This window comes from Halopiger aswanensis (assembly GCF_003610195.1).
GTDB classification, from domain to species: domain Archaea; phylum Halobacteriota; class Halobacteria; order Halobacteriales; family Natrialbaceae; genus Halopiger; species Halopiger aswanensis.
On record NZ_RAPO01000002.1, the window covers coordinates 1,343,105 to 1,396,824 of the forward strand.

Consider the following 53,720-nt stretch of genomic DNA (forward strand, 5'->3'; position numbering starts at 1 on the left):
GAACAGCTCGAGGCCGGCGGCGCTTCGGCCGAGCGTCCCGGTGACACAGACGAGGTCACCGGACTCTGCCCCACTCCGTTCGACCGGATCGTCCGTCCGCCCGATGGCCGTCGTCGCCACCGTAAACTCGGCGTGCTCGTCGAGGTCGCCGCCGACGTACTCGGCGTCGACGCGCTCGCAGACGTCCCGCGCGCCGCGCACGAACGCGAGCAGTTCGTCGCGGTCGAACTCGGGCACGGCGTAGGCGGCGACGGCGGCCGTGGCATCGGCGCCCATCGCCGCAACGTCCGACAGCGACGCGCCGACGGCCCGCCAGCCGGCCGTGTACCGCGTGGTGCCGTCGGGAAAGTCCGTCCGCTCGTGGAGCATGTCCGTGGTCACGACCAGTCCGTCGATGGCTGCCGCGTCGTCGCCGGCGGCCGCGAGTTCCCCCTCCAGCAGCGCCAGTGCGGCGCGTTCGTCCATACTCCCCGTTCATACTCGAGGACGAAAAACGGTCCGGGATGCGGTGACAGTGTGCGCGGAGCGGGGCGAGGTGGGGCCGCCGAGCGCCGCGATACGATGGTCTTAAATGCCGCGGACGGAAACCACAGCCCAATGGCTACGATGTACGACGTTCCGGCGGACGCCCTCATCGAGGCGCTCGCCGAGGACCTCGAGGAACGGCTCGACGAACCCGACTGGGCGCAGTTCGCAAAGACCGGCGTCGACCGCGAACTGCCCCCCGAACAGGAGGACTTCTGGGCGACCCGCGCGGCCAGCCTCCTGCGCAAGGTCGCCGACCGCGGTCCGGTCGGTGTCGAACGACTCGCGACCGAGTACGGCGGCGGTAAGCCCGGCTCGAACCGCTACCGCGTCGCGCCGGACAAGCGCGCCGACGGCTCGCGGAACCTGATCCGGACGATCCTCCAGCAGCTCGAGGAGGAAGACCTCGTCGAGACGGCCGAAGGTGAAGGGCGCCGCGTCACGCCCGAGGGCCAGAGTCTCCTCGACGACACCGCCGGCAACGTTCTCGAGGACCTCGACCGACCGGAACTCGAGCGCTACGCGTAAGCCGATTGCCGACTTTTCGCGCGAGCTACCCCCTCAGCGGCCGCTCTGGCGACCGTCGTCCGTAATCATTTTCCCGCCTGCAACGTAAAGTGCGGACATGAGCGAACGCCCAGACGACGACCGACTCGAGGAACTGCGAGAGCAGAAGATGGAGGAGCTACAGGAGCGGGCCGAATCGCAACAGGGCGGGGAGGCCCAGGAGGCCGCACAGCAGCAGGCCGAAGCCCAGAAGAAGGCGGTGCTGCGCAAGCACTTGACCGACGACGCCCGCAAGCGGCTCAACACGGTCAAGATGAGCAAGCCGCAGTTCGGCGAGCAAGTCGAGCGACAGGTCATTACGCTGGCCCGCAGCGGCCGCATTCAGGGCAAGATCGACGACGACAAGATGAAACAGCTGCTGAAGGAGCTGAAACCCGACTCCAAGAGCTTCGACATCCAGCGACGCTGATGGAGCTCGGACTGCTCTACAGCGCGGGCAAGGACTCGACGCTCGCGGCGCTTCTCCTCGAGGAGTTTTACGACGTCACCCTCGTCACGGGTCACTTCGGCATCAGCGACGACTGGCAACACGCCCGCGAGACCGCCGACTCGCTCGGCTTCGAGTTCGAGCGGCTCGAGCTCGATCCCGACGTCGCCCGCGAGGCCGTCGACGTCATGCTCGAGGACGGCTTCCCGCGAAACGGCATCCAGCGGGTCCACGAACACGCGCTCGAGCGGCTTGCGGCCGCGGAGTCAGGGTTCGACGCCGTCGCCGACGGCACCCGCCGGGACGACCGCGTGCCGACGATTTCGCGCGCCCAGGCCCAGAGCCTCGAGGATCGCCACGGCGTCGACTACGTCTCGCCGCTCTCGGGGTTCGGCCGCGGCGCGGTCGATCGGCTCGTCGACGCGACCCTCGAGGTGACGGTCGGCCCGAGCGAGGAGATCAGCCGGGCGGACTACGAGGCCGAACTGCGGACGCTGATCGCCGAGCGGGAGGGGCCCGCCGCGGTCGGCGACGTCTTCCCAGATCACGAGCAGACGTACGTGACCGGCGTTCGTCGGTAACTGGCGGCAGCTGATCGCCGCTCGAGGGAGACCGCCGTCGACGATGAAAGGATAGAAGTTCGCCGTCGGCGAACCAACTGCCATGTACGACGGGATCAAGGGCTTTCGCGATTTCTACCCCGGCGAGATGGCCGCCAGGCGCGAGACCATCGACACGCTGGAGGACACCGCCCGGCGGTACGGCTTCCGGGAGATCGGGACGCCCGCCCTAGAGCGCGCCGAGATGTGGACCGACAAGAGCGGCGACGACATCGTCGACGAACTGTACTCCTTCGAGGATCAGGGCGGTCGCCACGTGACGCTCACGCCCGAACTCACGCCGACGGTCGCCCGGATGGTCGTCGCCAAGCAACAGGAACTCTCGAAGCCGATCAAGTGGTTCTCGACGCGGCCGTTCTGGCGCTACGAGCAGGTTCAGCAGGGCCGCCAGCGCGAGTTCTACCAGACCAACGTCGACATCTTCGGCTCCTCGGAGCCCGAAGCCGACGCCGAAATTCTCGCGTGGGCCGCCGACGCCCTGACGAACCTCGGCCTCACCGGCGATCACTTCGAGTTCCGGATCTCCCACCGCGACATCCTCGGGGGCGTCCTCGAGACCTACGACGCCGATGTCGACGTCGACGACGCCATCCGCGCGGTCGACAAGTCGGGCAAACTCTCGACGGCCGAGTACCACGACCTGCTCGTCGAGGCCGGCCTCGACTACGACCAGGCCGCCGAGTTCGACGACCTGATCGCCGGCGGCGACTTGGAGGAGGTCAAGGCCTTCGCCGACACCGAGCGCGTCACCGCGGCCGTCGACAACCTCCAGAACGTGCTCGACGCGGCAGAGGACTTCGGCGCCCGCGACTACTGTACGATCTCACTCGAGACGGCCCGCGGGCTGGACTACTACACGGGCGTCGTCTTCGAGTGTTTCGACTCCGCCGGCGAGGTCTCGCGGTCGATCTTCGGCGGCGGCCGCTACGACGACCTGATCGAGCAGTTCGGCGGCCAGCCGACGCCCGCGGTCGGCGTCGCGCCCGGCCACGCGACGCTGTCGCTGCTCTGCCAGCGGGCGGGCGTCTGGCCTGAAGAGGAAGTGACGACCGACTACTACGTCCTCCAGATCGGGGACACGCGCCCGGAAGCGGCCCGCATCTCGCGGGCCCTGCGCGAGCGCGGCCACGTCGTCGAGACCGACGTCGCCGGCCGCTCGTTCGGCTCGCAGTTGAACTACGCCGACTCGATCAACGCCGAGACGGTCGTCATCGCCGGCGAGCAGGATCTGGAGAACGACGAGGTGACGATCAAGGACATGGAATCGGGCGACCAGACGCAGGTTCCGGTCGACGAGTTCCCCGGCAGCCACGAGCGACCGACGTACGACGACTTCGTCTGAACGAGGATCAACTGGACGACTTTCAACGCTGCTTATAAAACACCTCTATCGATTGGGACTCTTCCAGTCGGATTCCCGAACAACGGGAACTACGAGCGCTCTTAACCCCGATTAGCGCCAACGTGCTACTGTGAGGTGAACCCCAATGGCGACTAACGAAGCCACCATCAAGTGGCTCGGCAGACGGCAGGAGTTCGAGTACGCCGACGGCGTGGCGGGGTACACGTTGGTACTGATCCGACTCGTGGTCGGCTACTGGTTCCTCCACGCCGGGTGGACGAAGTTCGCGTTCGTCGCGGGCGAGCCGTTCGACGCGGCCGGCTACCTCGCGAACGCCGAAACGCCGATCGCGCCGCTGTTTGAACTCGTCGCTGGCACGCCGTGGCTGCTCGAGTTCACGAACGTGATGATCCCCCTCGGCGAGTTCCTCATCGGACTGGGGCTCATCCTCGGGGCGCTCGTGCGCTTGGCCGCCTTCTTCGGCGGCGTCCTGATGACGTTGTTCTACCTGGGCAACGCCGACTGGGCGCACGGCTACGTCAACGGGGACCTGCTCGGGCTCCTCATGTTCGTGCTCGTCGGCGTCTTCGCCGCGGGCCGGCTCCTCGGCGTGGACGCCTACCTCGAGGACACCGAGTTCGTGAAACAACGGCCGTGGCTGCGCTACCTCCTCGGCTAACCAGCCGGGGACGGCACCAAAATTGGAGTCGGTACTGAACGGTCGATGACGGCCGGCCTCCCACGCCGGTCACGACGTCACGACGTCACGACGTCACGACGGAACCGGTCGTCGTGGCCGGCGACGTCGACACTGATTTCGCGTCAGCAATTTCGTTTTCGGTCCGTTGTCCGATCGTCCTGCGCCGCTCGTTCGTTCGCGGCACGAGCGGACGCGTCCGCGGCCACGACCGAGTGACCGGTCTCGGCGTGGTGCTCGATCATCGCCCGATCGAGCACGGGCCGCTCGTCGCGGTCGTCGATCTCGTACGACCAGTCGCAGGTTTCGCAGTAGGCACGGGTCACGATACGTGACTGTCGTCCGGCGACTATCATCGATCGGATCGACATATTGCCGATTAATAGTTCCGGAATCCGACATCGACTCGAGGCGGTCGAAATCGACGACCGGGCGACCGACGGAGCGTCTCGAGATGACCGGCCCAAGCATGAGGGCGCCGCAGGGCCTATCGTTAACTTCGACGCCGGTGTACCTCACCCGATGGCCGACGGCGATACTCCTCCCCGTCCGAACGTGCTGTTCGTCCTCACCGATCAGGAGCGGTACGACTGCAGCGCCCCCGACGGCCCGCCAGTCGAGACGCCGACGATGGATCGCCTGTCGAGCGAGGGGATGCGTTTCGAGCGAGCGACGACGCCGATCAGCATCTGCACGAGCGCGCGGGCGTCGCTCATGACCGGCCGGTTCCCGCACGGCCACGGGATGCTCAACAATAGCCACGAGGCCGACGCGATCCAGCCGAATCTGCCGTCCGAGATGACGACCTTCTCCGAACTGCTCGCGGAGAGCGGCTACGACTGCAGTTACACCGGCAAGTGGCACGTCGGCCGCGACCAGACGCCCGAGGATTTCGGCTTCTCGTATCTCGGCGGCAGCGACAAACACCACGACGACATCGACGACGCCTTCCGCGAGTACCGCGAGCAGCGGGGCGTCCCGGTCGGCGAGGTCGATCTCGAGGAGGAGCTGTACACGGGTGACGATCCCCGCGACGGCAGCGAGGGGACGTTCGTCGCCGCGACGACGCCGATCGACGTCGAGGAGACCCGCTCGTACTTCCTCGCCGAGCGGACGATCGACGCGATCGAGCGCCACGCGGCGGGTGAAGGTGAGGACGACCGCGACGGCCCCTTCTTTCACCGCGCGGACTTCTACGGCCCCCACCACCCCTACGTCGTCCCCGAGCCGTACGCCTCGATGTACGATCCCGACGAGATCGAGCCGCCCGAAAGCTACGCCGAAACCTTCGACGGCAAACCGCAGGTCCACGAGAACTACCTCCACTACCGGGGCGCTGACGGCCTCGAGTGGGACCACTGGGCCGAAGCGACCGCGAAATACTGGGGGTTCGTCTCCCTGATCGACGACCAACTCGAGCGGATCCTCGAGGCGCTCGAGGAGCACGGCCTCGCGGATGAGACGGCCGTCGTCCACGCCGCAGACCACGGCGACTTCATCGGCAACCACCGGCAGTTCAACAAGGGACCGCTGATGTACGACGACACCTACCGGATTCCGCTGCAGATCCGCTGGCCCGGGGTCGCGGAGCCGGGGTCGGTCTGCGAGGCGCCCGTCCACCTGCACGATCTGGCTGCGACGTTCCTCGAGATGGGCAGCGTCGAGGTCCCAGAGGCGTTCGACGCGCGGACCCTCGTGCCGCTGCTCGAGAACGGCGGCGACCCTGCGGCAGCGTCCACTGACTGGCCCGAGTCGACGTTCGCCCAGTACCACGGCGACGAGTTCGGGCTCTACACCCAGCGGATGGTCCGCACCGAGCGGTACAAGTACGTCTACAACGGCCCTGACGTCGACGAAGTGTACGATCTCGAGGCCGATCCGGCGGAACTGCAGAACCTGATCGACCATCCCGCGTACGCGGACGTGCGCCGCGAGTTGCGCGAGCGACTCATCGAGTGGATGGAACGCACCGACGACCCGAACCAGGGGTGGGTACCGAACGTGCTCGAGCGCGCATCACGGAGCGAGGACTGACGGGCGAACCGGAGCGCGGAAGCGTACGTTTACGGTGCCCAAGCGGCTACTGCCGAACATGATTCGTACCGTCGACGCCACCGCACTCGAGCGGACGGGGGATGCGCAATGAGCGGGAGCAACCCGCGTCGCGGCTCGAACGCGGCGCCCGATCCCGAGGACCTCCGCGAGGAGGCCGCGGAGTACGAAACCATCGCCGAAGGACTCGAGGGTCTCGTCGCGGAGTTGCGGGACGAGCCGCTCAGGCAGACGCGCCTCGAAGGGCTGTTCGACGAGGCGACGACGAGCAATCCGAACATCTGGAACACCGTCACCGCCTTCATCGACGTCGAGGACGGCGAGGCGGTCGTCACCGACGAGAGCAAGCTCGCGGAAGGCAGTTGGGCTCCCGAGATCGTCGAGGGCTGCGACGCCATGGTCACGATCGATGTCCAGCGCGGGCTGATGCCGGACGACTTCAAGTACCTCGTCGGGAAGAAGCTCCAGGACGAGATCGACGCGTTCCGCCAGCAGGCTGCGCAGGCCCGACAGCGAGCGGCCGATCTCGAGAACGCGGACGAAGACGGCGCCGATGGCAGCGCCGACGCCGAACCGAACGGCGACGCGTAACGACAATCGAGCCGACGCCGGCGGTCGTCGACTCGCCCGGCGTCGGCGAACCGATCGCACCGTCACACCCTATCATTTTGGGATCACGCTCATACGCGGGAGCGATGAACAGTGGTGCATGTCCAGCGACGACCCGGCGCTCGAACAGGGCGAAACCGGGGACGAGACGAAGCAGTTCCTCGTGAAGTGCGAGTCCTGCTCGTTCGAACGGTCGACGGACGGGCGGGAGGAAGCGACGCGGCTCGGCAACGTCCACCACCGAGAGACGGGCCACGAGATCGTCGCCGTCGAGGTGCCGCCGTCGGTCGATCCGGAACCCGAGTAAGAGCGCGGTCAACGCGCCCGTCAACGGGGATCGAGAGCCGTCGCTGGAGCGTTCGTCGGTCGCGGTAACTCGGTAAGGGAGTTCGTTTCTCTGCGCAATTCAGTTAGCGTCGATCACTCGACGATCCGCACTCGTTCGCGTTCGAACCGTCCGCCGTCGCTCGAGTCGGCTTCAGTTTCGTTACTGTCTGTACCGTCGCTCTCGCCGCCTCCCGACTCCCCCGAGCGCCAGCGCCACGAGCCGACCGCGAACGGCTCGAGCGAGACGATCAGGTACGATCGATCGGGCCAGGTCGCCTGCGCGGCATCGGTCGCGCTGGGGCGCGGCGGCCCCTGGGGGTGGGAGTGGTAAAAGCCGACGATCTCCTCGCCGCGGTCCTCGAGTCGTTCGAAGATCGCGAGTTGCTCCTCGGGATCGATTCGGTACCGCGTTCGCGGCGTCTCGGCGACGTTTTCCGCGGGATACTGGGATCGCACGCGGCTCCGCCGGGGATCGAAGTCGCCGCCGAACACGCCACAGATCTCGTGCGGGCTGCCGTCGCGGACGCGCTCGAGAACGGCGTCGCGCACGGCTTCGGGGACGACCAGTTCGGGATCGTCGTCGGGCACGGCGTCGGTACCGGCGGCCGCGGCGTCGGGGTCGGGGTCGGGGTCGGACGTCACGGTTCTACGCGAGCGTCGGCGTCGGTATCGGCGCCGGTGTACGCCTCGAGTTCGTCGAACGGCACTGCCATCCGACCGGTTTCGGCGTCGGACGGGACGACCGACCGATCGAACAGGTCCGGCTGGACGATCGGCGCGAGCGTCTCGAGCGTGTCCACGAGCCGAGGGCCGGGCCGGTTGAGGTAGTGGTGGCCGTCCATCGCCCAGACGCGGCCCTCCTCGACGGCCGTCAGGTCCGTCCAGCCCTCGCGCTGGGTGAGGTCGGTCCGGTTGGCCGCGGTCTGCTCGAGGTCGAACCCGCAGGGGGCGACGACGATCAGTTCGGGATCGTACTCCCGAATCGCGTCCCACTCGCGGGGGCGCGATCGCTCCCCGACGTCGGCCAACCCGTACTCGCCGCCGGCCCATTCGACCAGTTCGGCCGTCCAGTGGCCCGCGATCATCGCGGGGTCGGTCCAGTCGAAAACGGCTACTCGAGGACGGTCCTCCGGCGCGAGGTCAACGGTCTGCTCCCGGACGCGGTCGATCCTGGCCTCGAGGTCGGCCCGAACCTCGCGAGCGCGCTCCTCCCGGCCCGTCGCGCGCCCGATCCGCTCGATGTCCTCGAGAACGTCGTCGACGCTGTGCGGATCGGTCGTCAGAATCTCCGGATCGGCCGAGATTTGTTCGACGGCGTCGGCGACGATCACCTCGTCGACCGCGCAGACGTCACAGATGCCCTGCGTGACGATCAGATCCGGATCGAGTTCCTCGAGCGTCTCGACGTCGACGTCGTAGACGCCGTCGGTTCCCTCGTCGGCGGTCGCCTCGAGCACTTGTTCGTCGATCTCGCTACTCGAGCCGTCGGCGTCGATCCGGGAGCGGGTGATGGCGGGTGCCGACGCGGCGTCGGGCGGGTAGTCGCACTCGTGGGAGACCCCGACGGGCTCGAGACCGAGCGCGGCGACGATCTCGGTCGCCGAGGGGAGCGTCGTGACGATTCGCATGGGAACGGCTACGCGGCGAACGGTGAAAAACGGCCGCCTCGAGCGGCCCGATCAGGGAGAGAATTACAGTTCGTCGCCGGTGTCGTACCCGTTCGCGTCGGCGTCGGACTCGTCAGCACCGCCGACGTCGTCGGTCGCATCCGTTTCGTCGAATCCGAACTCGTCGGTTGAGTCGGATGAGTCGGCCTCGAGCGCGGACCCGCCTGCGTCCTCGTCGAGATCGAACTCGTCGGTCTCGAGTTCCTCGCCGCCGACGTTGACCGCGCCGTCTTCGATTTCGATGACGACGCCGTCGTCGTCGGGGGAGGTGCCGAGCATTCGGTTGGCCGCCGACTCGACCTCGCGGTTGACCTCCCAGACGAACCGGAAAACCGCCTCGAGTTCGGTGCCGGCGGTCCGAAGTCCCTGTTGGGTTCTGGGGACGTCCTCGGGCGAGAGGGCGTTGAGACTGCGAGCGCCCTCCGGGTGGAGGTACTGGAGCGGGTGGTCGTTGGGCACCTCCTGCAGGTCGATCTCGAACGACCAGAGGTAGGGCAGCGCCTGCAGCGCGTACCCCTTCGGCTTCGGTGCTTTGCGGCCCGCGACGGAGAAGACGGTCGTCAGCGCCGTCGTTCCCGCGTCCGTGTCGTAGTAGACGCCCGGCAGTCCCGGTACTGAAACGCGCATACTCGAGTCGAGGGACTCACCGGGTGAGAGTGTCTCGCCGGCAGTCGCCGGCCGGCACTTATAGGCTCGAGCGCGGGACCGCGTACCGCTCAGAACCCGTCCGCGAACTTGTCCCGCCGGTTGATGTCGATCTCGCTGATGCTCGAGTGATCCTGACTCGCGGCGAATCGGATGGCGTCCGCAACCTCCGCGGGGTCGCTCGCCTCGTCCTCGTCGAACACCTCCGCGAACGTCGACCCGTCGGTGGTCTCGAACTCCGATCGGACCTCCGCGGGGTTGACGACCGTGACGCCGACGCCCTCGTCGCCGACCTGCGCCGCGACGCTCTTGGCGAACCCGCGGACCCACCACTTCGAGGCCGCGTAGACGGGGTTGAACGACCGGGGATACTGGCCCGCGAAGCTGCCGACGAAGATCAGGTGGCCGTTTCGCTTGCGGACGTGGGGGATCGCCGCCCGCGTGGCGTAGAAGACGCCGTCGACGTTGGTCTCCTGCATCGTCTCGTACGCCTCGGTCGAGAGGTCCTCGACGTCGCTACCTCGCGATAATCCCGCGTTGTTCACCAGCACGTCGATCCCGCCGAACGCGTCGACGGTCTCGTCGATCAGCGCGTCGACGTCGTCCTCCCCGCGGACGTTCGTCGGAACGACCAGCGTCTCGGCGCCGTGCTCGGCCTTGAGATCCTCGGCGATCTCGCGCAGCGGTTCCTCGCTTCTGGACGCGAGGACGACGTCGGCGCCGGCGGCCGCGAACGCGCGGCAGGTCGCCTCGCCGATGCCGGAACTCGCGCCGGTGACGATCGCAACGTCGTCCTCGAGTCGGTCGCTGTGTGCCATAGGCGATCCGTCTACCTCGAGGGGGTTCGGTGTTTCCCCGTCCTACCCCGCCCGCTCGCGCCGTAGCCATCCGCTGCCACCCCCGGGCTATTACGTCCTGACGGCCTATCGAGCGTATGGCCGATACTGATACCGATCCCGATCCCGACCCAGACGCCGACGACGGAACGACCCGTCCGTGTCACCGCCGCAACTGCGACGAGCCGGCGGCGTTCGTCGCTCTCGAGCGGTACCAGGAAGAGACCGGGAAGGGCGCGGTCGAGGCCGAGGCGGCGCTCTGTCACGACCACGCCGCCGAAGAGCATCCGACGAACCTCGACGGCGCGTACCCGGACTACGTCTTTCGCGTCGAGCCGCTTCCAGAGTCGGAGTCGGCGTTAGAGTTGGAGGCCGACGACACCTCGTAAGCGACCCGACTCGGGCGGTGTCCACCGACGAGGACGCGTCAGAAAATCGGTTGCAGTTCCAGTGGCGCTTCCGGTGTCGGACCCGCAGTCCGATCAGTAGCCCTCGAGGGCGTACAGGTCGCCGTACTTCCCTTCGACGTACTCGAGGAAGTGATCGGCCGTGAGTTCCTCGCCGGTCGCCTGCCGGATTAGCTCCTGGGTCTCGTACTGTTTGCCGTGCTGGTGGATGTTCTCGCGGAGCCAGCCGTTGAGCGCGTCGAAGTCGGCCTCGCGGACGTCGTCGTCGAGGTCGCCGAGTTCGTCCTCGGCGGCGGCGTAGAGTTGCGCGGCCAGCACCGAGCCCAGCGAGTAGGTCGGGAAGTAGCCGAAGGAGCCGTGCGACCAGTGGATGTCCTGCAGACAGCCCTCCGCGTCGGTCTCCGGGCGGACGCCCAGGTACTCCTCGTACTTGTCGTTCCAGGCCTCGGGGACGTCCTCGACCTCGAGATCGCCCGAGATGAGGTCGCGTTCGATCTCGAACCGGATGACGATGTGGAGGTGGTAGGTGAGTTCGTCCGCCTCGACGCGAATCAGGTTATCGTCGTAGACCTGATTGGCGGCCTCGTAGGCCTCCTCGGGCGTGACGTCCTCGAGTTCGGGGAACCGTTCGCGGGCGATCGGCAGGAAGTGCTCCCAGAAGGGCCGGGAACGGCCGACGTGGTTCTCCCAGAGCCGGGACTGGGACTCGTGAACCGAGAGGTCCCGCGCCTCGCCCAGCGGGGTGCCGTAGCCCTCGTCGGGGAGCCCGAGGGTGTAGTTTGCGTGGCCGAACTCGTGGATCGTCGAGGTGATCGAGCCCAGCAGGTCGTCCTCCTCGAAGCGGGTGGTCACGCGGGCGTCGAACTGCGTGCCCGAGGAGAACGGGTGCGGCGCCGTATCGAGGCGGCCGCGATCCCAGTCGTAGCCCAGCGAGTCCAGCACGTCCCGTGCCAGCGCCTCCTGATCGTCGTCGTCGAACTCGCCGGCGAAGGCGTCGGTCGTCAAGTCGGCGTCGCTCTCGTCGATCGCCTCGATCAGCGGGACGAGTTCGTCGCGCAGGTTCTCGAGCACTCGTTCTGCGGTCTCGAGGTCGATGTAGGGTTCGTACTCGGCGAACAGGACCTCGTAGGGGTCGGCGTCGGGATCGACGTGTTCGGCGTACTCGCGCTTGAGTTCGACCAGTTTCTCGAGAACGGGCGCGAACGTCTCGAAGTCGTCTTCCTCCTTGGCTTGCTTCCACTTGGGGTGGGCGTTGGCCGTCGTCTCGGAGATTTCCTCGACCAGTTCCTGCGGGACGCTGGTCTTGCGGTCGTACTGGCGGCGGATCTCGCGGACGACCGCCGCCCGTTCCTCGGAGAGGTCCGCAGACTCCAGTTCCTCGAGCAACTGGCCGGTCTCGTCGGCGGTCAGCAGTTCGTGGCTGATCGAGGACAGCGTCGAGAGCTGCTGTGCGCGGGCCGGCGTCCCCTCGTCGGGCATGACGACTTCCTGATCCCAGCGCAGGATGCCGGCGGCGTTGCCGACGTTTGAGATGCGCTGGACGCGCGATTCGAACTCGTCGAAGGTGTCAGTCCCCTCGCTCTCGCTCCGGGCCTGATCGGTTGCCATGGCCGGTGGTACACGAGGAACCGGTATCAACCTCGTGGTTCCGGGCAGTTTCGAGGGGGCTCGAGCCGGCCGTGTTCACCGACCGTAGCCGGCAGCCGAGCCGTCGCGTAAAATCACAGCGGAACGTGCAAGCCGTGAACTGTTCGTCCTCGCTGACGAATCGACGCGCATACGTATGGTCCTCGCATCAGCCGTCGTCTTCATCGCCAGCCTCCTCATCGGGGCGCTCGGCATCTACGTCGGCGCGCGCGTCATCGTCGGCGCAGCGGACTACGACCACGCGATCGTTACCGCGTTGATCGGGGCGATCGTCTGGGCGCTCGTCGGCTTCTTCATCGGCTGGATTCCGCTGTTGGGGCCGATTCTGGCGCTGCTCGCGTACATCGCGGTGATCAATCTCCGATACCCCGCCGGCTGGACCGCCGCGGCGATGATCGGCTTGGTCGCGTGGGTAACCGTGCTGGTGGCGCTGTACGTCCTCGCGGCGCTGGGCATCACCGGATTCAACGCGGTCGGCGTGCCGGGCCTCTAAGGAGCGAGCGGCGTTGGCTGCAGTCAGACCCAGAGCGTTATCCGATGCGACCCCGTCATTCGACACGATCGATGGGTTTCTTCGAGAATCTGGGTCGGAAAGTTGGAGAGTTTACGCACGAAGCGAAACAGGCGGCCGACGAGGACGCAGCTTACGCCTGTACGGACTGCGGCGAGCGCTTCTACACAGCCCGCGAGGAGTGTCCGGCGTGTGGCAGCGACGCGATCGTCGAGCGCCAAGCGAGTTCGACGGCCGAAGACGCTGATACCGACTCGAGCTCGAGTTCAGATTCAGGTTCAGAGTCGACTCCTGACCCGTCCGCAACCGACGACCCGAAGGACGGAGAGTCCACCGAGTAGCGGCCCGCCCGCTTATCGCGGCCAAGATTCGGCGACCTGCCGATAGGTCTCTTCACACCGCTCGAGCACGTCGATCGAGACGCTCTCGTCGGCAGTGTGGGCCTCGCCGGGCTCGGCCGCGCCGCAGATCACGCACTCCGTCCCGGCGGCCGAGAGCCACCCCGCGTCGGTCGCGTGGGGTTTCGTAACCAGTTCCGGCGAGCCGGCCTGTGCCGTATCCGCCGCCTCGAGTACGGTGTCTGCGAACGCGCGGTCGTCACAGCGCATCGGCGGTAGGTCCTGATCGACCGTCCACTCGACGCCGTCGACGTCTTCGACGCGCTCGAGGGCGGCCCGCTCGCCGGGCACCGTCCGCTCGTCGATCGTCACCTCGCAGCGGGCGGGGACGACGTTCCACGCCGTGCCGCCTTCGATCTCGGTGACGACGACGCTGCCCGCGAGCGTCTCGCCCGCCACGTCGACGGCCGGCGGCTCGAGGTCGCGGACGATATCGACGGCGTCGGTCGCGCGGTAGACGGCGTTCTCGCCCGCGTCGGCTTCGCTCGCGTGGGCCGCGGTGCCGCGTGCGGTGATCGTGCTGGCGCGGCGGCCCTTGTGCGCGACGGCGACGTCCGTCGTACCCGGGCTCGAGTAGCCGGTCGAGCCCTCCCCGACGACGGCGTAGTCGGGGGCGAACCCCTGGTCGATGGCGTGGCGCGCGCCGACGCCGCCGATCTCCTCGCCGACGAAACTCGCGAAGACGAGTTCACCGGTCGGGTCAGCATCGCGGAAGGCGAGCATGGCTGCCGCGACGGCTCCCTTCATGTCGGCCGTCCCGCGGCCGTAGAGGCGACCGTCGCGCTCCTCGACGGCGTACTCGCGGTCCGTCTCGAGTTGCGAATCGTCGGGCTCGACGACGTCGTGGTGGCCGACCAGCGCGACCGACCGGTCTCCCGCGCCCTTGCGGGCGATCACGTTGCCGACCGCGTCTCGAGTGACGTCGGCCGCGGTTTCACGGCGGAGCCAGGCCTCGATGTCGTCGCCGACGGCGGTTTCGTCCTCGTGGCTCGGCACGGCGACCAGTTCGCGGGTCAGTTCGGCGACCGTCCCAGTCATGACGTGGTGTGAACGAGGCGGCCCACCCCTGTGAGTGCGTCGATACAGCCGATCGAGGCCAGTAATGCTAATTAGGTAGCCCGTGAGACATTATCCGAAACTGATGGCAGTGAGACGGGATGGGGCAGACGGTCCGAATAGCGAGGAAACGCCGCCGCGAGCGTCCGGTCTCGCCGCCGAGTACGTACGACTCGACCGCCGATGACCGGAACGCACGCGAACCCACACGTGCGGAGCCAGCGACGGTCCGTTACGGCGGCCACGGGGGCTACTATCACGACCGCGGCGGCCACGACGACTGCGGAGGTGCACCGATGAGCGTTCCGTGCGAGGAACCAACCGCCGTCGTCGGCGTCGGTGAGTCGGTACGGTCGGCTCGCGCCCGGGAAGCGCTGCTCGAGGGAATCGCAACGGACCTCATCGTCGTCGATACGCCTGCGGACGCGCTCGAGTGCCTCGAGGACCGCGACGACGTCGGCTGTGTCGTCACCGCCCGCTCCCTGTCGGGGACAGACGCGACGGGCCTCGAGTGCTGCCGCGCGGTCCGCGAGTACAGCGTGGACCTGCCGGTCGTGTTCTACGTCGCAGAGGACGCGCCCGATCCCGACGCCGTTCGGCGGGCGCTCAACGCCGGCGCGGCCGGCTATTATACGGGAGCAGATCCGCTCGCGGAACTCCGGGACGCCGTCGACGACGCGATCGAGACCTACGACCGGCGTCGGGTGGCCGCCGCCGAGAGCGACGCGTTCACCACCGTGCTCGAGGATCTCGGCGTGAATATCTACGTCAAGGACGACCAGGCTCGGTACCTCCGCGCGGCGAACGTCCCCGACAGCGCGGACGCGGCCGACTCGCTCGGAAAGACGGACCTCGACGTTTACGGCGATAACGACCCCGAAACCGCCCGCGCGGCTTACGAGGACGACCTGCGAGTGATCGAAACTGGCGAACCGATCTACGAGAAGGACGAACGGTACGGCACCGACAGGACCGCCCACGTGGTGCGAACGACGAAGGTCCCGTGGACCGACGACGACGGGACGACGAAGGGGCTCGTCGGCATCACGTTCGACATCACCGCACTCAAACATCAAGCAACGGAACTCGAGGCGCTTCGCGACCGGTTCGACCGGTTCGCGTCGAACGTTCGCCACGAACTCAAGAACCCGCTGCAGGTCGCGAGCGGCCACCTCGAACTCGGCCGCAAAACCGGCGACGGGGAGTCTCTCGCACACGCGGCGACGGCGCTCGAGCGGATCGAGGAGGTTCTGAACGACCTGGAATCCATCGCGACGGACGAGGCCGGCGACCCGGCCGAGCGGACCCGCACGCTCGAGGACCTCGTCGAGGACGTCTGGACCGTCCTTCGAACCGACGCGGCGACGCTGGAAAACGAGTTCCCGCCGTCGGCTCGAACGGCGACCGGAACGGAGACGCTGCGCCCGGTCTTCGAGAACCTGTTCAAGAACGCGCTGACCCACGGCGAACCCGACGTCACCGTTCGCATCGGGCCGCTCGAGGACGGGTTCTACGTCGAGGATACGGGCCCCGGCATCCCGGAATCCGAACGCGAGGCCGTCCTCGAGGCCGGCTACACCACCGCGTCGGAGGGAGACGGGATGGGCCTCACGCTCGTCGCGGACGTCTGCAACCAGCGGGGCTGGACCCTCGAGATCGGCCGCAGTCCGGAAGGCGGCGCCCGGTTCGAGATCACGAACTGTCCGCTGATCCGGGAGCCGACAGCTGACGACCGTGAAGACGTCCGCAAGGATCCAGGGCTCGGGCTCGATGCGGAAACTGCCGTCGGCACCTTGGAGGGAGACTGTGGCGCCGAGTACGATCCGGCGCGGAACCGGTGGGCCGTCACCGCCGACGGCGCCAACATCTGGCGCCACTGGAACGACTTTTATTTCGTCCACACGGTCGTCGAGGGGCCGGTTAGCATCCGCGCTCGCGTCGTCGACATCGAGGGCGTCGATCCGTTCAGCAAGGCGGGCGTGATGGTCAGGGACGAGCTCACGGAGGACGCATCGTACGGCTACGTCGGCGCCACGCCGGGCTTTGGCACGGAGATGCTCTGGCGTACCCGCCGCGGGGAGGAGGGGATCAGCCAGCAACTCAGGGAAGCCGAGCGCTCGGAGTGGTTCCGCGTCGATCTGCTCGAGGGAACCGCGACGTGTTTCGTCTCGCAGGACGGGCAGCGGTGGGTGCCGATCGATCAGCGCCCGATCGACCGGACGGGGCCGGTCTACGCCGGGCTGGCCGTCTGCAGCGTCGTCGCGGGTCATCCGTGTACGGCGCAGTTCGAGGACGTTTCGGTCGTCGACCTCGCAGTCGAGTCGGCGGACGACTGAGGAGGGGAGTGTGAATGTTCGAGTGGCCGCTTGCTGCGCTGGACGGCCGGCAACCAGTAGCGCGCCGAAAACGGAGTCCCCCGAGCGTCAGCGGACCAATTCGAATGGACGATCTCGCTGGCCGTGTCGCTCTCGACGAAGCTCGAGGGTGGCGTTCGAGCCGGGCGGTCTCGAACGCCGGTCGCTGTCAGAGGCACGCGACAACCACCGACATGCGGTCGGTGACCGCTGGATCGTGGTGTCGACGAGTGGCGCCTACCGCGGCGCAAGCCAGAGTTTGCCGAAGACGGCCCTTACCTTATCGAATGAACGGGCGTTCAACGGCTGTATCTCGACCGGGAATCGAACACGACGCGAACGTGCCTGCGTTCCGGACCGGCAGCGACCGGGGCGGATATCGCGGAGTGGCAGCTGTCGCAGATTGGTTACTTCCCTCACATAACCAGAAGCAATAATACCCTGTGTATACCAGACCGTACCCAATGGGTTACGACTGGGGGAAACAGCTGTTCTCGTCCCCGCACCGACTCGAGGTGCTTCGAGAACTCCGGGCGGCCCCCGCGGACACGCAGACACTCACCGACGCGCTTTCGATCTCGCGGGTGACCGTCCAGCGCCACCTGAACCGGTGTTGCGAGCTCGGGTGGATTCACAAAGTCGACGGGCGCTACGAGCTTACCCCGCTCGGCGACCGCGTCTGTGAAGCGACGGCGACGTATCTCGATCGACTCGACGTCCTCGAGTCGCACGCGGACGTGATCGACGGGCTCGCGGCCATCGACGACGGGTTCGATCCGCTCGTGCTGACCGAGGCGACCGTTTCGGTCGCCGAATCGAACAACCCACACGAGCCGATCAGCCACTACCGACGCGCGATGAGCGAGGCGACGACCGACGAAATTCGCGGGATTCTGCCCGTCTTCAGCGAACTGCTCATCGAAGTTCACCGCGACCTCCTCGAGGCGGGCGTCGAGACGGAACTGCTTACGCCGCAGTCGGTGCTCGAGGCGGCACCGCCGCCGGACCAGCCGGTGGCTGGGGGTCAGTTCACGCTCTACGTGCACGAGGAACCGCTCGAGTTCGGCGTGACGCTGACCGACGAGCGGGCGTTCGTCGGCCTCTACGACGACGGCGCGTTCGTCGCGTGTATCGAGAGCGACGAGGCGGCGTTTCGCGACTGGGTCGTCGACGTCTACGAGGGACATCGCAGCCGGGCGCGTCAGGTCGGCATCGAAGCCACCGGCGCCAGGGACGGGGACGGGGACGGGAGCGCTGCTAACGGCCTCGATAGCGACAGCGGCTGAACTCGACGGCGTCGTCGATAGTGCCTCGGACGGTGGTGGCCGACCGCGCACCGCCCTCAATGCGACCGGCTCGAGACGGTTACGCGAGTTGTTCGTAAACCGGCGGCTCTCGCGAATGTTCTTCCTCGGTGAGCCGTGCGACCGCCTCGCGGACCGTTTGCAGGCTCGCGGTCTGTTCCTGGCTTGCCGCCGCCAACGATTCTGCTGTCTCGGCGAGGCGATCCGCCGTCTCAGAGAGGTCGTCGACCTGATCGGCCGTCGCCTCAACGCTCCGGGCCTGCCGTTCGGTCGCCGCTGCAACGTCGTCGATGCCCGTAGCGGTCGTTTCTGCAGCGTCGTGGATTGCCTCGAGCGAGTCGACGGTATCTCGGATCGCATCCGCACCGGTATCGACGCGGTCGGCTGCCTGCTCGGTCGCTTCGACCGTTGTCACTGCATCCTCGCGAATGGCCTCGACGGCGTCTTCGATGTCTGCGATGTCTGTCTTGGTCCGCTCGGCGAACGAGCGCACCTCGTTGGCGATCACGACAAGCGTCTGTTCTTCGGCTCCGGACCGCGAGGATTCGATCTTCGCGTTCGTCGCGAGCATCGTTGTTCGGTCGGCGAGATCGTCGAGTCGCTCGAGAATCGCGTCGATCTCCTCAGTTCGTGTCGCGAGATCATCGGCTGCTGACGCCGCCCGTTCGGTCGCCGACTCGATCGCCTCAAGGTCCGACAGCGCATCGTCGGCGGCATCGACACCGTCGGCCGCGAGCCGTTCGGTGCGGTCGCTCTCGGCACTGACGTCATCCGCTGCACTGGCAATCTCCTCGACGGCGGCGCTAATTTCGTCGAGATCCCCACCGGCATGGGTGACTGCGGTCGCTTGCTCGTCGCCGTACTGGCTGATCGCTTCCGCCTGCTCCGCGACTGCCTCGCTGGCCTCGTGGAGTTCGTCAAGGGGACGCTGTACGTCTTTGTCTACCTGCTGCTCAAGCCGGTGTCGCCGGTCGATCGACCGCTCGAGACGCTGTGCATACGAGTCGACGTAGGTCTCCACGGCGATCTGCGTATCGAGATTGATGATCCGGAGCAGCGCGAGGATATCCTGCATGCCGTCGTCGATCGCATCCCTGAGCGTCGATTCGAACGACGCGTCAAGGGCCGGGTCGTCGGCTGCCGAGCCAGCTCCAAAGCCCAACGCGTCGGCGAGGCCTTCAAGACCACGTCCCGTCTCGTCGTCACGGTCCGTCGCCCACTCCTCGACAGCGTCGACGACCTGCTGCTGGATTCGTTCGTTGAGTCGATCCAGCAGTAGCTCGTAGTAGACGCCGTACTGGCCGACGTAGTGTTTCAGCGGCATATCGAGCAGTTCGTGAAGTTTGCCGATCCGAGCGCGGTTCGCGAAGTAGTCGCGGTCGTACTCACCGGTCGCTAGCGAGACGAGATAGGCACTCTGGGTCTCTTTCAGCGCGTCGATCCCCTTCGGTGACCAATCGATAACGGCTCGCGTCTGGTCATACGTGAGCAATTTGTCGTAGAAGTCGTCGGCGATCTCGTTCTTGTTATCGCGCAACAGTGGCTCGAGGTCGGCGAGCCGCTTTGCGTCCGCCTCGTCGAAACCGATGAAATCCTTTCGCCAGGCAATCTCCGATTCGTCGAGACCGAGGTCGGCGACGAGTTCGTCGACATCGACGAACCCGTTCAGTCCGCCACGTCCGAACGTCTCGTCGGGATCCATGGCCAGAACATGTTCGATCTGTCACTTAAGTCGTTAATCCAGTTCTCGAACGGTAGGAATTCTCGATGACGGCGAACGATCGCGGTCGGCCAAGCGGTGGCCGTCGTACGGACCGGTTGACCCGCACAGGACCCGATGACGTGATCCGAGACGGCGCGTCCCGCACCCTTTTACCTGCGAAGGGCGAACCGTACGACATGAACGTCGTGCCGGACACGAGCGTGGTCATCGACGGCCGCGTCTCGGCGACGATTGAAGACGGGCAGTTCGAGGGAGCGACGATTTCGGTACCCGAAGCCGTCGTCGCGGAACTCGAGGCGCAGGCCAACGACGGCATCGAGACCGGCTGGGACGGCTTAGAGGAACTCCAGCGACTCGCCGACCTGGCCGACGAGGGCGTCATCGACCTCGAGTACGTCGGTGAGCGGCCAAACGCCATCGAGCGGGGCCACGCCTCCGAGGGCGAGATCGACGCCCTGATCCGCGACCTCGCGGAGGACCTCGACGCGACCTTCCTCACCAGCGACATCGTTCAGGCCGAAGTCGCCCAAGCCAAGGGACTCGACGTCGAGCACCTCTCCCCCGAGGTACGCGAGGTCGACGTGGGGACGCTCACCGTCGAGAACTACTTCGACGACCAGACGATGAGCGTCCACCTCAAGACGGGCGCCGTCCCGATGGCCAAGCGGGGCGAACTCGGCGAGATGCAGTACATGCCGATCGCCGACGAGCCGCTCGACGAGGAGACCATGGACGAGTACGCCCGCGAGGTCATCGACGCCGCCAAGGAGTCCCCCGAGGGCTTCCTCGAGCTCTCCGAACCGGGCATGAAGATCGTCCAGTTCCGCGACTACCGCATCGCGATCGGCCGGCCCCCCTTCTCGGACGGCATCGAGATCACCGCCGTCCGGCCCATCGCCCAGACCGACATCGAGGACTACGAGAACGCCGACGAACTCAAAGAACGGCTGCTCGAGCGCCAGCGCGGCGTCCTGATTTCGGGCGCCCCCGGAGCGGGTAAATCGACCTTCGCGCAGGCGGTGGCTCGCTTCATCTCCGATCACAACTACTCGGTCAAGACGATGGAGAAGCCCCGCGACCTGCAGGTCGGCCCCGAGATCACCCAGTACACGGAACTGGGCGGCGAGATGGCAAAGACCGCGGACGCCCTGCTGATGGTCCGCCCCGACTACACCATCTACGACGAGGTCCGCAAGACCGACGACTTCGAGGTCTTCGCGGACATGCGGCTCGCGGGCGTCGGAATGATCGGCGTCGTCCACGCGACGCGACCGATCGACGCCCTCCAGCGCCTCGTCGGCCGCGTCGAACTCGGGATGATTCCCCAGGTCGTCGACACGGTCGTCTACATCGAGGCCGGGGAGGTCAACACCGTCTACGACGTCAAGACCGAGGTCAAGGTCCCCGCGGGTCTCACCGAGGAGGACCTCGCTCGCCCGGTCATCCAGGTCACGAACTTCGAGACCGGCGAGCCCGAGTACGAGATTTACACGTTCAACCGCCAGGTCGTCACCGTCCCGCTCAAAGACGAGGAGGGCGGCCCCGGCAGCGAGTCCGGCGTCGACCGAATCGCCAAACAGGAGATCGAACGAGAGATCCGCTCGGTCGCTCGCGGCTACGTCGACGTCCTACTCAAGAGCCAGGACCGCGCGGTCGTCTACGTCGAGGAAGACGACATCTCGAGCGTCATCGGGAAAGGCGGCGGTCGAATCACCGACATCGAGAACCGGCTGGGGATCGATATCGACGTCCGCACCCACGACGAGAACCCCAACTACGGCGCGGGCGCCGGCAGCGCCAACGCGAGCAGCGACGGCGGTGGCGGCCAGGCCGCGGGCCAGATGGTCACCCCCGAGGTCACCTCCCGCCACATCGTTATTCCCGTCGACGGCAACCACGGCGAGACCGTCGAGGTCCAGGCCGGCGGCGACTACCTCTTTACCGCCACGGTGAGCCGCGGCGGGGAGATCCAGGTCTCTCGAGGGAGCGCGATCGCGGACGAACTCGAGCAGGCAATCGACCGAAAGGATCCGATTACAGTCGTCCCGTCGTAGGCGGTCGGACCGCGAGCGAACGAAGCGAACGAGCGACACCTTTTCCCGGAGCTGTTTTGGAGGAGCAACGAGCGGGTGACGCGACGAGAAAAACGGCTGGTGATCTAGTGTCTCGAGGGGTGGGATCGCCGAGAAACTCGAACAGGCGATCGACCGGAGAAACGATCGAGACGGGGTCACAGTGCGCGAACGCGACGACAGACGACCCGACCGACAGTGTCGGATGGGAACGGAACCGCGACGGAGCGACGGCTCCCCAACGACCCGACTACGGCCGGGAGCGGCGACGCACTAGGGTGTCCAGACGCCTTGTATCCGATCGAGCAGCGTGACGACGACCACGTGCGGCAGCGTCAGGACGGCGATCGTCACCAGATAGAGCGCGAGGAGATCGGGAACGGTTGCAGGCGTTCGCGGGACGGCGAGTCCGATCGCGACGAACACGAGCAGTCCGCCCGCGGTCAGCGGCGCTGCGTCGCGGGCGAAGCGCCGAATCGCGGTGTCGATCGCTCCGCGCTCGAGCGCCGTCCCGGCGACGGGATCGACGAGCATCGTCCGGAGGATGTGCCGAAGGGAGTGCCAGAAACAGAAATAGAGCCCGATCGCGAGTATCGGCGGCACGGTCGCGAAGTAGACGATCAGGCCGACCGTCTCCGCGGCGTCGACCAGCCACGGGCCCCGACCGTCCGATTCCGCTCGACCGAAGCCCAGGCCAAGCGAAAGCGCGACCAGCGAGCCGAAGCCGATCGCGACGGCCGTCCGCACCGGCCGAGCGAACGCCGGCTCGAGTGCGGCCGCCGCACCGGGATCGAACAAGCCGACGAGCGTTCCCGCGACGAAGGCGTACTGCTCGGGAAACGCGATCAACGGAACGAGCATCGGGAGGCCGCCGCGGACGACGAGCGCGAGCAGTCGGCTGGCCCGCGTCTCGAGGTGCGACGCACCGACGAACGCGAGCAGCGCGTAGACGTCGCCCTGGCCCCAGTGGACGAGCGTCACGAGGATGAACAGGACGAACGCAGCGACGGGGGCGAGGAACCAGCCGGCGGCGTAGGCGCTACCGAGGAGGAGATAGAGGCCGCCGACGAACGCGAGCGAGCGGCGCGTGACGGGGTCGCCTCGAGCCCGCGGCACGACGAGGTGATCGACGGCGCCGTGAGGGAGTCCGAGGACGACGACGCTGAGCGCTAGCGGCACGTACTGGGCCGCGAGCGGCGGCGACCCACCGAGGACCGTCGTCACGATCGCAACGAGGAGCAGCGAGCCGGCGCCGAGGCTCACTCGAGCGGCGACCCGTCGCCCCGCGGCGGCCGCTCGGCCGTCGGCACGCCGAGCGATTGCGTCACGACTCATCGGAACTCGTCACGAACCGGTTCGACATGCCGGCCCGCACCAGACGGTCGTCGATCCGATCGAGGACCCACATGTACATGACGAGCCCTTGGACGATGAAAACGTTGGTCAAGAGGAAGAATAACGCCTCCTCGATCGGAAGTCCGAGCAGCGCGTACCCGGTCGTGTGGGCGTCGGAAATGATCCAGACGCCGAGTTCGATCGCGATGCGGTCGACGATCCAGAGGTACAACGTCGGGACGGCGATCGCGACCAGCACCGTTCGGCGAAGGTCCCACAGGTACGACAGGCCGAACCCCCACTGAATCGCGAGGATCGGTCCGGCCCAGACGAACAGCCAGCCGAGGTAGTACGTCGCAGCGTCACCGATCAACGCGGCCCCGGCGGCGACGATCGCCAGGCCGCCGGCGACGCCGACCAGTCGATGCGCGAGGGGGATCGTCAGCGGTCGATCGACGACTGTTCCGACCTGAAACAACCAGAGGGCAGTGAGAATCGGTTGGAGGACGAAAAAGAGGTACTCCTCGATCGGCGTGTGCCAAACGGTAGCGAGAACCGCACTGCGACCGTACCACCAGACGCCCCGGGGAATAAGGTGGTTCGTGAACGGCGTCGTGTAGACGACGGCGAGGACGATCATGAGCGCGAGCCCGGAGAGCGGACGGACGCCCCACCAGGCGCGGCCGCGCCGGAACGCGAACCACCCCAGAATCAGGATTGGCGGCAGCAGAAAGACGAGGTGTATGCCGAAGTACGTGAGCGCAATGGCCATGGACGGGGCGGCGTGCGCCGGCGGTGCTCCGGTGGGAACCGGAATCTCCACGAGCGAAAGTACGAGCGCCAGCAGAATAGGGCAGCATCCATACTAGTTAGGTTCGACCCGAAACATCGACGGGCAACGGTCGAAGCCGTTCGAAACGGCCGGAGTAGGGCGCTACGGACCGGATCAGCTCGAACGCGGACCGAGCATGAGCGATTCGTCAGTCGTCGCCCGGGACGAAGCCGGGGATGCTGGCGCCGTAGTCTGCGCCGCCGGTGATCGTCTCCGGTTCGGCGACGACGTAGCGCATAGCGACGAACGTCACGATGTACTTCGTGATGATGTCGAGAACGCTGTACCCCCAGGAGGTGACGGTGACGCTCAGGACGGCGACCCCTTCGACCCCGAGCGCCCAGAGAATCGGGTACCCGAACCAGCCGACGACGGTGAGAAACTTGAGCGTCCGGAACAGGTCGGCCGTTCCCGTCGCCGCCGCCTCGGCGGTCCAGTCGACGAGGATGACGTAGACGATGACGAAGAAGAAAACTGAACTGAGCGCGAACCACCACCAGCGGAGCACCAGCGAGGACGTGGTCAGTGCCGCAGCCAGCCCGGTGAGGCACATCGCGATCGTGAACGTACAGGTCGTAAGAATTTTCGTCCAGTTGGACCCGGCGATCATCCCGAGGGCGATCAGGATAAACGGGGTCGAGAACGTCCACGTGAGGTAGCGGCCCCACATCGTCAGGACGCCGTCCTGACCTGCCGTCGTCGCCCCCGCGGCCGGGTGACCGGGCGGCATCTCGGTAACACCCAGCGTCAGCCCCGATGCGAGGCCGGTGTAACTCGAGATGGAAACGACCGAGATCAACATCAGCGCAATCGCAATCGCCGTCGATCGCGGGTCCGTCAGGTTCCGACCGAGGTAGGCGATCCCGAGGATGGTGAGGCCGGCAAGGGCGATGTTGAGGACGAACGACAGCGCGAGGAGCGTGTTGTCACCGCCGAAGACGTACTCGAATAGTTCCCGATCCGTCGCCCCGTTTTGCAGGACGGCGCTCTGGACCCGGAAACCGAGGTCGATCGCTGACTGCATGGACGGGAATCGCTTCACTACCGCGACACATAAACGAGTGTCCGCGGTGATCCGAATACTCACGAACGGCGACTAAAACGGCGTTTTGTGGGGGGTCGACTCGGGGACGAGCGAGGCGAACCCGATCAACCCGATCGTCGGAGGTCGATAGCGACGCACCTCATGCCGGCGCAGCCGTCGGCGTAACGGCCCGCTCGAGGACGTTACGGCTCCGGAGCAGAACCACCCCGAACCCGACCTTCGCCGAGAGGTCGAGCACCATGAACGCGGCGGTCTCCCAGTACAGCGGCAGGATGCCGAACGTCCCCTCGGTGCCGAGGATCCAGACCACGGGGTACAGGAGCCACAGCACGATGACCAGGTTACGGAGCGTCCCGAACAGCGACGCGACCTCCGGAGACCGGTCACGCGCGTTCTTCGAGAGGGTGCCGACGAGGACGTACAGCAGGACGAGCAGGGCGCCGGTGCTGATCCCCCACCACGCGATCCGGGTGCCGGGCGTCGCTGCGAACGCCGCGATTGCCCCGGTGCTGATCATGAAGACGTCGAGGCCGATCAGCGTCGCGATCGTGTTGCGGTTCGCCCCGGCCAGCAGCGCGAGGTCGAGCAACAGGAGCGGCGTCGTGAACAGCCAGTCGGCATAGCGCGCCCAGTAAATCGTGAGCGCCTCGCCGCCGACCATGACTTCGGTGACACCGAAGCCGGTCGCCATCGCGAAGTACATTGCTGCGGCGATCGTCGTGATGAAGATCGTGATGATGTAGAACTCCTGCATCTTCGGATCGCGAACGCCGCGTCCGCGTCCGACGAAGTACAGGGTTCCGAGAGTCATTCCTATCGTGCCGATCCACAGCCAGACGGATTCTGGGCCTACTGCAGCCATATGAGTTCCTAGGGAAAGACCGTTATATACCGCTACAGCCTAACGATAATAACTCCTAGAATCGATTGTATGTCCAGAAATATGACGCTGACGACGAAAGCGCAGCGTATATCGGGACCCTCCGTCTCGGGACCAATAACTCGAGGGCGGACCTCACGTACCGATGACACCAGCTGATCCAAACGACCCGATCACCGACGCCTTCCTGAGCGACTCGACGTACGAACGGCTTCGAGTAGAGCGGTACACGCTGATCAGACGACGGATTCCACAGAAGCTCGTCTACCAGAGCGGCCTCCTGTTCCTGCTCGCGCTCGTCGCGCCGATCGTCGCCACCTATCCGTCCTCGGTGCGGGCCGCGTTCCCGGGCGGCGATCCGCTGTGGTCGTCGCCGCTGGTCCTCTGGGTCGGCGTCTACGCGGGCGGGATCGAACTCGGAACGGCGACGTGTCTCATCGCTGTTGCGATCGTCCGCCGCCGATACGAACGGCACCTCTCCGAATCGCAGGTCCACGCGCTGCTCAACGTCGAAGATGTCGCCTCGATGTTCGGACTGGCGACCGGCGGCTTCGCGATCCTGATCACGGTCGGGTTCTTCCTGCTGGGTCACGCCGGCCCCGAAACGTTCTACTCGGTCGTCGACTCCGCCCCGCGGAACCCCTACGGGCCGACCGGCGTCTCGATTCCCGTGATCGCAGTCGGTATAGCAGCAGCCGCGAGTTCCAGCGTCGTCTACTCGATCGGTCGGTATCTCTCCGCGTCCGAGAACTGAAAGCGAGATCGGGCCGCGTACAGACAGCCTCGAGCGGGTCGCGCGATCGCGTAGCCGGTCGATTCCTCGGCTCGTTGGCGGATTCGTATCCGGGAAGATGTCGGTGCTGACGGGTTTCTACGATCCGAACGCTCGACGTTCGAGGATGAAAGACGGGACGTCGAGGGGCGTCCGGCGGAGAACGTGTCAGAACCGGCCGAGCACTGACCGGGAGATGGGATGTCGGTTGATGACTGCGTACTGATTTGACGAACCGCCGACAGTGCGTATACGAACCACGCACTCAACTACAAGGTGTTTAAGGATTAGACCTAAGTATGGGACGAATGTTTCCCACAGGTAGCAAGAACACAGTGATCTGATTCAATGAGTACTGAAAGAGAGACGTTCGTCTATTCGGAGTCTCGAAGCGAGAACGGGCCGTTCATCACCGATCCGGCCGGCCTCGAGGCGGCACACGCCCGGATCATCAGCGAGCTCCGGACGACCGTCGACGACGCGGGTGCCGAGGGCGTCGTGGTGGCGATGAGCGGCGGGATCGACTCGACGGTGACGACGGCGCTGGCCGTCGAGGCACTGGGCAGCGAGCGCGTCCTCGGACTCGGGCTACCCTGTCACAAGAGCGAGCGTGCAGGTGTCAACGAGGCCCGAACCATCGCCGAGGGACTGGGCATCGACTTCCGTGCGATCCAGCTGCGGCCGCTACTCGAGGCCTTCGAGGAGACGGCGACGGCGGTGCTCGAGTCCGACGGCGGTGGCGATCGCCCGGCGGAGCGAAACCACGCACTCGGTAACGTGATCGCCAGACTCCGGATGGTCTGTGCGTACTACGCGGCTAACCGGCGCTCGAAGCTGGTGCTGGGCACCGCGAACCGCTCGGAGCTGTTGCTCGGCTACTTCACGAAGTACGGCGACGGCGCCGCGGACGCCTACCCGCTGGGAGACCTCTACAAAACCGAAGTGCGAGCCCTCGCGGGGCAGATCGGGATCCCGCGCCGGATCGTTACCAAGGAGCCGACGGCCGGGTTCTGGGCCGGTCAGACCGACGCCGACGAACTCGGGGCGCCGTACGACGACCTCGATCCGTTCCTAACCCGGCTCGTCGACGAGGGACGGTCGATCGCCGACGCGGCGTCTGGACTGAACATCGACCGCGAGACGGCGCGGTCGATCGCGTGGCTGTGTGCCGAAACGGCGCACAAGCGAACGACGCCGCCGACGCCGGGGATCGGGGACCGAACCGAGTCGATTCCCGAGTTCGGCGACGAGTCCGCGGACTCCTGACGAGCGTCGGCCTCGAGCGGTCCCTCACTCGTCCTCGAACCGGTACAGGTCGGGGTTTCGCCACCAGAACAGCAGCCAGGCGACGAGGAACCCGCCCCCCATCGCGAGGATGTCCTGCAGGTATCGCGGAATCTCGAATCCGGAGAGCACCGCGATCACGGTCGTGGCTCCGATTATCGCTCCCAGCAGGACGAAGGCGATATCGCCGACGATCCGCGCGCTCGAGTACTCCCAGTAGTGTTGGCGGTGGTCGTCGTACCAGACGCCGACGTAGATCAGTACGGGCGCCATGGTCGCGATGACCGTAACGACCTGATACTCCTCGGCGAGGCCGGCCTGCCCGAGGATGACGTTGAGCAGCTGCGCGACGATCGACGCCGCGAAGAGGCCGATCAGCAACCAGCCCCACCGGGGAACCCGCTCCTTGTCCATGCGCAGGAACGGTCACCGGACGAAAATAATCCTTGTCGTTCGTTCGCTCGATAGCACGGTGACCGCACGAGGTGCGCGCTATTCCGCGCAGCAGGCGTCTTTCTTCGGGGACTCGTCGACACCGTTCCCGTCGGCCGCCATCGGTTCCTCGAGTCGGTAGAGGCTCTGTCGGGCGTCGGCGAAGTAGATGTCCTCGTCGACGATGCCGATCTCCTCGAGGCGCTCGAGCGCGTAGCGGACCGTCCGGGCCGACAGCATCGACTCCTCGACGATCTGTTTCTGGGTCAACGGGCCGTCGTACTCGAGAACCTTGAAAACGAGTTTGGCGCTCGGTGGCAAGTCTTCGATCTCCTCCCCGTCGGTCTCTGCCATACTACGAATCGAAAACTCCCAGCAGTATAAAAGTTGAGCCTTACGACCGGCAGGGAGAGATACTTTCGTATATTTTAACGGAGAAATATGCTTCTGTGGGCCTCGAATCGGCGGAATACCGCATTTGACTGGCCAGTCAGGATGTTTGCCGCTGGCGGCGGCCGACGGGGTTATCCCTCACCGATCGCTCGGTCCTCGTCGGCCCACTCGCGCTGGCGCAGTTCGTACTTCTGGATCTTTCCGGTCGCCGTCTTCGGCAGTTCCTCGACGTACTCGATTCGGCGGACGACCTTGTAACTCGCCAGTCGGTCGCGGGTGAACTGGGTCAACTCGTCGGCCGAGACGGGTGGATCCTCCGGCTCGCCGTTCGACGGCACGACGAACGCCTTCGGCGTCTCGCCCCACTCCTCGCTGGGCGCCGGGATCACCGCCGCGTCCGCGACCGCGTCGTGATCGAACAGCGTGTCCTCGAGTTCGATGCTCGAGATGTTCTCGCCGCCGGAGATGATGATGTCTTTCTTCCGGTCGCGGATAGCGATCAGGCCGTGCTCGTCGACGGTCGCGAGGTCGCCCGTGTGGTAGTAGCCCTCGCGACGCTCCGAGAACGCTTCCTCGGTGGCCTCGGGTTTGTTCCAGTAGCGGTCCATCACCTGGTTGCCGCGGACGACGACCTCGCCGAGCGTCTCGTCGTCGCGGGGCACGTCCTCGCCGTTCTCGTCGACGACGCGGACGTCGGTGCCGAGCACGCCCATCCCCTGGCGCTTCTTCATCGAGAACCGGTTGTCGTCCTCGAGGAGCCGATCGGGCGAGATGGTGATCAGCGGGCCGGTCTCGGTCGCGCCGTAGAGGTGTTTGAGCCGCCAGCCGAACTCCTCCTCGACGGCGCGGATGGTGGCCTCGGGCGGGGCGCTGCCGGCGGTGGTCACGCGGACGTCGTTGTCGCCGGTCATGGCGGGTTCACCCTCCCGTTCGTAGTAGTCGATCAGTTGGTTAAGTACCGTCGGCGCCGCACAGAGGAAGGAGACGTCCTCCTCGCGGATCGTCTCGATGACCTCGTCGGCGTTGACGCCGCGGGTGCAGACGTGTTTCGCGCCCAATCCGGTGATCGCGTAGATGTGCCCCCAGCCGTTGACGTGGAACATCGGCAGCGTCCACAGGTAGACGTCGGTATCGGCGAGTTCGTGGTAAATCGACACCAGGTAGGCGTGGATCGTCTCCGTCCGGTGGGTGCGACAGACGCCCTTCGGATCGCCAGTCGTCCCGGAGGTGTAGTTGATCGTGATGATCTCGTCTTCGGCCATCTCGGGCTGTTCGTACTCGGGGTCGGCCGCCTCGAGAACGGCCTCGAAGTCCTCCCAGTCACCCTCGACGGCGTCGGCGTCGTTCGTGACGAACGTCTCCGTGGGCACCTCGTCGCGGATCGCTTCGATCTTTTCAGCGTACTCGTAGTCGGCGTAGACGACGTCCATTTCGGCGTCGTCGAGCATGTACGCGTAGTCCTCGGGCGTCAACCGGTAGTTCAGCGGCGCGTGGATCGCGCCGATCGACATCGCGCCGTAGGCCGCCTCGAGGTGGTAGTGGGTGTTCGGGTCGAGCACCGCCACGCGGTCGCCCTTGTCGATTCCCCTGTCCTGCAGCGCTCGAGCGAACCGGTCGACGCGGTCGCCGAACTCGTCGTAGGTGAACCGCTCGCCGTCGGTGCCGACGATCGCTTCCTGATCGCCGTAGTGGCGCCGGGCCTGCTCGAGGAAGTCGGTCACGAGGAGTGGCGTCTCCATACCATATTGTTCATGAACGTCTATGTAATAGATTGCGGTCAATCGAGCGGGACGATAGACTGTGTAACCGGCCACCGTGACCGGGCGACGCTCCGCTGTGACCCGGTGCCATGCGAGGCTCGCTCGTTTGCGTTCTCGGTCGGGTCCCCAATGCGAACGGCTTTTTAGCACCGCCCCCGGAGTTGCGCCCATGTCGACCGAATCGATCAGCGACCGACGCGAGCACATCCGCTCGGTCGGCGTCACCGCGCTGGCCGCGCTGCTCGGGGTCGCCGCAGCACTGGCCTCCATGGCCGTCACCGGCGATCTTCCGGCGAGGGAAGCGGCCGGCGAGACGCTGCCGCAGGCGTTCGTCGTCGTGGCGATTCTCGTCCAACTCGCGCTGCTCAACGTTACGAGTATCTACGACGAGGACGAGTTCGGCATGAAACACAACCTGTACGTCGCCTTCATGACGTTCTCGTTCTGGTTCATCACCTGGGGTATTCTGCTGACGTCGGAGGCAGCCTAATCCATGGCAGACGATAGTATCGCCGTCGTCGACCTCGATCGGTGCCAGCCCGACCGGTGCAGCTACGAGTGTAAGAACTACTGCCCGCCCAACCGCACCGGCAAGGAGTGTATCACGCTCCGCGGCGAGGAAACCGACGAAGGACAGCCAGAACAGGTCCGGATCTCCGAGGAGATCTGTCTCGGCGAAACCTGCGGTATCTGCGTCGAGAAGTGTCCCTTCGACGCCATCGAGATCATCAACCTGCCCAAGGAACTGCAGGACGATCCCGCCCACCGCTACGGCGAGAACGCCTTCTCCCTGTACGGGCTTCCCGCGCCGCAGGAGGGGAAAGTCACCGGGATTCTGGGTCCGAACGGGATCGGGAAGACCACCGCCGTCCGCATCCTGGCCGGCGAACTCGAGCCCAACCTCGGCCGCCACGAGGACGAAGTCGACTGGGACGACGTACTCGAGGCCTACCGCGGCACGGAACTGCAGGACTACATCGCGGACGTCCGCGACGGCGAGGTCACCGTCGCCCGGAAACCGCAGTACGTCGACCAGATCCCCGAGACGTTCGACGGCAACACCCGCGAACTGCTCGAGCAGACGAACGAACGGGGCGCGCTGGACCAGTTGGTCGAGCGACTCTCGATCGGCCCCGTCATGGAGCAGTCGATCGACGACCTCTCGGGCGGGGAGCTCCAGCGGGTCGCGCTCGCGGCGACGCTGGCTCGAGATACGGACTTCTACTTCCTCGACGAGATCACGCCGTATCTGGACATCGGCCAGCGGGTCACCGCCGCGCGCTTGATCCGCGAACTCGCCGAGGAGGAGAACAAGTCGATGCTCGTCGTCGAGCACGACCTCGCCATCCTCGACTTGCTCGCCGATACCCTCCACGTCGCCTACGGTGAGCCCGGGGCGTACGGTGTCATCACCCCGCCGAAATCCGTCCGCAACGGGATCAACGAGTACCTCTCGGGCTACCTCGAGAACGAGAACATGCGGATCCGCCCGGATCCCATCGAGTTCGAGGAACACGCGCCGCGCAGCGAGACCCGCGGCGACGTGCTCGTCGACTACCCCGACCTCACCAAGAGCTACGGGGACGGCGAGTTCACCCTCGAGGTCGAGGGGGGCCGGATCCGCGAGAACGAAGTGCTGGGCATCGTCGGACCGAACGGGATCGGGAAGTCCACCTTCGCGAAGCTCCTGACGGGCAATCTCGAGCCCGACGAGGGCGACGCGGACCTCGATCTGGACATCTCCTACAAGCCCCAGTACGTGACGATCGACCAGCACATGCGGGTCGACGCCTTCCTCTCCTCGATCACGGACCAGTTCGGCTCTTCCTACTGGAACACCGAGATCGCCCAGCCGCTCCAGCTCGAGCGGATCATGGAGCAGAACCTTTCGGATCTGTCGGGCGGTGAACGCCAGCGCGTCGCCATCGCCGCGTGTCTCTCCGACTCCGCGGACCTGTACCTGCTGGACGAGCCCTCGGCGCACTTAGACGTCGAACAGCGCGTCCAGGCCACCAGCGCAATTCGGCGCTACGCCGAACAGCAGGACGCCACCGTGATGGTCATCGACCACGACATCTACACGATCGACCTGCTCGCGGATCGCCTGATGGTCTTCGACGGCGAACCCGCCGAACGCGGTCGCGCCAGCCCGCCCCAGTCCATGCGCGACGGCATGAACGAGTTCCTCGCGAACCTCGAGGTCACGTTCCGCCGCGACGAGCGCACCTCGCGGCCGCGGATCAACAAGCCCGACTCGCAACTCGACAAGGAGCAAAAGAGCGAGGGCGAGTACTACTACGCGCCCTGATCCGGCGCGTTCGTTTCTGCTGCCGTCGTCGTTCCGTTCTGCTGCCGTCGTCGTTCCGTTCTGCTGCCGTCGTCGATCGCCGCTTACGCTCGCGACTCCGCCACCCGCGCTCGTAGCACCGCGAACAGCCCGTCCCCGTGTCCCTCGCGGACGTCGGGCTCGGCGTCCGCATCGATCGACGCCGGCTCGTCGAACACCGTCTGAAGCCGGTCCTCGACGGTGAACCCCGTATTCTCGAGCACCGCAGTCGCTTCCGCGGCGGTCAGAAACTCCGCATCGGCGTAGAACGGGCTCTCGTCCTTGTGTTCCTGATAAACCTGTCCGACCGGACTCGAGCGATCGAGGACGGCGACGACCAGCGTGCCGTCGTCAGTCAACACGCGCCGCGCCTCCGAGAGCGTCGCCTCGAGGTCGTCGACGAACGACAGGACGGTCACGAACAGGACGAGGTCGACCGCGTCGTCGGCGACGGGCAGCGATTCGGCGACGGCACAGACGGGATCGACGCCGCGCTCGCGAGCGCGGGGAAGCGGCGTCTGGGCCGGGTCGATGCCGATGGGAATCTCGAGCGGGGCGGCGAACCGGCCGGTTCCGACGCCGACCTCCAGGGCGTGTGGGTGATCGGCGTCGCTCCCGCCGGCGGCGTGGCGGTCAGGGAGCGCACGCTCGAGGGCGGTCCGTTCGGCGCGGTAGGCGCCCTCGTTGTGCTCGAACCACTCGTCGTACTCGTCGGCGCGGGTTTCGAAGGGGTCGGTAGTCGGCATCGATCGGCGTTCGGACGCCGGGGAGAAAATAATACGGCCTAATTTCGATTGAATCAGACCGGGGTCGTCAACTAATCAAGCGCTGACAGCTGCCACAGAGGTTCTCCTCCTTGATATCGACCTCGCGGACCGTCGGCGAGAAGTTCATCACGCAGCGGTTGTTGTCGCAGTGCTCGAGACCGTAGGTGTGACCGATCTCGTGGACGATCTCTTTCCGAACCCGGTCCTCGAAGATCTCTTCGGCGCTCTGGTTCGAGAACCCGCCATCGCTCGAGGTTTGCAGGCGGTAGGTCGAAACGACGCTGCCGCTGCCGTCGAGGTAGGCGAGGCCGAAGACGTAGTTGCGCCGGCGGTAGAAGAGGTCGTGGGGCGTGATGGCGATGTTTTTGTCGCCGCGGCCGACCCGTTCGGCCAGTTGAATGAAGGATTCGGCGGAGTACTGGTTCCGGCCGGAGTCGTACGCGCCGTTCGGAACCGACTGCGAGTCGTTGATGGAGACCTCGCAGTCGTAGACCGATCGCAACGCCGAGGAGGCGGCCCGCTTGACCTCCGCAGGGACGTTGCCGACCGGCACGATGTCGACGAGCATGGCAACGGCTATGCGCGCAGAGGCCATAAACGTCCCGCCGTGTCCCACTCTCGCCGCTACTCGGACGCAATGATTGATTACCTCGACGAGTACGACCGGGTGGTCGAGATCGGGATCGGCCGACGGACGGAGCTGGCGGCCGCGCTCGCGAAAGCGGGGGTTTCCGTGACCGCAACCGACATCTACCGGCGCGAGGTGCCCGACGACGTCCGCTTCGTGCAGGACGATATCGTCGACCCCGACCCGTCGATCTACGCCGCTGCCGACGCGATCTACGCTCGAAATCTGCCGCCCGAACTCCACCGGCCGGCCCTCGAGGTCGCCCGCGACGCCGACGCAGCCCTCTACTTTACGACGCTGGGGGGCGATCAGCCCGCGGTGCCGGTCGAACGGAAGACGATCGAGACGGGGACGCTGTACGTGGCTCGCGACAGTCGGTGAGAGCGGCCCACCAGCACCGGCGGCGCTCTCGAGACCACGGTGCGGGTCTTCCAATCGTCGCCGTTCTCGCGCCCGTCCGCGTCCCCTGTCGTCGCTCCGTCGTGTAGCCGCTCTCCACAGTGGTCCGACTCGAGTGCGGCGAGCACCGTCGCGAACGCATCAGGTACCCGGTATCTCATATTTTGATTACGGTCAGTATTTACTATGGATTCCGTCGCGACGTATCCTGCAGATAGAATGACGTCGCGAGAGCAGCGAGAGGCGACTGGCGTCTCGAGACGATCGTACCTCGGCGCGGTCGGGCTGACGCTTGCCGGCGCACCGATGGTCACGGCAGCATCGGGCGGCGAACGCGAGACGGTTACCGTCCCGGAAGAGACGCGCGAAATCGTCCGCGTCGACGACGGCGAAACGCTCGAGAACGTCGAATACGACGCTACGGCCAGCGGCGCGGGCGTGTCGATCGTCGCGATCGGGACGGCGTGGACGATCCGAAACGTCGCCGTTCGCGGGCGGGTCGAGATGGGCGACAACAGCGCGTTCAGCGTGGGCGATACGGGCGGCGGCACGTCCCGCGTAGAAAACGTCTGGCTCGGCGACGGGGACGAGTACCAGCAGAAGGGGGCGACCGGGTTCTGGACCCCGCCGGACCACGACGGCCGGTTGGAGATCGAACGCGTCAACGTGCAGGATCTGTCGGACAACGCCTTCTACTGTTCGCCGCCCGGGAACGAGGGCGGCGGCACCGTCTCGATTCGGGACTGTTACGCTGCGAACTGTCACGTCTCCCACTACCGGCTGGCCGAGGGGACGGTCGAAAACTGCGTCGCGTCCGTGACGGACTCCCGTCCGTATCGGCAGGGACGAGGCGTCTGGGCATGGGCCCCCGGCACGGTCGAGGTCGTCGACTCCGAGATGGATATGAACGGTCACCACTACTCGTTCCGGGCCGGTGCGAACGGCGACGCGAGCGAGATGACGATCACCGATACGGAGTGGGACGACGGGTTCAACGGCGGCTGGACCGAACAATCCGGCAGCACGATCGACTTCGAAACCGGGAACGGCACCGATCCACGGCAGCGGGTTCCGGACGCGTGCCCGGAATCGGTCGACGACGTGTTCGCCTGAGTCGGCGCCACGACCCTGCGTGGCGAGCCCTGCAGTCTGGTCTGCCGGTCGGCTTCGAAACCGACCGCCTTTATTCCGACCGGCCCGTTCGGGGGCGTATGAACGCAGACGCCGTCGTGCTCGACATCGACGGAGTGCTCGTCGACGTCGCCGACTCCTACCGGCGCGCGATCGTCGAGTCCGTCGACTACGTCTACGACCGCACGATCCGCAAGGAAGACATTCAGGGGTTCAAGGACGCGGGCGGATTCAACAACGACTGGGAGCTCACCTACGCCGCCGCCCTCTACGTCCTCGCGACGAGTGAAGGGTACGACGAGTCTATCGACGAGTTTACCGACGCCATCGCCGAGAACGGCGGCGGCCTCGAGGCCGCCGAGTCCGTCGTCCGCGACCGGATCGACGCCCGGGCGACCCAGCGCGTGAAAGAGCGGTGGGACCGCGAGCGGCTGCGCGACGTCTTCCAGCAACTCTACCTCGGTGCGGAGCTCTACCGCGGCCTCGAGGGTGGCGAACCCGACATCGAGACCGAGGGGTTCATCCACGACGAGCCGGTGCTGCTCGAGGCCGACGCCCGCGACGCGTTGCTCGCCGAGTACGACGTCGGCGTTCTGACCGGCCGCCCCGAAGCGGAGGCCGAAATCGCCCTCGAGCGCGTGGGGCTCGAGCAGGAAGTGTCCCTCGAGCACCGGTTTACGATGGACGACTGGGAGGAAGGGAAGCCCCACCCGCGGGCGCTGACGACGCTGGCCGAGCGGTTTGATGCTGAGCGCATCGTCTTCGTCGGGGACACGTTGGACGACGTTCGGACGGCGACCAACGCCGCCGAGGCCGATCGGGAACGGGAGTACTACGGGATCGGCGTGCTCACCGGCGGGTTGACCGGCGAAGAAGGGCGCCGAAAGTACGAGGCCGAAGATGCAGCGGCGGTGCTCGAGTCGATCAACGAACTGCCGGACCTGCTGGCCGAGTAACGCATTCTACTCCTCGTTGGCCTCGTTCGCTTCGTTCGTCTCGTCTGTCTTGCTGGCCCCGTCACCCTTGTTCGTCTCACCCATCTCACTCATCTCGCCCGTTTCGCTCGAGGAGAGCCGCACGAACGTCAGCCAGAAGTTCTCGAACGAGCGGACGAGCTCGACGAACTCGTCGGGTTCGATCGGTTTCTGGACGTAGGCGTTCGCGTGGAGGTCGTACGAGCGGGCGATGTCCTCCTCGGTGTCGGAGCTGGTCATGACGATAACCGGAATCCGCCGAAACGCAGGATCGGACTTGAGTTCGGTCAGGACGTCCTCGCCGCTGACGCCCGGCAAGTGAAAGTCGAGCAGGACGAGATCCGGCCGCGGCCGCTCGACGTGGTCGTTGCGGCGGTGGACGAAATCGAGCGCGTTCGTGCCGTCGGAGACGGTGTGGACGTCGCACGCGATGTTCGCGTCGGCGAACGACTCGTCGAACAGCCGCGCGTCCCCCGGATTCGGCTCGACGAGCAGAATCGTGATCGCGTCCTCGGTCGGCGGCCCTGCCATAGCCGACATTGAGCGGGCAGCCCCAAGAGCTTCGCGGTGCTCACGTCTCGTTTCGGCCGATTCTCGAGAGCGAGACGACTACTGCTCGCTCGAGGCAGCCGTCAGTCGATTCCTCCCGGTCCGGAGGCCCCGTGTTCGGAAAATGACAGAGGACGTTACCGCTCGAGCCCGGGATAGTCTGCGATAATCCCGTCGACGCCGGCCGCGGCGAGTTGGTCGAACTGACCCCACGTCTCGACCGTCCAGACGTTGACCGCGCGGCCGTCCTCGTGGGTCCGCTCGAGCACGTCGATCGCCGGCTCTGCAGCCGGGAAGCCGGCGTACTCCGTCGTCGCTAGCGGGACGCCGGCGACGGCGTTTCGCGGCGGGTGGATCGCCTCGCAGTCGTAGCGGTCGGCGATCGCGAGCCCGGCCTCGAGGTCGTCCCAGACGAGCGGCGCGGCAGCGTACTCGGGCGCAATCTCGCGGAGGGAAGCGAGCGCGCCCTCGCAGAACGACGAGAAGAGCAAGTCGCCGTCGAAGGCGCGACACTCGTCGACGACGCGCTCGACGAACGGTTCCCAGACGTCTCGCCGCGCGTCGCGCTCGTCGGGTGCGAGCGCCTCGCCGAAGCGCAGGTCCGTCGTGCCGGGGTTCTTCAGTTCGACGTTGACGCCGACCGTGTCCGGGAGCGCCTCGAGGAACGCGGCGAGCGTCGGAATCGCCTCGTCGGTGCCCAGAACTCGCGTTTCCTGTAACTTCTCGAGCGGCGTCTCCCAGACGAGGCCGTCGGCGTCGGTGAGCGGCCGGCCGTCGCGGGGACGGGTGCCCTCGAGGTGCTCGTCGTGGATGACGACCGGCGTCCCGCAGGCGGCCGGCTGGACGTCGAGCTCGATCATCGCCGTGTCGTCGCGGTCGGCGGCCCGAACGGCTGCAGCGACGGTGTTCTCGGGGGCGACGCCGGCGTAGCCGCGGTGGGCGATGACGGCGGGCTGGGAATTCGAGGGACGATACATACCGGCACAACGACAGGACGGGTAATGGAACCTGCGTTCGGTTCGGCGGCGTTCGACGAAACGGACGGCGGGAGCGGCGGGGCCGAGACGGTCGGGTGGCGACTCCCGGCCGCCCCTTCAACATCCCGCACGTGGTGGTCGGTCCCGTGACCGATCTCACACTCGAGGACGTCGAACGGCAGTTGAATCGCGCGACCGACCTCGAGACCGAAGAGGCCGTATCCGTCCTCCGGACGGCCCGCGAGGATCTGCGGGCGCTGGACAACGATCCCGACGTGGACGAACAGCGACGGCAGGCGCTCGAGGAACGGCTCGACCAGCGGATTCGCGAGGTGCAAAACAGGGACGCCTACGACAGCGGGTTAGGCGCGTCGATGAATCCTGAGGAGGACGACGCTCCCTGAGGGAAGACGGTCCGTTCCGACCGCGAGGGTGCTCGTAACCTCTACCTACGAGCGGCGAGCGATCGGAGTGGCCGTCCGACTCGAGTAGTCGGACCCAACGCCGCGACCGTCGGAGACCCGCTGCACCCGAAACGGTGGGTTGAGCCGTGAAACGGTAGTCGAGACTTTCAGTCCGATTCGCGGTACCATCCGGTATGCGGGGACCAACTCGACGGCGGGTGCTGCAAGGGATATCGACCGGCGGCGTCGTACTGGGGGCGACGCGCTGGTCGCAGGGAATCGACCGCGGTGCGGCCCGGGCTTCGACCGGGGTGCAGGACACGGGCGGGGACGGGACGCCGACCCTCGAGGTCGACATTATCGAGACGGACGCGCCGGTGTACGCGGGCGAGTTCCTCAACGTGACGACCGCGATCACGAACCACGGCTCGTCGGCCGTGCGGACGACCGTCGAACTCCTCGTCGGGAACGAGCCCAACCGGTTGGGCCGCAGGCAAACGCCGATCGATCCCGGCGAGACGCGGACCGTCAAACAGGGATTCTATACGTACCCTGTGCCGTCGTACGGTGAATTTCCGGTCCGAGTCGAAACTGACGACGGGGCCGACGAGCGAACCGTGTCCGTGATCGGCGCGTCGTCGCTGCCGACCGCGCGGCCGGACCCCGACGTGACGATCGAACCGGGAACCGACGTGCTGTTCGAAGCCGGTGCGATCGACCCGAGCGAGTCGCAGTGGACGGTCTGGTGGCTCGACGGCGAGCAGGTCGCCGGCGGCCCCGGCGGCCCCTGGGACTCGGTCTACTACGGCGTCGCCGAGGCCCACTACTGGCGGCATACGTTCGACTCGCCCGGCACGCACGACGTGGCAGCGGCCGTCCTCCCGCAGGATCGTGCAGGGTCGTACGCGGCCCGCTGGCAGGTCGAGGTGACCGGCGGCGGCCACCGCTCGCCGACGGTCGAGCCCATCCGACCTGATCCGGGGACCGTCCCGGCGGCGAACGGCGAACCGACGACGTTCGAACTCGAGGCGACCGACCCGGACGGCGGCCTCGATCGGGTCGTCTGGTGGCTCACGCAGTCGGACGTGATTCTCGACGTGACCGAACTCGAGGGGCGGACGGACACGGCGCAGTTGACGACCGATTCGGGCTGTCACACCTGTCAGATCATTCCCTGGGTGATCTGCGAGGACGGGACGGTCGCATCGCTGGACTCGCACTGGCAGTTCGAGCGGGGCGACCGCGGTGACGGCGGTGACGACGACGATACTGGCGACGGTGACGACGGGAGCGACGGTGACAACGGATCCGGCGACGGCGCCGAACTCGAGCTCTCGATCCGCACCACGAACTCGCCGGTCGACGCCGGCGAGTACCTCGAGGTGATCGTCGACATCACGAACACCGGCTCCGAAACCGGCCGGCAGACGCTCGAACTGATCGTCGGCCACGATCCGAAGAAGCTCGATACCCAGGACGTGGTCGTCGAACCGGGCGAGACGGGCGCGGCGACCCTGGGATTCGAGACGTATCCGACGAAGCAGGACGAGCAGTTCCCGGTTCGCGTTCGCGGGGCGGACGATACTGCCGTGGTCTCGGTGCAAGTCTTCGCCAAATAACGAGACAGGTCACCCGCACCACCGCCAACAGACGCGGTCGATCACCCGGTTTTATTCCGATTTCGCTCGCAGGGGCGCGTATGCGAATCGCACTACTCGGCGGCACCGGCGACATCGGCGAAGGGCTCGCGCTCCGGTTCGGACGGGATACCGACCACGAGGTGCTCGTCGGCTCCCGCGATCCCGAACGCGCCCGGGACGCGGTCGCCGACTACGAGGACACCCTCGAGGACCACGGCGCCGAGGCCTCCATCAAGGGTTTTGTCAACGAGATGGTCACCGACCGCGCCGACGTCGTGGTGCTCGCAGTCCCGCCCTACCACGTCGGCGACACGATCGAGTCGGTCGCGGACGCACTCGACGACGACACGATCCTCGTCACGCCGGCAGTCGCCATGAAAGGCGACGAGGGCGGAATGCAGTTCCACCCGCCGTCGGCTGGCAGCACGACCGAGCTCGTCGCCCAGCGCGCACCCGACGGCGTTCCGGTCGTCGGCGCGTACCACAACCTCCCGGCCGGTCCGCTCGCCGACCTCGAGGCGGACATCGACTACGATACGCCGGTCGTCGGGACCGATCGGGACGCGGTCCGGACCGTCGTCGATCTCACCAACGAAATCGAGGGGCTCCGCGCGCTCGAGGCGGGGCCGCTGTCGAACGCCGCGGCGATCGAGAGCCTCACGGCGCTGACGATCACGCTCACCATGCACAACGACGCCCAGGATCTCGGCGTGAAGTGGCAGGAGTGACGCTCGCCGTTCCGGCCGCTACGGCGTGGCGAAAACGGAGAGAAATGATGGAGACGACCGGGATCGAACCCGGCGTCTCGGTGTCGGCGACCCGATAGTTACAGTTGCTACAGCCTACAGCCTACGCGCCGGCGGACTCGAGGGCGTCCTCGAGGTCTTCGCGCTGGGTGACGCCGACGAAGCGCTCGACGATGCCGTCGTCGTTTTCGATGATCAGCGTCGGCAGCGAGCGGACCTGATACTCGTTGGCCAGATCCTGTTGTTCGTCGACGTTTACCTTCTCGACTTCGAAGCGGCCCTCCCAGTCCTCCTCGAGTTCCTCGAGGATCGGATCCTGGGTCTTGCAGGGGCCACACCAGTCCGCGTAGAAGTCCTTGAGCGTGACAGTCATGCGGTTCAGCGCTAGTTGCCACGCGCGGCGCATAAGGGTTTCCCAGTCGCGCGGGCTTGCCGCAATCTCGGTGCAGACGGCTCGAGGCGGTGTCGCTGACGGGCTGGTGAGAGCGCGGTGCCGGACGAAAGATTTAGTTCCGGGCGACCGTATGACCGCACATGGATAAGGGACAGAACTCCGGCGGCTTGATGTCCAGTGCGGGACTCGTCCGGTACTTCGACTCGGAGGACTCGAACGCGATCAAAATCAACCCCAAGACGGTCATCGCGACCGGCGTACTGCTCGGCGTTCTCGTACAGCTGCTGACCTTCGTCGCGTAAGCGACCCCTTCGCTCTCGGTGCTCGATTCTTCGCACCGGCACGAGTAGTCACGTACCTGTAGCGGTGAGTTCGTCACAGAGACGAAACGGCGGGCGCTGACGCGGACGCGACCTTTTTGAGACCACCGTCCCTACGGGCGCGCATGTCACTGACCGCCGGCGTCGTCGCCGTCCAGGGCGACGTCGAAGAACACGCGGACGCCATCGAACGGGCAGCGCGAGCCCGCGGGCACGAGGTCACCGTCCACGAAATTCGGGAATCGGGAATCGTCCCCGACTGCGACCTGCTCGCGATGCCCGGCGGCGAGTCCACGACCATCTCGCGGCTCGTCCACAGCGAGGGGATCGCCGCCGAGATTCGGGACCACGTCGCCGCGGGCAAACCCTTGCTCGCCACCTGTGCCGGGCTGATCGTCGCCTCGAGCGATCCGAACGACGACCGGGTCGACGAACTGGGTTTGCTCGACGTGGCGGTCGAGCGCAACGCCTTCGGTCGGCAGAAAGACAGCTTCGAGGCGCCCCTCGAGGTCGACGGCCTCGCGGACGACGAGCCGTATCCGGCGGTGTTCATTCGCGCGCCGGCGATCGCCGACATCGAAAGCGGGGACGCCGAAGTGCTCGCAACGTGGGACGGCCGCCCGGTTGCGGTCCGACAGGGCTCCGTCGTCGGCACCGCCTTCCACCCCGAACTGACCCCCGACAGCCGGCTTCACGGGCTGGCCTTCTTCAAGAACGAAGCGGCGTCAGTACCGAGCCTCGAGGCCGAAGAGCCGGCGACGGACCCCGCGTAACGCTGGCAGTCGTCGCAGCGAGTGCGTCTGGGCGCGTCGTCGCGCTGTGTGCATGCATTCGCGACCGGACATGTTTTCTCCCTCGCACGCCTCGAGTGAGGTATGCACGCATCAATCGACGCGGTCCGCGTCGCAGGGACCCAACAGGGGCCGGTCCCGGTCGTCGTCCTGAGCGTCGACGACGAGGACGACGTCGTCCCTATCTTCATCGGGTTCAACGAGGCGACCAGCATCGCTCGGGGCCTCGAGGCCGAGGACATCGGGCGGCCGCTGACTCACGACCTCCTGCTGGACGTGATGGAGGAGTTAGGCAGTCGGATCGACCGCGTCGTCGTCAGCGAGATCGAGGAGCGCGACGGCGGGCAGGGTGGCACCTACATCGCGGATCTGCACCTCGAGACGCCCCGCGGAGAGACGGTCGTCGACGCCCGGCCGAGCGATTCGCTGGCCCTCGCGGCGCGGACGAACGCCGAAATCGAGGTCACCGAGGAAGTCTTCGAGAACGGCCGAGACGACAGCGACAAGTTCGAGCAATTAGAAGACATCCGCAACGTCGCCGGTGAGATGTAGATGGACGACACACTCGAGGACCTGTTCGCCGTGATCGAGGATCGCAAGGAAACGCTGCCCGAAGACTCCTACACCGCGTCGCTCTTTACCCACGAGAAGGGCGAAAACGCCGTGCTGGAGAAACTCGGCGAGGAGACGACGGAACTCGTGCTGGCCGCGAAGGACGACGACCGCGAGGAAATCGCCTACGAAGCCGCCGACATCGTCTATCACCTGCTCGTTTTGCTCTCGATGAAGGAGATGGACCTCGCGGACCTCGAGGCCGAACTGGAGTCGCGACGGTAGTCAACGGCTGGTCCAGCGTGCTCGGAGCCGAGGTGGACACCGGCTCGGTCCTTGCAAACGTCCGTATCGGTTTGATTGTGACGGGCAGTGTCGCTTCCCGTGATGGCACTGCAACAACTCGAGCACGCGGACGATCACATGCAAGAGTGTATCGACAACTGCCTCGAAGCGGCCCAGGTCTGTGAGTGGTGTGCGGACGCCTGCGCCGGCGAGGGCGAAGACATGGCTCGCTGTATCCGGCTCTGCCGGGACGTGGCCGATATCGCGTCGCTGCACGCGCGGTTCATGGCCCGCAACTCGGGCTACCATCAAGAGCTGGGCGAACTCTGTGCGGACCTCTGCGAGGAGTGCGCCGAGGAGTGCGAACAGCACGACCACGACCACTGTCAGGCCTGCGCCGAGATCCTCCCGAAGTGCGCCGAAAGCTGTCGGGAGATGGCGTCGGCCTGATTCGATGTGCGATCCGCGATCCGAAACCAGCGATCGGTGACCGTTCCGTCCGCCGTATTCGCGGCACTCCGGTGTCGAGATGATAGAGACTATCGTGCGAAGTGTTGACGCGACCATCGCGCGGCCGTACTCTTTTATGCGCAGAGGGGTTCCCTTCGGTTACGATTCCACCGAGACCGATCATTCGCACCCGGTCGGCTACCCGACCGCGTGAGCGCGGTCGAACCAGTGCAGATCACCCTCACCTTCACCCTACCCGCATCTATCGCTATGAGTGAAACCAGCCGGAACCCCGACGGCGAAGAGCCCTCAGTGCTCGAAAACGAGTTCGAACCGCCGAGCGACCGAACTGAGTTCCCCGACTTCCGCGGTCCTGTCGCGCCGCTCGAGGGCCACGAGACGGTCGACCACTTCGGACTGATCTACGAGACCCAAGCCGAACGGCTCGCGGCGGTCGTCCCCTACATCGCACAGGGCCTCGAGCGCGGCGAGCGGTGCATGTACATCCGCGCGGACAGTTCGCGCGAAGCGGTGCTCGAGGCGCTGCGAAACGACGGGATCGACGTCGACGCCGCACTCGAGTCGGGACAACTCTCCGTCCACCCCGCCGCGGAGACGTATCTCGACGGCGGCGCGTTCGATGTCGACGAGGGGTACGACCGCCTCGAGCGCGCCAAGGAAGCGGCGCACGCGGAGTACGAGGGATTCCGCGTGACCGCCGAGGAGACGTGGCTCGTCGACGACGAGCACGCTCAGGAGGCGTTCATGAGCTGCGAGGCCCACGTGAACGACCTCGTCGACGGCGAGGAGAGCATGGCCCTGTGTCAGTACGACCGCACCGAGCTGCCCCCGGACGTCATCGAGGACGTCATCCGGACCCACCCCTATCTCATCTACGACGGAACGGTCTGCCAGAACGTCTTCTACACGCCGCCCGAGGAGTACTTCGGTCCCGACCGCCCCGCGAGGGAGAACGAACGCAAACTGCGGACGCTCGTCGATCGCACCGACGCGGAGGCGGCCCTCGAAACCGAGGAGTGGGCCCAGCGGCAGTTGTACGCGATCGCCGCGGATCCACACCGGTCGTTCGAGGAGAAGATCGACGACCTCCTCGCGTTCGGGCGCGAGGTGTTCGACCTCGAGATCGGCGGCATGGCCCGCGTCGATCCGGCGGCCGATTACTACCGGATCGAAGCGATCAGCGGCAGCCCCGACGGGCTGGAGGCAGGCACGGAGATTCCGCTATCGGACACCTACTGTCGCGAAGTCGTCCAGAACGGCCCGACCGACACCGTTCCGATGCCGACCGAACTGTCGACGGTCACCGGCGAACTTCCGGAGTCGAAGGTCCGTCGGTCAGACGACGTCCAGGCGTATCTCGGCACCTGCGTCCCGATCGAGGGCGATCTCGACCGGACGTTCTTCTTCACCTCCTCGGATCCGTCGGACGGGGCGTTCTCCGATCGAGAGCGGACCTTCCTGCGGTTGATGGGCCAGTGGGTCAAGTACGAATTCGAGCAACGCCGCCACGAGCGGCTCCTGCGGGACCTCTACGAAACGATCGCCGATCCGCAGGCGTCGTTCGGCGAGAAGGTCGAGGGGCTGCTCGAACTCGGGAGCGAGCGGTTCGGGCTCGATATCGGCTACTTCACACAGACCGACGACGACGAGACGTTCGAGATCATTGCCGCGGTCGGCGATCACGACGAGATCCGGGCGGGCGTCAGGGACACGCTGCGTGACACGTACTGCGAGAAGCTCCTCGCGTCGCCGGGACCGATCTCCGTGACCGACGCGGCCGAGGTCGGCTGGACCGACGACCGCGCCTACGAGCGGTTCGGCCTCGACGCCTACTTCGCGACGACCGTTCACGCCGGCGGCGAGGAGTACGGGACGCTGTGTTTCGCTTCCGAATCGCCGCGCGACCGGACCTACAGCGACAGCGAGCGCACGTTCCTCGACCTGATGGGACAGTGGCTGGGCTACGAACTCGAGCAGCGCCGGCGCGTCCGCTACCTGCAGGAGAGCTACGAGATTACGTCCGATCCCGCGCTCTCGTTCGACGAGAAGCTCGAGCGGTTGCTCGAACTGGGCCGCGAACGGTTCGGCCTCGAGATGGGCGGGCTCAACCACCTGCCCTCGTGGGACGGTGCGTTCCGGCTCGAGAAGGGCGTCGGCCTCGACGTCGCGTCCGACGAGGAGCTGGGGACCGATCCGGGAGCGGGCTGCTTCTGTCGTCGAACCATCGCGTCCGACGAGCCGGTCGATACGACCGACGCGCGCGAAAGCGGCTGGACGCGCGACGAGATCTATCGGGAGTTCGGGCTGACGAGCTACCTGGGAACGAAGGTATCGACCGGCTCGTCGCCGTACGGGACGCTCTGGTTCGGGAGCACGGATCCCCGCGACCGCCCCTTCACGGACGACGAACGGACGTTCGTCGAGCTGATCGGCCAGTGGATCGGCTACGAGATCGAACGGCGGAAACACAGACGATCGCAGGAGAAGCTGTACGAGATCACCGCCGACAGCGATCTCTCGTTCGACGAGAAGGCCGAGCGCCTGCTCGATCTAGGTCGCGAGCAGTTCGACCTCGATATGGGATTCCTCCTCGAGAAGGAAGGCGACGCGTTCCGCGTCGTGAAGACCGAAGGGACGGACCTCGAAGAGGGGTCCGCGCGACTCTCGGCGAACCCCGGCAACTACTGCAAGCAGACGATCACGGTCGAGACGCCCGTCGGCGTCGAGGACGTCGAAGCGGTCGGCTGGGACGACGACCCGCTTCACCGAGAGTACGGGCTGGGCTGTTACCTCGGGACGAGGGTGACCGACGGCGACGGCGTCTACGGATCGGTGTGTTTCTCCGATAGCAGCGCCCAGGACCGAGATTTCACCGACGCCGACTACGCCTTTCTCGACCTGATCGGCCAGTGGCTCAGCTACGAACTCGAGCGCGACGAGCGCGAGCGGCGACTCGAGCGGTCCAACGACCGCCTCGAGGAGTCGAACAAGCGCTTAGAGCAGTTCGCCTACGCGGCTTCCCACGACCTCCAGGAACCCCTACGGATGGTTTCGAGCTACCTGCAACTGCTCGAGTCGCGGTACGAGGACGCGCTCGACGAGGAGGGAACGGAGTTCCTCGGGTTCGCCGTCGACGGCGCCGACCGCATGCGTGAGATGATCGGGGCCCTACTCCAGTACTCCCGCGTGGAAACGCAGGGCGACCCGCTCGAGCCGGTCGATCTCGAGGACGTCTTCGAGGGCGTCCGGGAGGATCTCCGCGTGCAGATCGAGGAAGCCGACGCGGAGATCACAGTCGGTTCGCTCCCGCGGGTACGGGGCGACGCCAGCCAGTTGCGCCAGGTGTTCCAGAACTTGCTGTCGAACGCGATCACCTACAGCGGGGACGAGCCGCCCCGGATCCGCGTTCGCGCCGAGAAGCGGGGACGGAAGCGCGCGATCGCGGTCGAAGACGACGGGATCGGTATTCCGCCCGACGAACAGGACCGCATCTTCGATATCTTCGATCGGCTCCACAGCCGCGAGGAGTACGACGGGACCGGCATCGGGCTGGCGCTCTGTGAACGGATCGTCGAGCGCCACGGCGGCGAGATCTGGGTCGACTCGGAACCCGGCGAGGGCGCGACGTTCTCGTTTACGCTCCGGCAGCCTCGGAGTTCCGAGAGCGGCGAAAGCAGCGCATGACCGATCGCCTCGAGGCAGGGACGGCCGGTCGACCGACGAAACCGGCAGCTACCGAGCCGAGACCGGGATACTGAGCACCGATCGCGACGCCGACGCAGCCCGATCAGTCTTCGTCCCAGTAGTACACCTCCGCACTCGAGTCCGCACACCCCGGACACTCCGTCGGGAGGCGGTCTCGCATGCGGCCCGTCTCCCCGCACGCGCCGCACCGCCACGTCAGGTGGACCTGAGTCGAGGGATCCCGCGGCGTGCCGATCGGCAGTTCGGTCTCCGCTTTGCTCCGGAGTTCGCCGTCGGTGGACGTGTAGCCGGTTGCGGATCGCATCACGGCTCGAGCTACGGCGCACGGTGTGTTAAAGAATGTCACAGGATTTCTGACTCGAGCGCTCGAGAATGGACGGCAACGATCGAAACGGCGGGCGTCAGTATCGCTGTCCGCCCGTCGTGCGCCCGGATTCGGCGCCGGAGTTGAGCGCGCCGCCGACGGCCCCGGCGACCGCGCTCTCGAGGGCCATGACGAGCGAGACGGCGACGGCGAACGCGAAGATGCCCAGGCCGACGGTGCCGGAAACCGCGCCCCCGACGGGGCCGAGCGCGAGGCCGGCGATGCCGACCGCGACGCCGATGAGCAGGCCGCCGATGATCCCGCCGAGCGCGCCGGCGAGCAGACCGTGCCAGAAGCCGCTCCCGATCCCCCCGCCGGCCATGTAGCCGGCGACGAGGCCGCCGATCAACCCCGCCGCGAGCTGGCCGACGCCCGGCAGGGCCAACCCGAGGATTCCGAGGACGGTCGCGACGACGAATCCGACGAAGACCGCGCGCCAGTTTGTCATAGCCCACCGTAGGGCGTCGGGAGGGATAAGCTGACGGCGGCCAACGGACGCCCTTTTATGGGCGCGGGTCATAGCGACGGGCATGATTTTCGAAGACCTTCCGACGACGCCCACGTCGGAAGAGTTGATCGACAAAGCGTTTTCGCGGGCAGCGCGGGCCGGCAAGGCCAAAGGCGGCCTCGAGGCCCAGCAGTCGATGCTGCAGACGGCGGCCAACATCATCTCCGACAACCTCGAGAACGTCGTCACGGCCTGGCCGGACTTCGAGTACGAGGACGACGTCCACCCGTTCTACTACGAACTGGCGGACGCGATCGTCGACGTCGACCAGTTGCGACAGAGCCTCTCGGAAGTGATGTGGGCCAGCCGCAAAGCCCGCGAGATTCACGAGGAGTACCAGCCCCGGCTGCGAAAAACGGACGTAGACACCGCGCGCAAGCACCGCAAACAGGCGTTCGCCCGCCTGGCGGACATCGTCGAGCAGATCGACGACGACCTGCTGTATATCAACAAGTCGCGCAACGATCTCCGGGACCTGCCCGATATCGACCCCGAGGAGCCGACGATCGTCGTCGCCGGCTACCCCAACGTCGGCAAGTCGTCGTTCGTCAACGGTATCACGAGCGCCCGCGGCGAGACGGCCTCGTATCCGTTCACGACGAAGGGAATCGGCGTCGGCCACTTCGAGCGCGACCACATCCGCTACCAGATCGTCGACACGCCGGGGCTGCTCGACCGCCCGCCGGAAGAGCGCAACGAGATCGAATCGCAGGCGGTCAGCGCCATCGAGCACCTCGCGGACTGCATGCTCGTCATGATCGACCCCAGCGGCGAATGTGGCTATCCGCTGGCCTCGCAACTCGAGTTGCGCGATTCGATCGCAGGCCAGTTCGAGGAGGTCCCCGTGCTCACCGTCGCGAACAAGGCCGATCGACGAGAGGTCTGGGACGATACCGCGAGCGACGAGATGGACGCCGACTACACCATGAGCGTCGAGACCGGCGAGAACGTCGAGACGGTCCTCGACGCGGCGATCGAGGCGGTCGACTACGAGCCGGAGCTCCCGTTCGAGGAATGAGCGTTCGCAGGCGGGATACGGACTCAAGTTCGGAGGCGAGACCGTGACGCGACTCGGCCTGTTCGACATGCTCCAGTACGCCGCGGGGCTCTCGATGGCCGGCCCGATGTTCGTCGTCGGGTTCGAGTTCGTCCGCACCGGCCGGCTCGTCGGCGGCGTCGGCTTCCTCGCGCTCGGTGCGGTCGCACTGTACTTCCCGACGTACCTCGTCAAGCGGATCGGCGGCCCGCGAACGTGGCTCCGACGTCGACTCGGACGGGTTCGGACGAGCGGCGACTCGAGCGCGGGCGAGTCGGAAACCGGGACAAACGCGAGTTCGGATACACCCACAACGACGAGTCTCCTCGAGCGCATTCGCCGCCGATAACGACCTCTCCGCTCGAGCAGTTTGCTATCGCTCGATGATGGTCACGTATCTGATCTCGATCCGGACCGACTCGTCGGTGTGGCGATTGATTCGCTCGTGGAGGACGTCCGCCAACTCGGGCGCCGTCGCGTCCGGCGGGCCGCCGATCGTTACGATCACCCGTTCCGGCCCGAGGAACGGGTAATCGTCGCCCATCACGACCTCGAACTCGAGCAACTGGTACTGTTCGAACTCCTCGGCGGCGAGGACCTGTTCGACTTCCTCGTTGGCGTTCTGTTCGAAGGTCGCGGTGGTATACGAGGCGTAGGTGATCGCCCCGAGGAAGACGGCGAAGACGAGGACGATGAAGCCGAGCGCGACGATCCGGCGCCGAAGGCGTTGTTCCGTCTCGCCGAGTGAAAACAGGCTCTCGGGCCGGTAGCCGGCGTACCAGAGGGTCACCAGTCCGGCGAGATTAACCGAGAGAATGTTGACCAGCACGAGCGCCGTCGCACCGATCGCAGCGGAGGGCTGGCCCCAGGCGAGCGCGACCCCCGCGGCCGCGGCCGGCGGAATCAACGCCGCCGCGATCATGACGCCGACCAGCGCGACCGACGTTCCCGTCGCGATGCTGATGATCCCCGCGACGCCGGCGCCGAGCGCGATCACCAGCGAGAGCAGATCCGGCGTGAGCCGCTCGGAGATCTCGCTGACCATATCGATCTCGAGTCCCGGCGGGACGACGTTCGCCGTCCGGACGATGAACGCAAAGACGGCCGCGGCCGCGATCGCGAGCACGACGCCGAGTATCTGGTAGAGCACGCTCTCTTTGAACAGTTCCTCGTCGTCGATCACCGTGCCGACGCTGGCGCCCAGCGCCGGGCCGATCAGCGGCGCGATCACCATCGAGCCGACGACGACCGCCGGCGAGTCCAACAGGAGGCCCGCGGTCGCGACGAGCGCGCTGATGACCGTCATGATCGCGTAAACGCCGAACGTCGGCGTCAGATCGTCCGCTTCGGCCTGCAGTTCCTGTCGAGAGATGCGGTCGGACTCGACGTCGCCGTTCTCGTACTCCTCGCGGAGCGCCTCGAAGCGACGGGAGACGACCGTCTCCGCGTCGACGACGACCGTGTAGGCGTCCTCGTCGACGCCGACGCTCTGGAGTTCGTCGAGGACGGGCTCGACCGCCGGATCCGGCAGCGGGAAGTAGACGACTGCGGTGTAGTCTCGATTGCTATCCTCGTCAGTGAGCACGTAGTCGATCTCGCGCTCGTCGAGGGCCTCGAGGATCGTCTCCCGCTTACCCGTCGGCACTGTCAACTGTACGAGCCGCACATCGATGGGTGAGACAGTCAGGGGTCATAATTCCGGGGGCATTCGGTCGCCTGCTCGTCGACCGATTTGGTCGGCCACGGCGACACGCGCAGTCTCCGTTTGGACGGCTTCGAGGCCGCCGCGCCCGAGGACAGTACAACGCGTATATAGGCACGACGCGCCTACGGTGGCGTATGTTCGACTCTCGTCCCAATCGCGAGGCCGAGGTAGCCCTCGTCGGTCGCTCGAACGTGGGCAAATCCACGCTCATGCGCGAGCTGACCGGCCACACGTTCGACACCGGCGGCAAGCCCGGCGTCACCCGCCAGCCCAACCACTACGACTGGGCCCCCGAGGACTTCGTCATCACCGACCTGCCCGGTTTCGGATTCATGAGCGGCGTCGACGAGGACTACCGCGAGGAGATCAAGACGAACATCGTCCACTATCTGGAGGACTACGCCGAGAACATCCTCGTCGGCATTCTGGTCGTCGACGGCAAGAGCGTCATCGACATCATCGACCGCCACTCCGGACCGGACGAGATTCCCTACGACGTCGAGATGTTTCACTTCCTTCGGGACCTCGAGATTCCGACCGTCGTGGCCGTCAACAAGATGGACAAGGTCGACGACAAAGACGAGCGCCTCAACGAACTCTGCGACCGCCTCGGCCTCTACCCCCCGTGGAAGCAGTGGCAGGAAACCATCGCCCCGATCACCGCCAAAAAGGGCCGGATCGAACCGCTGAACGAGGCCGTCCGCGAGCACCTCCACGAGCAGCAGCGGGACGACCTGTTCAAGTTTTTCTAACGAACTTTTACTCTGCGGGCGCGCCTATGGCGCGCCCTCGGTAAAACTTCGATGAAAAGCACTCCTCCCTCCGTTCCGAACGCTCTGCGTTCTCCACATCGGTCGTCGGCCCGCTCGCTCACTTCGTTCGCTCGCGGTTGATAGCAGTGCGATGGCCTGCCCTTCCCCGAGTTGCGCGACTCTCGTGATACTCGAGTCGCGCGCCCGGCCGTTCGACCAGTTTTGCTTGCACTGGATGGCAGACTCGAGGCGGCACGCTCGTCAGCACATGTTCGGGACGACAACTATCGGGTCACGATAGAGATAGATCACCCACATGACCGACGAATACGACGATCTCCCGCTCGTCTACTCCTGTTCGGGCTGCTCGAGCGCGGCTCAGATGGCGAACGACCTCGCGGTGTCGCTCGACCGCGAGCAGATCGCCGAGATGTCCTGCATCGCCGGCGTCGGCGGCGACGTCGGACCGCTGGTCGAGACCGCGACGTCCGGGCGGCCGGTCGTCGCCATCGACGGCTGCCCGCTCGAGTGCGCTCGGCAGTGTCTCGAGCAACACGACGTCGAGCCCGATCTGCACTACATGCTGGCCGCGGAGGGCGTCCCGAAAGAGTACCACACCGATTACGATCAGGAGCAGGCCGACGAACTGTTCGAGGAACTGGCGGCGGATATCGAGCGGCTCGAAGCGGTCGAAGCGTGACGGAGTGTCGATCCTAGTCGAGTCGCTTTCGCATCCGCAGCGCCGGCAGCGTTACGCCGTCTTCCATCTCGAGAGTACGCGTGTCGACGCCTTCGTACCCCTGTCGCTCGTAGAATTCGATCGCGTTTTCCGACGCCGTGAGCGCGAGTTGCTCGAGGCCAGCCTCGCGAGCGGCGGCCTCGAGCCGGTCGATCAGCGCCGTCCCGACGCCGGTCCGAGCAGCGTCGGGACGGACGTAGATGGATTTGATCCGGCCGGTGTCCGACCCGTAGGCGCTTGGCTCGAGATCGAGCAGTCCGAAGCCGACGAGGTCGTCCCAGTCGGTTTCGGCGACGAGCGCGCAGAACCCGCCGTCGTCGATGGGGTACCGTTCGGGGTGGACGTTCGCGAGCCAGGCCTCGAGTTGCTCGTCGTCGTAGGTGTCGCTGCCGCGTTCGCGGATCGCAGCGGCGTGGATGTCGGCCATGGCAGTGGCGTCGCCGTCGGCTGCCTCGCGAACGCGGACAGTGGAAGCCATCTCCGAAGCGACGTCAAGCGTTGGATCGTCGCCCGCTGACGGCGGTTCGCCCACCTCACACCACCCGGTTGTGGAACGGCTCGCCGGACTCGAGGCGCTCGACGTTCTCCCGGACGATGTCGCCGACCGCCCGGAAGTAGTCCTCCGTGAACGCGGCGCAGTGGGGCGTGACGATCACCTCGTCCATGTCCCACAGCGGCGACTCCTCCGGGAGGGGCTCGGTTTCGAAGACGTCCAGAGCTGCGCCGGCGATGCTGTCGGTCTCGAGGGCGTCGATCAGCGCGGATTCGTCGACGACGGGGCCGCGGCCGACGTTGACGAAGTAGGCGTCCTCGCGCATCGCCTCGAAGACGTCGGCGTCGACGAGGTGGCGCGTCTCCTCGGTCAGCGGCAGCGTCACGATCACGAAGTCGGCGTCACCGACGGCCTCGAGCAGGTCTTCGGTCGCGTAGATCTCCTCGAAGCCGGGGACGGGCTCCGCGGAGCGGCGGACGCCGGTGACGCGGACGCCCAGCGAGCCCAGCACCTCGGCGACGCCGCTGCCGAGGGTCCCGGTGCCG

At 66.3% G+C, this 53,720-nt stretch carries 61 protein-coding genes (2 of these 61 running past the window's edge); 35 read left to right on the forward strand and 26 right to left on the reverse strand.

The window, feature by feature from the left end; translation table 11 throughout:
• On the reverse strand, window positions 1-465 hold the 5' portion of the coding sequence (gene thiL / locus ATJ93_RS13500; protein WP_120245128.1) for a thiamine-phosphate kinase. The gene continues 438 nt to the left of window position 1, outside the view; 465 of the gene's 903 nt are visible here — the first part of the coding sequence; it begins with the start codon at window positions 463-465; its stop codon lies beyond the left edge, outside the window.
• 132 nt (window positions 466-597) lie between these two features.
• Between thiL and ATJ93_RS13505 the strand changes: the two genes are divergently transcribed.
• From ATJ93_RS13505 to ATJ93_RS13525, 5 genes are all read left to right on the forward strand, one after another.
• A complete protein-coding gene (locus ATJ93_RS13505) occupies window positions 598-1,053 on the forward strand; it encodes a 30S ribosomal protein S19e (RefSeq protein ID WP_120245129.1) in 456 nt (151 codons plus the stop codon).
• A gap of 97 nt (window positions 1,054-1,150) precedes the next feature.
• Window positions 1,151-1,501, forward strand: coding sequence for a DNA-binding protein (locus ATJ93_RS13510; protein WP_013880964.1), 351 nt, complete (start codon window positions 1,151-1,153; stop codon window positions 1,499-1,501).
• Window positions 1,501-2,100, forward strand: a complete 600-nt coding sequence (locus ATJ93_RS13515) for a DUF7411 family protein (protein WP_120245130.1) — start codon at window positions 1,501-1,503, stop codon at window positions 2,098-2,100. Before ATJ93_RS13510 ends, ATJ93_RS13515 begins: the two co-directional genes overlap by 1 nt.
• Before the next feature lie 82 nt (window positions 2,101-2,182).
• Window positions 2,183-3,481 (forward strand): histidine--tRNA ligase, encoded by a 1,299-nt coding sequence (gene hisS / locus ATJ93_RS13520; protein ID WP_120245131.1) that lies wholly within the window; start codon window positions 2,183-2,185, stop codon window positions 3,479-3,481.
• Window positions 3,482-3,626: 145 nt separating this feature from the next.
• A complete protein-coding gene (locus ATJ93_RS13525) occupies window positions 3,627-4,160 on the forward strand; it encodes a DoxX family protein (RefSeq protein WP_120245132.1) in 534 nt (177 codons plus the stop codon).
• Between the two features lie 143 nt (window positions 4,161-4,303).
• Here ATJ93_RS13525 and ATJ93_RS13530 read toward each other — a convergent pair whose 3' ends face one another.
• Window positions 4,304-4,504: a hypothetical protein gene (locus ATJ93_RS13530; RefSeq protein WP_147376656.1), complete on the reverse strand. Its 201-nt coding sequence runs from the start codon at window positions 4,502-4,504 to the stop codon at window positions 4,304-4,306.
• 196 nt (window positions 4,505-4,700) lie between these two features.
• Here ATJ93_RS13530 and ATJ93_RS13535 point away from each other — a divergent pair, with 196 nt between their 5' ends.
• From ATJ93_RS13535 to ATJ93_RS13545, 3 genes are all read left to right on the forward strand, one after another.
• Window positions 4,701-6,212, forward strand: a complete 1,512-nt coding sequence (locus tag ATJ93_RS13535) for a sulfatase-like hydrolase/transferase (protein ID WP_120245134.1) — start codon at window positions 4,701-4,703, stop codon at window positions 6,210-6,212.
• A gap of 108 nt (window positions 6,213-6,320) precedes the next feature.
• Complete coding sequence (locus ATJ93_RS13540; RefSeq protein ID WP_120245135.1) at window positions 6,321-6,821, forward strand: hypothetical protein; 501 nt, start codon at window positions 6,321-6,323, stop codon at window positions 6,819-6,821.
• A 118-nt stretch (window positions 6,822-6,939) separates the two neighbouring features.
• On the forward strand, window positions 6,940-7,146 hold the full coding sequence (locus tag ATJ93_RS13545) for a hypothetical protein (protein ID WP_120245283.1): 207 nt from the start codon (window positions 6,940-6,942) through the stop codon (window positions 7,144-7,146).
• A 113-nt stretch (window positions 7,147-7,259) separates the two neighbouring features.
• On the opposite strand, the gene ATJ93_RS13550 is transcribed toward ATJ93_RS13545, so the two are convergent.
• The 4 genes from ATJ93_RS13550 to ATJ93_RS13565 all read right to left on the reverse strand — a co-directional run bounded on the left by ATJ93_RS13550 (window position 7,260) and on the right by ATJ93_RS13565 (window position 10,296).
• A complete protein-coding gene (locus tag ATJ93_RS13550; protein ID WP_120245284.1) occupies window positions 7,260-7,754 on the reverse strand; it encodes a desampylase in 495 nt (164 codons plus the stop codon).
• 50 nt (window positions 7,755-7,804) lie between these two features.
• A complete protein-coding gene (locus tag ATJ93_RS13555; RefSeq protein WP_120245136.1) occupies window positions 7,805-8,794 on the reverse strand; it encodes a cobalamin-binding protein in 990 nt (329 codons plus the stop codon).
• 63 nt (window positions 8,795-8,857) lie between these two features.
• A complete protein-coding gene (locus ATJ93_RS13560; RefSeq protein ID WP_120245137.1) occupies window positions 8,858-9,460 on the reverse strand; it encodes a hypothetical protein in 603 nt (200 codons plus the stop codon).
• Between the two features lie 89 nt (window positions 9,461-9,549).
• Window positions 9,550-10,296 (reverse strand): SDR family oxidoreductase, encoded by a 747-nt coding sequence (locus ATJ93_RS13565; protein WP_120245138.1) that lies wholly within the window; start codon window positions 10,294-10,296, stop codon window positions 9,550-9,552.
• 116 nt (window positions 10,297-10,412) lie between these two features.
• On the opposite strand from ATJ93_RS13565, the gene ATJ93_RS13570 reads away from it, so the two are divergent.
• Window positions 10,413-10,703, forward strand: a complete 291-nt coding sequence (locus ATJ93_RS13570) for a hypothetical protein (protein ID WP_120245139.1) — start codon at window positions 10,413-10,415, stop codon at window positions 10,701-10,703.
• A 93-nt stretch (window positions 10,704-10,796) separates the two neighbouring features.
• On the opposite strand, the gene ATJ93_RS13575 is transcribed toward ATJ93_RS13570, so the two are convergent.
• Window positions 10,797-12,329: a carboxypeptidase M32 gene (locus ATJ93_RS13575; RefSeq protein WP_120245140.1), complete on the reverse strand. Its 1,533-nt coding sequence runs from the start codon at window positions 12,327-12,329 to the stop codon at window positions 10,797-10,799.
• 175 nt (window positions 12,330-12,504) lie between these two features.
• Between ATJ93_RS13575 and ATJ93_RS13580 the strand changes: the two genes are divergently transcribed.
• Together ATJ93_RS13580 and ATJ93_RS13585 are read left to right on the forward strand one after the other, a co-directional pair.
• On the forward strand, window positions 12,505-12,861 hold the full coding sequence (locus tag ATJ93_RS13580; RefSeq protein WP_120245141.1) for a hypothetical protein: 357 nt from the start codon (window positions 12,505-12,507) through the stop codon (window positions 12,859-12,861).
• A 71-nt stretch (window positions 12,862-12,932) separates the two neighbouring features.
• Entirely contained in the window at window positions 12,933-13,220 is a 288-nt protein-coding gene (locus ATJ93_RS13585; protein ID WP_120245142.1) for a zinc ribbon domain-containing protein, read from the forward strand.
• Window positions 13,221-13,232: 12 nt separating this feature from the next.
• On the opposite strand, the gene ATJ93_RS13590 is transcribed toward ATJ93_RS13585, so the two are convergent.
• Window positions 13,233-14,315, reverse strand: a complete 1,083-nt coding sequence (locus tag ATJ93_RS13590) for a M20 family metallopeptidase (RefSeq protein WP_120245143.1) — start codon at window positions 14,313-14,315, stop codon at window positions 13,233-13,235.
• A 314-nt stretch (window positions 14,316-14,629) separates the two neighbouring features.
• Between ATJ93_RS13590 and ATJ93_RS13595 the strand changes: the two genes are divergently transcribed.
• Entirely contained in the window at window positions 14,630-16,669 is a 2,040-nt protein-coding gene (locus ATJ93_RS13595) for an ATP-binding protein (RefSeq protein ID WP_170155572.1), read from the forward strand.
• Window positions 16,670-17,151: 482 nt separating this feature from the next.
• Window positions 17,152-17,973: a helix-turn-helix transcriptional regulator gene (locus ATJ93_RS13600; RefSeq protein ID WP_120245145.1), complete on the forward strand. Its 822-nt coding sequence runs from the start codon at window positions 17,152-17,154 to the stop codon at window positions 17,971-17,973.
• 79 nt (window positions 17,974-18,052) lie between these two features.
• Here the strand turns inward: ATJ93_RS13600 and ATJ93_RS13605 are convergent, their stop codons facing one another.
• Window positions 18,053-19,693: a globin-coupled sensor protein gene (locus ATJ93_RS13605; protein WP_120245146.1), complete on the reverse strand. Its 1,641-nt coding sequence runs from the start codon at window positions 19,691-19,693 to the stop codon at window positions 18,053-18,055.
• 197 nt (window positions 19,694-19,890) lie between these two features.
• On the opposite strand from ATJ93_RS13605, the gene ATJ93_RS13610 reads away from it, so the two are divergent.
• Window positions 19,891-21,768 carry a PINc/VapC family ATPase gene (locus ATJ93_RS13610; RefSeq protein ID WP_120245147.1) on the forward strand — a complete coding sequence of 626 codons (1,878 nt, stop codon included), beginning with the start codon at window positions 19,891-19,893 and terminating at the stop codon, window positions 21,766-21,768.
• 291 nt (window positions 21,769-22,059) lie between these two features.
• On the opposite strand, the gene ATJ93_RS13615 is transcribed toward ATJ93_RS13610, so the two are convergent.
• The 4 genes from ATJ93_RS13615 to ATJ93_RS13630 form a co-directional block, all read right to left on the reverse strand.
• Window positions 22,060-23,121: a Brp/Blh family beta-carotene 15,15'-dioxygenase gene (locus ATJ93_RS13615; protein ID WP_120245148.1), complete on the reverse strand. Its 1,062-nt coding sequence runs from the start codon at window positions 23,119-23,121 to the stop codon at window positions 22,060-22,062.
• Window positions 23,111-23,893: a lycopene cyclase domain-containing protein gene (locus ATJ93_RS13620; protein WP_120245149.1), complete on the reverse strand. Its 783-nt coding sequence runs from the start codon at window positions 23,891-23,893 to the stop codon at window positions 23,111-23,113. Before ATJ93_RS13620 ends, ATJ93_RS13615 begins: the two co-directional genes overlap by 11 nt.
• Before the next feature lie 208 nt (window positions 23,894-24,101).
• Window positions 24,102-24,977 (reverse strand): bacteriorhodopsin, encoded by an 876-nt coding sequence (locus tag ATJ93_RS13625; RefSeq protein ID WP_120245150.1) that lies wholly within the window; start codon window positions 24,975-24,977, stop codon window positions 24,102-24,104.
• A gap of 160 nt (window positions 24,978-25,137) precedes the next feature.
• Window positions 25,138-25,860, reverse strand: a complete 723-nt coding sequence (locus ATJ93_RS13630) for a bacteriorhodopsin (RefSeq protein WP_120245151.1) — start codon at window positions 25,858-25,860, stop codon at window positions 25,138-25,140.
• A 163-nt stretch (window positions 25,861-26,023) separates the two neighbouring features.
• Between ATJ93_RS13630 and ATJ93_RS13635 the strand changes: the two genes are divergently transcribed.
• Both ATJ93_RS13635 and ATJ93_RS13640 read left to right on the forward strand, forming a co-directional pair.
• Window positions 26,024-26,632: a hypothetical protein gene (locus tag ATJ93_RS13635; protein WP_120245152.1), complete on the forward strand. Its 609-nt coding sequence runs from the start codon at window positions 26,024-26,026 to the stop codon at window positions 26,630-26,632.
• 366 nt (window positions 26,633-26,998) lie between these two features.
• Window positions 26,999-27,916: an NAD+ synthase gene (locus ATJ93_RS13640; protein WP_120245153.1), complete on the forward strand. Its 918-nt coding sequence runs from the start codon at window positions 26,999-27,001 to the stop codon at window positions 27,914-27,916.
• 24 nt (window positions 27,917-27,940) lie between these two features.
• Here the strand turns inward: ATJ93_RS13640 and ATJ93_RS13645 are convergent, their stop codons facing one another.
• The 3 genes from ATJ93_RS13645 to ATJ93_RS13655 all read right to left on the reverse strand — a co-directional run bounded on the left by ATJ93_RS13645 (window position 27,941) and on the right by ATJ93_RS13655 (window position 30,498).
• A complete protein-coding gene (locus ATJ93_RS13645) occupies window positions 27,941-28,348 on the reverse strand; it encodes a hypothetical protein (protein ID WP_120245154.1) in 408 nt (135 codons plus the stop codon).
• Window positions 28,349-28,426: 78 nt separating this feature from the next.
• Entirely contained in the window at window positions 28,427-28,720 is a 294-nt protein-coding gene (locus ATJ93_RS13650) for a MarR family transcriptional regulator (RefSeq protein WP_120245155.1), read from the reverse strand.
• A gap of 170 nt (window positions 28,721-28,890) precedes the next feature.
• The gene (locus ATJ93_RS13655) at window positions 28,891-30,498 is read right to left on the reverse strand and encodes a long-chain-fatty-acid--CoA ligase (RefSeq protein WP_120245156.1); all 1,608 of its coding nucleotides are present in this window, start codon (window positions 30,496-30,498) and stop codon (window positions 28,891-28,893) included.
• A 190-nt stretch (window positions 30,499-30,688) separates the two neighbouring features.
• Between ATJ93_RS13655 and ATJ93_RS13660 the strand changes: the two genes are divergently transcribed.
• Window positions 30,689-31,009 carry an EMC6-like membrane protein gene (locus ATJ93_RS13660; RefSeq protein ID WP_013880941.1) on the forward strand — a complete coding sequence of 107 codons (321 nt, stop codon included), beginning with the start codon at window positions 30,689-30,691 and terminating at the stop codon, window positions 31,007-31,009.
• 3 nt (window positions 31,010-31,012) lie between these two features.
• Entirely contained in the window at window positions 31,013-32,827 is a 1,815-nt protein-coding gene (locus ATJ93_RS13665) for a ribosome biogenesis/translation initiation ATPase RLI (protein ID WP_120245157.1), read from the forward strand.
• An 83-nt stretch (window positions 32,828-32,910) separates the two neighbouring features.
• On the opposite strand, the gene ATJ93_RS13670 is transcribed toward ATJ93_RS13665, so the two are convergent.
• On the reverse strand, window positions 32,911-33,591 hold the full coding sequence (locus ATJ93_RS13670; RefSeq protein ID WP_120245158.1) for a class I SAM-dependent methyltransferase: 681 nt from the start codon (window positions 33,589-33,591) through the stop codon (window positions 32,911-32,913).
• Between the two features lie 67 nt (window positions 33,592-33,658).
• Window positions 33,659-34,180: an archaemetzincin family Zn-dependent metalloprotease gene (locus tag ATJ93_RS13675; protein WP_120245159.1), complete on the reverse strand. Its 522-nt coding sequence runs from the start codon at window positions 34,178-34,180 to the stop codon at window positions 33,659-33,661.
• Between the two features lie 39 nt (window positions 34,181-34,219).
• Between ATJ93_RS13675 and ATJ93_RS13680 the strand changes: the two genes are divergently transcribed.
• From ATJ93_RS13680 to ATJ93_RS13690, 3 genes are all read left to right on the forward strand, one after another.
• Entirely contained in the window at window positions 34,220-34,621 is a 402-nt protein-coding gene (locus ATJ93_RS13680) for a UPF0146 family protein (RefSeq protein WP_281271557.1), read from the forward strand.
• A 237-nt stretch (window positions 34,622-34,858) separates the two neighbouring features.
• Window positions 34,859-35,752, forward strand: a complete 894-nt coding sequence (locus tag ATJ93_RS13685; RefSeq protein WP_120245161.1) for a hypothetical protein — start codon at window positions 34,859-34,861, stop codon at window positions 35,750-35,752.
• 98 nt (window positions 35,753-35,850) lie between these two features.
• A complete protein-coding gene (locus ATJ93_RS13690; protein ID WP_120245162.1) occupies window positions 35,851-36,726 on the forward strand; it encodes a TIGR01548 family HAD-type hydrolase in 876 nt (291 codons plus the stop codon).
• A 6-nt stretch (window positions 36,727-36,732) separates the two neighbouring features.
• Here the strand turns inward: ATJ93_RS13690 and ATJ93_RS13695 are convergent, their stop codons facing one another.
• Entirely contained in the window at window positions 36,733-37,284 is a 552-nt protein-coding gene (locus ATJ93_RS13695; RefSeq protein WP_394338797.1) for a response regulator, read from the reverse strand.
• Between the two features lie 146 nt (window positions 37,285-37,430).
• Window positions 37,431-38,270, reverse strand: coding sequence for a glycerophosphodiester phosphodiesterase (locus ATJ93_RS13700; protein WP_120245163.1), 840 nt, complete (start codon window positions 38,268-38,270; stop codon window positions 37,431-37,433).
• Window positions 38,271-38,294: 24 nt separating this feature from the next.
• Between ATJ93_RS13700 and ATJ93_RS24360 the strand changes: the two genes are divergently transcribed.
• The 4 genes from ATJ93_RS24360 to npdG all read left to right on the forward strand — a co-directional run bounded on the left by ATJ93_RS24360 (window position 38,295) and on the right by npdG (window position 41,042).
• The gene (locus ATJ93_RS24360; protein WP_281271558.1) at window positions 38,295-38,420 is read left to right on the forward strand and encodes a hypothetical protein; all 126 of its coding nucleotides are present in this window, start codon (window positions 38,295-38,297) and stop codon (window positions 38,418-38,420) included.
• Window positions 38,417-38,674 carry a hypothetical protein gene (locus ATJ93_RS13705; RefSeq protein WP_120245164.1) on the forward strand — a complete coding sequence of 86 codons (258 nt, stop codon included), beginning with the start codon at window positions 38,417-38,419 and terminating at the stop codon, window positions 38,672-38,674. The genes ATJ93_RS24360 and ATJ93_RS13705 overlap by 4 nt, the downstream gene beginning before the upstream one ends.
• 194 nt (window positions 38,675-38,868) lie before the next feature.
• On the forward strand, window positions 38,869-40,293 hold the full coding sequence (locus ATJ93_RS13710) for a hypothetical protein (RefSeq protein ID WP_120245165.1): 1,425 nt from the start codon (window positions 38,869-38,871) through the stop codon (window positions 40,291-40,293).
• Window positions 40,294-40,373: 80 nt separating this feature from the next.
• Entirely contained in the window at window positions 40,374-41,042 is a 669-nt protein-coding gene (gene npdG, locus ATJ93_RS13715) for an NADPH-dependent F420 reductase (protein WP_120245166.1), read from the forward strand.
• A gap of 121 nt (window positions 41,043-41,163) precedes the next feature.
• On the opposite strand, the gene ATJ93_RS13720 is transcribed toward npdG, so the two are convergent.
• The gene (locus tag ATJ93_RS13720; RefSeq protein ID WP_120245167.1) at window positions 41,164-41,466 is read right to left on the reverse strand and encodes a thioredoxin family protein; all 303 of its coding nucleotides are present in this window, start codon (window positions 41,464-41,466) and stop codon (window positions 41,164-41,166) included.
• 128 nt (window positions 41,467-41,594) lie between these two features.
• Here ATJ93_RS13720 and ATJ93_RS13725 point away from each other — a divergent pair, with 128 nt between their 5' ends.
• From ATJ93_RS13725 to ATJ93_RS13750, 6 genes are all read left to right on the forward strand, one after another.
• The gene (locus ATJ93_RS13725) at window positions 41,595-41,756 is read left to right on the forward strand and encodes a preprotein translocase subunit Sec61beta (RefSeq protein WP_120245168.1); all 162 of its coding nucleotides are present in this window, start codon (window positions 41,595-41,597) and stop codon (window positions 41,754-41,756) included.
• A 143-nt stretch (window positions 41,757-41,899) separates the two neighbouring features.
• Entirely contained in the window at window positions 41,900-42,547 is a 648-nt protein-coding gene (gene pdxT, locus ATJ93_RS13730; RefSeq protein WP_120245169.1) for a pyridoxal 5'-phosphate synthase glutaminase subunit PdxT, read from the forward strand.
• A 102-nt stretch (window positions 42,548-42,649) separates the two neighbouring features.
• A complete protein-coding gene (locus ATJ93_RS13735; RefSeq protein WP_120245170.1) occupies window positions 42,650-43,117 on the forward strand; it encodes a bifunctional nuclease family protein in 468 nt (155 codons plus the stop codon).
• A complete protein-coding gene (hisE, locus tag ATJ93_RS13740; RefSeq protein ID WP_120245171.1) occupies window positions 43,118-43,402 on the forward strand; it encodes a phosphoribosyl-ATP diphosphatase in 285 nt (94 codons plus the stop codon).
• Window positions 43,403-43,504: 102 nt separating this feature from the next.
• Window positions 43,505-43,852 (forward strand): four-helix bundle copper-binding protein, encoded by a 348-nt coding sequence (locus ATJ93_RS13745; protein WP_120245172.1) that lies wholly within the window; start codon window positions 43,505-43,507, stop codon window positions 43,850-43,852.
• Window positions 43,853-44,122: 270 nt separating this feature from the next.
• Window positions 44,123-47,557 (forward strand): MEDS domain-containing protein, encoded by a 3,435-nt coding sequence (locus tag ATJ93_RS13750; RefSeq protein WP_120245173.1) that lies wholly within the window; start codon window positions 44,123-44,125, stop codon window positions 47,555-47,557.
• Window positions 47,558-47,660: 103 nt separating this feature from the next.
• Here ATJ93_RS13750 and ATJ93_RS13755 read toward each other — a convergent pair whose 3' ends face one another.
• The gene (locus ATJ93_RS13755) at window positions 47,661-47,882 is read right to left on the reverse strand and encodes a DUF7130 family rubredoxin-like protein (protein ID WP_120245174.1); all 222 of its coding nucleotides are present in this window, start codon (window positions 47,880-47,882) and stop codon (window positions 47,661-47,663) included.
• Window positions 47,883-47,979: 97 nt separating this feature from the next.
• Window positions 47,980-48,390, reverse strand: a complete 411-nt coding sequence (locus tag ATJ93_RS13760; protein WP_120245175.1) for a DUF5518 domain-containing protein — start codon at window positions 48,388-48,390, stop codon at window positions 47,980-47,982.
• An 82-nt stretch (window positions 48,391-48,472) separates the two neighbouring features.
• On the opposite strand from ATJ93_RS13760, the gene ATJ93_RS13765 reads away from it, so the two are divergent.
• Together ATJ93_RS13765 and ATJ93_RS13770 are read left to right on the forward strand one after the other, a co-directional pair.
• The gene (locus ATJ93_RS13765; protein ID WP_120245176.1) at window positions 48,473-49,468 is read left to right on the forward strand and encodes an NOG1 family protein; all 996 of its coding nucleotides are present in this window, start codon (window positions 48,473-48,475) and stop codon (window positions 49,466-49,468) included.
• A 67-nt stretch (window positions 49,469-49,535) separates the two neighbouring features.
• A complete protein-coding gene (locus ATJ93_RS13770) occupies window positions 49,536-49,835 on the forward strand; it encodes a hypothetical protein (RefSeq protein WP_394338800.1) in 300 nt (99 codons plus the stop codon).
• Between the two features lie 24 nt (window positions 49,836-49,859).
• On the opposite strand, the gene ATJ93_RS13775 is transcribed toward ATJ93_RS13770, so the two are convergent.
• Complete coding sequence (locus tag ATJ93_RS13775; protein ID WP_120245178.1) at window positions 49,860-51,152, reverse strand: TIGR00341 family protein; 1,293 nt, start codon at window positions 51,150-51,152, stop codon at window positions 49,860-49,862.
• A 173-nt stretch (window positions 51,153-51,325) separates the two neighbouring features.
• Between ATJ93_RS13775 and engB the strand changes: the two genes are divergently transcribed.
• Both engB and ATJ93_RS13785 read left to right on the forward strand, forming a co-directional pair.
• A complete protein-coding gene (gene engB / locus ATJ93_RS13780; protein WP_120245179.1) occupies window positions 51,326-51,943 on the forward strand; it encodes a GTP-binding protein EngB in 618 nt (205 codons plus the stop codon).
• Window positions 51,944-52,259: 316 nt separating this feature from the next.
• Window positions 52,260-52,643, forward strand: a complete 384-nt coding sequence (locus ATJ93_RS13785; RefSeq protein WP_120245180.1) for a putative zinc-binding protein — start codon at window positions 52,260-52,262, stop codon at window positions 52,641-52,643.
• Between the two features lie 13 nt (window positions 52,644-52,656).
• On the opposite strand, the gene ATJ93_RS13790 is transcribed toward ATJ93_RS13785, so the two are convergent.
• A complete protein-coding gene (locus tag ATJ93_RS13790) occupies window positions 52,657-53,160 on the reverse strand; it encodes a GNAT family N-acetyltransferase (RefSeq protein WP_120245285.1) in 504 nt (167 codons plus the stop codon).
• A 55-nt stretch (window positions 53,161-53,215) separates the two neighbouring features.
• Window positions 53,216-53,720: the 3' portion of a D-2-hydroxyacid dehydrogenase gene (ddh, locus tag ATJ93_RS13795; RefSeq protein ID WP_120245181.1), read on the reverse strand. 431 nt of this gene lie beyond the right edge of the window; only the last 505 of its 936 coding nucleotides appear in the window; its start codon lies off the right edge, out of view — the gene reads right to left on this strand; the stop codon is at window positions 53,216-53,218.

What these genes read in the sequence shown, in the direction of transcription:
- ATJ93_RS13505 (WP_120245129.1), top strand. Translation starts at nt 598, where the DNA reads ATGGCTACGATGTACGACGTTCCGGCGGACGCCCTCATCGAGGCGCTC.
- ATJ93_RS13510 (WP_013880964.1), top strand. Translation starts at nt 1,151, where the DNA reads ATGAGCGAACGCCCAGACGACGACCGACTCGAGGAACTGCGAGAGCAG.
- ATJ93_RS13515 (WP_120245130.1), top strand. Translation starts at nt 1,501, where the DNA reads ATGGAGCTCGGACTGCTCTACAGCGCGGGCAAGGACTCGACGCTCGCG.
- hisS (WP_120245131.1), top strand. Translation starts at nt 2,183, where the DNA reads ATGTACGACGGGATCAAGGGCTTTCGCGATTTCTACCCCGGCGAGATG.
- ATJ93_RS13525 (WP_120245132.1), top strand. Translation starts at nt 3,627, where the DNA reads ATGGCGACTAACGAAGCCACCATCAAGTGGCTCGGCAGACGGCAGGAG.
- ATJ93_RS13535 (WP_120245134.1), top strand. Translation starts at nt 4,701, where the DNA reads ATGGCCGACGGCGATACTCCTCCCCGTCCGAACGTGCTGTTCGTCCTC.
- ATJ93_RS13540 (WP_120245135.1), top strand. Translation starts at nt 6,321, where the DNA reads ATGAGCGGGAGCAACCCGCGTCGCGGCTCGAACGCGGCGCCCGATCCC.
- ATJ93_RS13545 (WP_120245283.1), top strand. Translation starts at nt 6,940, where the DNA reads ATGTCCAGCGACGACCCGGCGCTCGAACAGGGCGAAACCGGGGACGAG.
- ATJ93_RS13555 (WP_120245136.1), bottom strand. Translation starts at nt 8,794, where the DNA reads ATGCGAATCGTCACGACGCTCCCCTCGGCGACCGAGATCGTCGCCGCG.
- ATJ93_RS13560 (WP_120245137.1), bottom strand. Translation starts at nt 9,460, where the DNA reads ATGCGCGTTTCAGTACCGGGACTGCCGGGCGTCTACTACGACACGGAC.
- ATJ93_RS13565 (WP_120245138.1), bottom strand. Translation starts at nt 10,296, where the DNA reads ATGGCACACAGCGACCGACTCGAGGACGACGTTGCGATCGTCACCGGC.
- ATJ93_RS13570 (WP_120245139.1), top strand. Translation starts at nt 10,413, where the DNA reads ATGGCCGATACTGATACCGATCCCGATCCCGACCCAGACGCCGACGAC.
- ATJ93_RS13575 (WP_120245140.1), bottom strand. Translation starts at nt 12,329, where the DNA reads ATGGCAACCGATCAGGCCCGGAGCGAGAGCGAGGGGACTGACACCTTC.
- ATJ93_RS13580 (WP_120245141.1), top strand. Translation starts at nt 12,505, where the DNA reads ATGGTCCTCGCATCAGCCGTCGTCTTCATCGCCAGCCTCCTCATCGGG.
- ATJ93_RS13585 (WP_120245142.1), top strand. Translation starts at nt 12,933, where the DNA reads ATGGGTTTCTTCGAGAATCTGGGTCGGAAAGTTGGAGAGTTTACGCAC.
- ATJ93_RS13590 (WP_120245143.1), bottom strand. Translation starts at nt 14,315, where the DNA reads ATGACTGGGACGGTCGCCGAACTGACCCGCGAACTGGTCGCCGTGCCG.
- ATJ93_RS13595 (WP_170155572.1), top strand. Translation starts at nt 14,630, where the DNA reads ATGAGCGTTCCGTGCGAGGAACCAACCGCCGTCGTCGGCGTCGGTGAG.
- ATJ93_RS13600 (WP_120245145.1), top strand. Translation starts at nt 17,152, where the DNA reads ATGGGTTACGACTGGGGGAAACAGCTGTTCTCGTCCCCGCACCGACTC.
- ATJ93_RS13605 (WP_120245146.1), bottom strand. Translation starts at nt 19,693, where the DNA reads ATGGATCCCGACGAGACGTTCGGACGTGGCGGACTGAACGGGTTCGTC.
- ATJ93_RS13610 (WP_120245147.1), top strand. Translation starts at nt 19,891, where the DNA reads ATGAACGTCGTGCCGGACACGAGCGTGGTCATCGACGGCCGCGTCTCG.
- ATJ93_RS13615 (WP_120245148.1), bottom strand. Translation starts at nt 23,121, where the DNA reads ATGAGTCGTGACGCAATCGCTCGGCGTGCCGACGGCCGAGCGGCCGCC.
- ATJ93_RS13620 (WP_120245149.1), bottom strand. Translation starts at nt 23,893, where the DNA reads ATGGCCATTGCGCTCACGTACTTCGGCATACACCTCGTCTTTCTGCTG.
- ATJ93_RS13625 (WP_120245150.1), bottom strand. Translation starts at nt 24,977, where the DNA reads ATGCAGTCAGCGATCGACCTCGGTTTCCGGGTCCAGAGCGCCGTCCTG.
- ATJ93_RS13630 (WP_120245151.1), bottom strand. Translation starts at nt 25,860, where the DNA reads ATGGCTGCAGTAGGCCCAGAATCCGTCTGGCTGTGGATCGGCACGATA.
- ATJ93_RS13635 (WP_120245152.1), top strand. Translation starts at nt 26,024, where the DNA reads ATGACACCAGCTGATCCAAACGACCCGATCACCGACGCCTTCCTGAGC.
- ATJ93_RS13640 (WP_120245153.1), top strand. Translation starts at nt 26,999, where the DNA reads ATGAGTACTGAAAGAGAGACGTTCGTCTATTCGGAGTCTCGAAGCGAG.
- ATJ93_RS13645 (WP_120245154.1), bottom strand. Translation starts at nt 28,348, where the DNA reads ATGGACAAGGAGCGGGTTCCCCGGTGGGGCTGGTTGCTGATCGGCCTC.
- ATJ93_RS13650 (WP_120245155.1), bottom strand. Translation starts at nt 28,720, where the DNA reads ATGGCAGAGACCGACGGGGAGGAGATCGAAGACTTGCCACCGAGCGCC.
- ATJ93_RS13655 (WP_120245156.1), bottom strand. Translation starts at nt 30,498, where the DNA reads ATGGAGACGCCACTCCTCGTGACCGACTTCCTCGAGCAGGCCCGGCGC.
- ATJ93_RS13660 (WP_013880941.1), top strand. Translation starts at nt 30,689, where the DNA reads ATGTCGACCGAATCGATCAGCGACCGACGCGAGCACATCCGCTCGGTC.
- ATJ93_RS13665 (WP_120245157.1), top strand. Translation starts at nt 31,013, where the DNA reads ATGGCAGACGATAGTATCGCCGTCGTCGACCTCGATCGGTGCCAGCCC.
- ATJ93_RS13670 (WP_120245158.1), bottom strand. Translation starts at nt 33,591, where the DNA reads ATGCCGACTACCGACCCCTTCGAAACCCGCGCCGACGAGTACGACGAG.
- ATJ93_RS13675 (WP_120245159.1), bottom strand. Translation starts at nt 34,180, where the DNA reads ATGCTCGTCGACATCGTGCCGGTCGGCAACGTCCCTGCGGAGGTCAAG.
- ATJ93_RS13685 (WP_120245161.1), top strand. Translation starts at nt 34,859, where the DNA reads ATGACGTCGCGAGAGCAGCGAGAGGCGACTGGCGTCTCGAGACGATCG.
- ATJ93_RS13690 (WP_120245162.1), top strand. Translation starts at nt 35,851, where the DNA reads ATGAACGCAGACGCCGTCGTGCTCGACATCGACGGAGTGCTCGTCGAC.
- ATJ93_RS13695 (WP_394338797.1), bottom strand. Translation starts at nt 37,284, where the DNA reads ATGTCGGCTATGGCAGGGCCGCCGACCGAGGACGCGATCACGATTCTG.
- ATJ93_RS13700 (WP_120245163.1), bottom strand. Translation starts at nt 38,270, where the DNA reads ATGTATCGTCCCTCGAATTCCCAGCCCGCCGTCATCGCCCACCGCGGC.
- ATJ93_RS24360 (WP_281271558.1), top strand. Translation starts at nt 38,295, where the DNA reads ATGGAACCTGCGTTCGGTTCGGCGGCGTTCGACGAAACGGACGGCGGG.
- ATJ93_RS13710 (WP_120245165.1), top strand. Translation starts at nt 38,869, where the DNA reads ATGCGGGGACCAACTCGACGGCGGGTGCTGCAAGGGATATCGACCGGC.
- npdG (WP_120245166.1), top strand. Translation starts at nt 40,374, where the DNA reads ATGCGAATCGCACTACTCGGCGGCACCGGCGACATCGGCGAAGGGCTC.
- ATJ93_RS13720 (WP_120245167.1), bottom strand. Translation starts at nt 41,466, where the DNA reads ATGCGCCGCGCGTGGCAACTAGCGCTGAACCGCATGACTGTCACGCTC.
- ATJ93_RS13725 (WP_120245168.1), top strand. Translation starts at nt 41,595, where the DNA reads ATGGATAAGGGACAGAACTCCGGCGGCTTGATGTCCAGTGCGGGACTC.
- pdxT (WP_120245169.1), top strand. Translation starts at nt 41,900, where the DNA reads ATGTCACTGACCGCCGGCGTCGTCGCCGTCCAGGGCGACGTCGAAGAA.
- ATJ93_RS13735 (WP_120245170.1), top strand. Translation starts at nt 42,650, where the DNA reads ATGCACGCATCAATCGACGCGGTCCGCGTCGCAGGGACCCAACAGGGG.
- hisE (WP_120245171.1), top strand. Translation starts at nt 43,118, where the DNA reads ATGGACGACACACTCGAGGACCTGTTCGCCGTGATCGAGGATCGCAAG.
- ATJ93_RS13745 (WP_120245172.1), top strand. Translation starts at nt 43,505, where the DNA reads ATGGCACTGCAACAACTCGAGCACGCGGACGATCACATGCAAGAGTGT.
- ATJ93_RS13750 (WP_120245173.1), top strand. Translation starts at nt 44,123, where the DNA reads ATGAGTGAAACCAGCCGGAACCCCGACGGCGAAGAGCCCTCAGTGCTC.
- ATJ93_RS13755 (WP_120245174.1), bottom strand. Translation starts at nt 47,882, where the DNA reads ATGCGATCCGCAACCGGCTACACGTCCACCGACGGCGAACTCCGGAGC.
- ATJ93_RS13760 (WP_120245175.1), bottom strand. Translation starts at nt 48,390, where the DNA reads ATGACAAACTGGCGCGCGGTCTTCGTCGGATTCGTCGTCGCGACCGTC.
- ATJ93_RS13765 (WP_120245176.1), top strand. Translation starts at nt 48,473, where the DNA reads ATGATTTTCGAAGACCTTCCGACGACGCCCACGTCGGAAGAGTTGATC.
- ATJ93_RS13770 (WP_394338800.1), top strand. Translation starts at nt 49,536, where the DNA reads ATGCTCCAGTACGCCGCGGGGCTCTCGATGGCCGGCCCGATGTTCGTC.
- engB (WP_120245179.1), top strand. Translation starts at nt 51,326, where the DNA reads ATGTTCGACTCTCGTCCCAATCGCGAGGCCGAGGTAGCCCTCGTCGGT.
- ATJ93_RS13785 (WP_120245180.1), top strand. Translation starts at nt 52,260, where the DNA reads ATGACCGACGAATACGACGATCTCCCGCTCGTCTACTCCTGTTCGGGC.
- ATJ93_RS13790 (WP_120245285.1), bottom strand. Translation starts at nt 53,160, where the DNA reads ATGGCTTCCACTGTCCGCGTTCGCGAGGCAGCCGACGGCGACGCCACT.